The following is a 52895-nucleotide window of genomic DNA, read 5'->3' as shown; positions in this document are numbered from 1 at the left end:
GAACATCATCTTGTTCTGCAGGACCTGCATCTCGTGCTGCCGCTCCCCCCCGGCATCGATATCGGCGCGGTGCGACTGCAGGAACGCGATCACCCCGCGAACCAGCGAATAGACGACAAGTGCCATCAGGACGACGAGGACGATGACGAGGAAAGTGGTCATGCGGTCAATTTAGTCCGGGGCCCAGGCAAATACCAGCGGGGAAGCGCTGCTGCCGCAAAGCGTCGGCCAGTGCCGGTCCTTCCTCGCCGGCGGTGCGCCGCGCCGCCAGTCCCCACCCGGCCCCGCCCGATCCGCGCTCACCCGAGCCGCGCCGCTTGGCGAGCTTGCGCCCGTCCGCCTCCACCAGCAGCGGATGATGGTGCCAGCGCGGCAGCGGAAGGTCGAGCAAGGCCTGGAGCAAACGGTGAATGTGCGTCGCCGCGAACAGATCCTGTCCGCGTGTCACCAGCGTCACCCCGTCCGCCGCGTCGTCGATTGTCGCCGCGAGGTGATAGCTCGCCGGCGCGTCCTTGCGCACCAGGACGACATCGCCGGCCAGATCGGGCCGCGCGTCCTGCATGCCGGCAAGCGCGTCTTCCCAGAACAGCGGCCCGGTGCGGGCAAGCGCCTGTTCGACGTCGAGGCGCCAGGACACGTCGGTGCCGCCGGCCACTCGGCCCCGGCACGTGCCGGGGTAAACAGGGCCTTCGGGACCCCGGGCCACCGCCTTGGCGGCGATCTGCGCACGGGTGCAGCTGCAGGGATAGAGCAGCCCCATGGCGCGCAGGCGATCCGCTGCCGTTTCGTACGCCGCCAGCCGGCTCGACTGGGCGGGAACTTCCGCCCACGAAAGGCCGAGCCAGGCGAGATCGCGGCGGAAATCCGCGGCCAGTTCCGGCCTGCTGCGCGCGCCGTCGATGTCCTCGATCCGCAGCAGGAACGTGCCGCCGCGCGCCGCGGCCAGATCATGCGCCACGATCGCGGCGTAGGCGTGGCCCAGGTGCAGCGGTCCGTTCGGACTGGGGGCGAAGCGGGTCACGGGTTCGTGCATCGTCTCTCCCACTGTGGATTGCCGCCCCGTCACAGGGTTGACGCACAAATCGTCAAATGCTCCCCTGCCGTCAATCGGAGGCAGGGCCCGTGTTCAACGCCGCACTGATCGAAAAGGCCGCGCGGTTCCGCAGCGTGGAGGAAGACCCGGCAAGGGCCCTGGAAAGCTGCCCCGCCCTGGTGCTGAACGCGGATTACACGCCGCTATCCTATTACCCGCTCAGCCTGTGGCCATGGCAGACCGCGATCAAGGCGGTGTTCCTGGAACGGGTGGACATCGTTGCCAGCTACGAACGCTGCGTCCATTCGCCGAATCTCGACATGCAGATCCCCAGCGTGATCGCGCTGCGGCAATACGTTCGCCCGAGCGAGTTTCCCGCATTCACCCGTTTCAACCTGTTCCTGCGCGACCGCTTCCAATGCCAGTATTGCGGCGCGGACAAGGACCTCACCTTCGACCACGTCATCCCCCGCCGGCTGGGCGGCCGCACCACGTGGGAAAACATCGTCGCCGCCTGCGCGCCCTGCAACATGAAGAAGGGCGGCCGCACGCCGGTGCAGGCGAAGATGCACCCCCGCGTCCGACCGATCCGCCCGACGAGCTGGCAACTCCAGCAGCACGGCAAGGCGTTCCCGCCCGGGTATTTGCACGAGACGTGGCGGGACTGGCTTTACTGGGACATCGAGCTGGTGGCCTAGGGCCGCCTCTCTATCTCGTTCCTTGCCGCCTGCGCGATGAAGGCGCTCCGCGTGAGATGCCGTTCGCGCGCCGCCTTGTCGATGGCATCGAGCATGCCACGTTCGAGAGACACGTTCACGCGGGTCGCGCGCACGTCGTTGCGGATGTGCGGGACTGCGATCAGGAATGCGCCGTCGGCGAGGTCTTCGGCGACTGCGGCCTGCACCTGGTCAAGGCGCGAAGGCTTCACAGCAGCCTCGTCCTCGAACCACAGCGACAAAGCCTCAGCAGCGTTGGGCAGCACATCCTCGATCCGGGCGGCCGCCGAGAAGCAGCCCGGAAGATCGGGAAACGACACGCCGAACGCGCTGTCTTCGTCCTTGTGCACGATTGCGTAAAAGTACTGCATCCGGCCCTCCTTGGCCTTGTCTGAAAGGCTCATAGCCAGCCGGCCATCTTCGCGATGTTGCGCGCGGTGCCGAGCGGGAGATCCTTCTTCGGATGCGGGACGATCACCGTCACCGCCCCCTTGCGGAACTTCTTGTGCGAGCCCTTGGCGCCAACCAGGTTGAACCCTTCGGCAAGGAGGCGCTTGACGATTGCTCGGCTGTCACGCTCCATGTGTAATTATTTACACATCAAAGTAGAAAATGTCAAATCGCCGTGCGCACGCTCAGCAGTTCGGGGAAGAACGCCTGTTTCAGCACGCCCTCCAGGTAGGGTACGCCCGCCGTCCCGCCCGTGCCGCGCTTGAAGCCGATGATGCGTTCCACGGTCTTCAGGTGGCCGAAGCGCCAGCGCTGGAAGTGGTATTCGAGGTCGACCAGCTTTTCGGCCAGTTCGTAGAGGTCCCAATGCGCCTCGGGTTCGCGATAGATTTCGGCCCAGGCGGCCTCTACGTCCGGTGAAGGGGTCCAGCCGCCGCGGCGGTCGCGTTCGAGCACCGCATCTGGAATCGCGAACCCGCGCCGCGCCAGCAGGTGCACCGCCTCGTCGTAAAGGCTCGGCCGGTCGAGCTCGGCGCGCAATTCCGCCGCCACCTCGGGCGTCGCCTCGTGCATGGTCACCATGTCGGGGTTGCGGCCGCCAAGCAGGAATTCCATCAGGCGGTACTGTGCGCTCTGGAATCCGCTGGAACTGGAAAGATGGGGGCGGACTTCCGAATAGTCCGCCGGCGTCATGGTGGAAAGCACCTCCCACGAGGAGATGAGCTGGCCCTGGGCGCGGGCCACGCGGGCGAGCATCTTGAAGGCGGGCCGCAGTTCGTCCGCCGCGATCCGTTCGCGCGCGGCGTGAAGTTCGTGCAGGCACAGCTTCAGCCACAACTCACTCGCCTGGTGGACGATGATGAACAGCAGTTCGTCATGCGCGCCCGAGGCGGGGTGCTGGGCGGAGAGAACCTTGTCGAGGTCGAGGTAGCTCGAATACGTGACGTCGCGGGACATGGCCGGGCCGTTACGCCAACGCGGCCCATTCGTCATCCCCGGACCCGAGCCGACGCTATCCGCCGACGCTATCCGTCGATCGTGCGCGTGGCGGGATGGTGCTTGTCGAGGTGGCGCTTCACGATCCGCAGGTTGCGGGTGGTGGAGCGGAACATGAAATCCGCCGCATCGCCGATCAGGGGGACCGCGCCGACGGCGGTGTCGAGAGCGACGTTGCCGGTCATCCGCCATAGCTTCCACTTCGGCATGCCGAGGTTCTTCGCCTCCCACACCAGCCACATGCCCATCGCGGCCGTCACCACGTCACCCACGACGGGCACCAACCCGACGATCGAATCCAGGCCGATACGGTAGTTGACGCCCGGAATGGAGAAGCTGTTCTCGAGCAATTGCTCCATCGCCTCGATCCGGCGGCGGGCGGACAGGACATCGTTGCCGATCGGCAGGTCGAAACCCATCGCGCGGGGCTTGTGTGGCGATTCGTGCATCGGCGGCGATTCTCCCATGCCCGGTCATGTGGGGCCGAGCGCGAGCGGCAGCAAGGGATGGAGGCCCCAGCGATTTTCAGCGAAACCTCCGATATCGCCGCGCACCAGCGACCAGCGGACCGGGGCCCCCAGCGGAATGTAGCCCGCCTGCGCGGCGAGGCGCGCTTCCGCTTCGGCCAGCATCGTGCCGCGCGCGACGGGGTCGACCTCGCTGGCCGCCTGCTGCACCAGGGCGTCGGCCTCGGGCGAGCAGAGCGTGCGGCGCACGGCGCAGGCGAACTGGTTCAGGAACCAGGCCCGCCCGCCATAGCGCGACAGGGTGTCCACGAAGACGAGATCGGCCGGCTCGCCCTCCGGCACCTGGGTGGCGGTGACGCCGATCTCCGCCCAGTCGGCCGCCAGTTCGCGAAACAGCAGGTCCGACCCTGGGCCGGCGGGCAGTGCGACGCGCATGGTTTTCGGCCCGTCATAGGCGGCGATGCGGGCAATCGCCTGGCCTCGCCGTTCCTCGATCGCGAGGTCCGCCCAGCGTTCGGGCGCATCCCCCGCGGCCTGCGAGGGGACGATCCGCGTGCTCGGCAGCCAGCCGGCGATGTTGAACGGGGCCATCAGCGTTTCCCGCTCCAGCGCCATCGACAGCGCTTCGCGGCGGCCGGCGTCTGCCAGCAAGCCTTCCGGATTCGCGACGTGAAAGCCCATCAGCCCCTGCGCGCCGTCAAGCCGGACAGTGCCCCGCGAGAGCGGGCCCACGTCGGCCAGCGGCAAGCTCGCCAGCCGGCCGTCCAGCACCAGGTCGACCTCACCTTCGCGGAAGGCGGCGACCGCGCGTGCCGCCGGCAAGGCCCGCACGGCGAGCCTGCGCGTGCCGTCCTGCCAATCCTCGCGCGTCGGCAGCCCGCGCTGGTCGGGCGGCATCAGGGCGAGGCGCGCGATCGCGCGGTCCCGCGTCAAGGTCATCGGCCCGGCCCCCTGCCCGCGGTGGAGCACGCCCATTTCCGGTTGCGCCAACAGCTGGAGGAAATCGGGCACGGGACTGGCGAGCCGTATTTCGATGACCCGGCCGGTCATCGCGCGCACTTCGGTCACCGGCGCGAAGTCGAGCCCGAGGGAGGTGTCGCCAAGCGCGCGGATGGTCTGCCGCAGCGAATCGCGCACTTCCTCCGCCTCGATCGGGCTACCGTCCTGCCAGTCGGAATTGCGGAGGCGGAAGATATAGCTGAGCCCGTCGTCCGTGACGATCCACCGTTCCGCCAGCGCGGGCACCACCGCGCCCGTGGCATCGAGCGCGACGAGGCCCTCGGCCGTCGCCGCGCGTACCTGCTGCGCGGCGGGCGGCAGGCGCAGGCCCCGGGCAAAGGGCGCGTCGGGTTCGTCGATGAAGGCGATACCGATCGTCGAGCCATCGCCCGGGCGGTCGCACCCGGTCACCAGCGGCAAGAGGAACGCGGACAGGATTGCGAGACAGGATCGGCGCATCGGCGCCCGCTCTAGCACCCCGTTCCAGCTTCGTCAGCGGCGAACGGCCGGTTCAGATCGGGCGGACCCGGGCCGGGTCCACATCCATCCCGGGGGGCGCGATGCCGGCCGGCCGAACATGGCGGGGCGCGGACGTTGCCCCCTTGCCGACGGGGATGCGCGATGCCCTGGGATCGATCTCTTCAGCAAAGGCGACGCCGAAGCGGCCTTCGCGCACCCACGCCACCGACGCCTCGACCGGCGGCAGGCTGCGCAGTTCGACCACCAGCCGCGCGCCCGGCTGAACCGGCATGTTGCCTTCGGCCATCATTCCGCCCGCGGAAAGATTGCGGACCTTCACGCGGTATGCGGCGTCCTCGCCCGCCAGGCGCACGTCCGCGACGAGATACATGCTTTCGCGGACGATATACCGCGTATCGACGCCGGACATTCTGCGGGGGTCCCCTTCACGTGACCCGCATGGCGCCGTGAGGGGCGATCGGGCATGGCACCGAACGCTACCGGCGACTGGCTAATGAAGGTTTAAGCCCGGCTGCCGGGATCAGTCGTCCCGCGAGATTTTCTCGCGCCGTTCGTGCGCTTCCTGCGCTTCGACCGTCATTGTGGCGACCGGCCGGGCGATCAGCCGCTTGAGCCCGATGGGATCGCCGGTCACTTCGCAGAACCCGTATTCGCCGGCGTCGATCCGGCGCAGGGCGGCGTCGATCTTGGCGATCAGCTTGCGCTGCCGGTCGCGCGTGCGCAGTTCGATGCCCCAGTCGGTTTCGCTCGATGCGCGGTCGTTGAGGTCGGCTTCGCGCATGGGGCCGTCCTGGAGCGATTGCAGCGTGGCGCTGGCCGCCGACAGGATCGAGCGTTTCCATTCCAGCAGCAGCAGGCGGAAATAGTCCTGCTGGCTTTCATTCATGTAGGATTCGTCTTCGGATGGAACGTAATCTGCCGCGATAGCCCGGCGCGCCGTTTCCAATCCGTCGATCTCGTTCGCCGTGGTGGCCATGGAAGTCCTCTCAACCCGCGTCAAGGCCAGCACTTTTGTGATCCGACCCGGCTATTTTCGCCGCCCCCGGCTACGCAGCGGCGCCTATAGGGTTGGCGCCGCGCCGGCACAAGCATGCAGTCCCGCACCGGGCGCCTAGGGCCGGAAAACTTAAGCTGCGCCGAACGCGGCAGCCGCGGGAACAACTTTTTGCGGCATGATTAACGGTTTGGTTACCATGAACCGGTGACTCTCCGACCCGGCGGCACGGGGGTTCGCCGGAGGGGGTAGACGACATGGAACTCATCAGGATCACAGGCAGCAGCCTACGCACGCGCAATTCCGGCGCGGCCGACGCGCTTGTCGCCAACTGCCTGGCCGCAGCAGCGCAGGGCGAGATTTCCGCGCTGTACGACCTTGGCATCGCATTCTCGACCGGCAGTCACGGTGCCGAATGCGATCTCGTCGAAGCGCACAAGTGGTTCAACCTCGCCGCCGCACGCGGTCACGAGGAAGCCGCCTGGTGCCGGGCAGATATTTCGGACGAGATGACCGCGCGCGAAATCGCCGAAGCCCAGCGCCGGGCCCGGGCGTGGCTCGCCGATTCCGGACGGCGGGCCGCCTGATCCGTCAGGACTTGCGAAACGGGGTGCGTTGGGCAAGCCAGCCGGCATCCACCGCCACGCCTTCGCGTTCCCGTTCGAGGAATTCGGCCACCGCGCGGCGAAAGCCGGGATCGGCGATCCAGTGGGCGGAGGTCGTGCGGACCGGTTCGTATCCGCGGGCGATCTTGTGCGGGCCCTGGGCGCCGGCTTCGACCCGCGCGAGACCCAGCTCGATCGCCGCGTCGATCGCCTGGTAATAGCACAGCTCGAAATGAAGGAAGCGCCGGTCTTCGGTGCAGCCCCAGTAACGGCCGTAGAGCGCTTCGCGGCCGATGAAGTTGAGCGCGCCCGCGATCGGCCGGCCTTCGTCGAACGCCAGGACAAGCAGCACGCTTTCCCCCATCCGTTCCCCGATGAGGTCGAACGCCTCCCGCGACAGGTATGGCCGGCCCCATTTCCGGCTGCCGGTGTCCTGGTAGAAGTGCCAGAACGCATCCCAGTGCTCCGGCAGGATGGCCGGGCCGGTCAGGCGCCGGATCGCAAGCCCGTGCTGCGCCGCTTCACGCTCCTTGCGGATCGCCTTGCGCTTGCGGCTGGCGAGCTGGGTAAGGAATTCGTCGAAGTCCGCATAGCCGCGATTGGTCCAGTGGAACTGGATGTCGTGGCGGACCAGCCACCCGGCCGCTTCGAACATCGGGACCTGTTCGGGCTCCAGGAAGGTCGCATGGACCGAAGACAGGGCGTTGGCATCGCCGAACCCTTGCGCGAAATCGAGCAGGGGCGCGGCCAGGCCGGGCTGCCGGGTGAGGATGCGCGGCCCGGTCGCCGGGGTGAAGGGCGCCGCGATCTGCAGCTTGGGGTAATACCGCCCCCCTGCGCGCTCCCACGCGTCGGCCCAGGCGTGGTCGAACACGTATTCGCCCTGGCTGTGGCCCTTGAGGTAGGCCGGCAGTGCGGCGACCAGTCGGCCCGCGTCCTCGATCACCAGAGGCGCGGGGAGCCAGCCCGTGCCTTCCCCCACGCTGCCCGAATCCTCGAGCGCGGACAGGAACGCGTGACGCATGAAGGGGTTGCCGCCATCGGTCAGCGCGTCCCATTGGTCCGCCGGAAGTTCGCCCACCGAACCCGCCATCCGGGCGACGAGGGATCCGCTCATGCCTCGTGCGCGCAAGGCGATAGCCCCGCCCCTTCGGCGATCGGTGCATCGGCATGAAGCGCGGCGCGGGCTCGCAGTTCGGGCGAGCGGACGGTCCAGGTGAGCAGCGGCAGCCCCCGCGCGCGTTGGGCACCGGCGAACCGGCTCGGCAAGTCGCGGACATCGTATGCGAGGAAATCGGGCCGCGCCTGCCACAGGGCCAGGTGCCGGCCAATCGCGCCGCGCGCCCCCCGCGCGTCCTCCTCGGTCACCACCAGCCCGCGCACCGTGGCGGGCGCATGGCGCCGGAACCAGCGGGCCACGCGCGGGTCGAAACTCATGATCGCGTGGCGGCCGCGATAGCCTTCGATCGCGCGGGCGACGGCGTGGCATAGCGGGGCGGGCGGGTGCCCGCGTTTCGACTTGATCTCGACGAGCAGCGGCACGGCGCCTGCCACCTGCGCGAGCGTGCGTTCGAGCGTCGGGATGCAATCTTCCCGCCCGGCGATCGGGATCGTCTCCAGCTCGGCGGCGGTGCGCAGGCCGATGGCCCCGCTGGCGGCGGTAAGCCGGTCAAGCTCCCAGTCGTGGAACACCATCGCCCGGCCATCGCGGCTTTTCTGCACGTCGCACTCGATACCCATGCCGCGGCGGATCGCCTCGGCAAAAGCGCAAGGCGAATTTTCGGCTGCCGAGGCCCCGTGGACCCCGCGATGGGCATATTCCCACTCGCCCAGCCAGCCGACCCGGGCAGGATCGGGCGCCGGGGCAAGGGCGGCGTCAATCGGCGCGAATGGCGACAATCGCATCGACTTCCACGGCCGCGCCCAGCGGCAGGACCGGCACGCCGACCGCGCTGCGGGCATGGCGGCCGGCATCGCCGAACACGTCGGCCATCAGCTCGCTGGCACCGTTGGCGATGCGCGGCTGATCGGTGAACTCGGCCGTCGAATTGACGAAGGCGCCCAGCTTCACGATCCGCTCCACCCGGTCGAGCGAGCCCAGCGCCGCTTTCAGCTGGGCGAGGATCATCAGCCCGCAGGCCCGCGCGGCGGCGACGCCGTCATCCAGCGTCACCGTCTCGCCCAGCCGGCCCTTGACCAGCTCGCCTTCCACGAACGGCAACTGGCCCGATACGTGCGCCAGCCCGCCGGTGATCACCACCGGGGCATAGGCGGCGACGGGCGCCGCGGGGGCAGGCAGGGTGAGGCCCATTTCGGCCAGGCGATCTTCGGGGGTCATGCGTCTTGCGGTTCCTTCGTGATGGCGGCGAGGAGCCATGGCAGCGCCTCGTCCCAGGTGTCGATCCGCGCGTGGGCATCGCCCGCCTTGTGCGCGCAGGATATGTGCGGCGCCAGCAGCGGTTCGCCGCACAAGTGCAGACGGCGGACGTGCGGGACGAGCTCCGCCACGGAGCGGTGGTGCTGCGACAGGTCGTCGATGAAGACCGCGCGGCTCGGCGCGTATTCATCCACGATGGCCTTCAGCGCCGGGCCCTTCGGCCCGTGGTTGGTGAACACGCGGGCGTGGACGCCGTGCCCGGCCAACTGCTCGGCCCGCATGGCGTTGTAGCTGTCGGCCAGGTTGGTGAGGATCACCACGTCGGCGTGTTCGGCCAGGGCGTTGATCCCCTCCACCGCTCCGGCGATCGGGCCCTGCCGGTGCATCTCGGTGTCGAAGAAGCTGCCGAGGAAGTTCCACACGTCCTGCTTGCCGAGAACCTCGCCCGTCTTCTGCCAGCGCATCGCCTCGGCGAAGTTGTTGCCTTCCAGGCGGAAGTTCACGCCCTGGCTGTCCTCCAGCCATTGCTTGAAGGGCGCGACCATGTGGAGCAGCACCTCGTCGCAGTCGGAGATGACGAGCGGGCGGCTCACCGGGCGAGTTCCGCCTGGGCGCGCACGAGGTCTTCGGGCGGGACGTTGAGGGCATCGGCGGCCAGCAGCAGGTCCGGTTCGTGCCCGGCGAGGTATTCGAGCACGGCGGCGAGCACCGCGCGGTCGGTCAGCCGGTCGCGCAGGATATCGGGCGTGAGGCCGGTGAGCGACAGCAGCCGGTCCGCCCGGTCCTGGTCGGCGAGGACCCAGCCGAGGGCGGAGAGGGCCAGCGTGTCGGCATCGCCCGGCTGGTGACTGGCTGTGGAATCGGCGGTAATTGTCAGCGTCCTCGATGGGGCCTAAGCGCCCCTTGTAACGAAACCCGGATCATATTGGGGGCACGCCCGCAGTGGCAAAGAGAATTCTTGTTGTCGAGGACAACGACCTCAACCGCAAGTTGTTCTGCGACGTGTTGCGCGCGAGCGGTTTCGAGGTCGAGCCGGTGGCCGATGGCGAGCTGGTTCTCAACGCGGCGCGGGCGTTCGATCCCGATCTGGTGATCATGGACATCCAGCTTCCCGGCGTCTCGGGCGTCGATCTCATCACGGCGATGCGGCGCGACGGGGCGCTCGATACCACCCCCGTGCTGGCGGTGACGGCCTATGCCGGCAAGGGCGACGAGGACCGCATCCGCGGCGCGGGCGCCAACGGCTACCTGTCCAAGCCGGTTTCGATCGGCCCCTTCATGGCGGCGGTGCGCGGGCTGGTCGACGCTTGACATCGCGCCCGCCGGGCCCTTTGGCAGCGGCATCAACCCGCGTGACAGGACGTTGAAGCCATGGACCGTTCGCAAGTCGATGCCCGCATCCGCGACATCGCCCAGCCTTTCAACAAGAAGGGCGTCGAGATCGACGAGGACACGACCTTCGCCGGCGACCTGGAATTCGACAGCCTGACGGTGATGGACTTCGTCGCCGCGATCGAGGACGAATTCGACATCATCATCAGCATGAACCAGCAGGCCGAGATCGAAAGCTGGGGCGACCTGGTGGACGCGGTCCACGACATGCAGGCGCGCTGACCTGATGAGCGAAGGCATTTCCCAGCCCGACCAGCCGGAGACCCGCCAGGGCGAAGGGCGCGACCTGTTCTCCAAGTTCGACGACCTGATCCAGATGCGCGAAGGGCTGCTGGCGACGGGCCAGGAAGATCCCTTCAACCTGGTGATGGAAAAGGTGCTCAGCCCCACGCGGGCGATCTGCAACGGGCGGGACACGATCCTGCTGGGCACCTACAACTACATGGGCATGACCTTCGATGCCGACGTAATCGCGGCGGGCAAGCAGGCGCTGGAGGATTTCGGCAGCGGCACCACCGGTTCCCGCGTGCTCAACGGCACGTACCGCGGCCACCGCGAGTGCGAGGATGCGCTGAAGGCATTCTACGCCATGGATCACGCCATGGTGTTTTCCACCGGCTACCAGGCCAACCTCGGCATCATCAGCACGATCGCGGGCAAGGGCGATTACATCGTGCTCGACATCGACAGCCACGCCAGCATCTGGGACGGCTGCAAGCTGGGCGATGCCGAAGTGGTGCCGTTCAGGCACAACGACATCGCGGCGATGGACAAGCGGCTGGGCCGCATCCCCGAAGGCGCGGGCAAGCTGGTTATCCTGGAAGGGGTCTATTCCATGCTGGGCGACATCGCCCCGCTGGCCGAAATGGTCGCGGTGGCGAAGAAACACGGCGCCATGGTGCTGGTGGACGAAGCGCATTCCATGGGCTTCATCGGCGAACACGGGCGCGGCGTTGCCGAAGCGCAGGGCGTGCTGGACCAGGTGGATTTCGTGATCGGCACCTTTTCCAAGAGCGTCGGCACGGTGGGCGGCTTCTGCGTTTCCAACCACCCGAAGTTCGAGATCATGCGGCTGGTCTGCCGCCCGTACGTGTTCACCGCCAGCCTGCCGCCCAGCGTGGTGGCGACCGCGGCGACATCCATCGCCAAGCTGATGGCCGGTTCGGACAAGCGGGCGCACTTGTGGGAAAATTCACAGCGGCTCCACCAGGGCCTGACCGCGCTGGGGTTCGAACTCGGCACGAAGGAACCGCAAAGCGCGATCGTGGCGGTCATCATGCCCGACCTCGCACGCGGGGCAGCCATGTGGGAAGCGCTGCTGAAGGAAGGCCTCTACGTCAACCTCGCCCGCCCGCCGGCGACCCCCGCCAACATGACCCTGCTGCGCTGTTCGCTGTGCGCGGAACATTCGGCGGAGGAAGTGGAAACGATCCTCGGCATGTTCGAACGCGCGGGCAAGGCGGTGGGGATTATCTGAGCCCGGACCGGCGACGACAACGGGCGCTAGCCGGCCGGCGGTGCCTCGCCTGTCGCCGGCGAGTCCGCGATGGCCCGGCTGACGGGTTTGACGGGGATGCGGAGGTAACTCACCCCGTTGTCTTCGGCAGGGGGCATGCGCCCCGCGCGGATATTGACCTGCACCGAAGGGAGCAGGAGGCGCGGCACGCTGAGCGTGGCATCGCGCGCTTCGCGCATGGCGACGAATTCGTCTTCGCTGACCGCCTCCCCGACATGCACCGATCGGGCGCGCTGATCGGCGACGGTGGTTTCCCAAGCGTATGCGTCGCGCCCCGGCGCCTTGTAGTCGTGGCACAGGAACAGGCGGGTTTCGCCCGGCAGATCCAGTAGCCGGCGGATCGAGCGGTATAGCCGGCGCGCATCTCCGCCGGGGAAGTCAGCCCGCGCGGTGCCGTAGTCGGGCATGAACAGGGTATCGCCGACGAACACCGCGTCACCCATCCGGTAGGCGACATCGGCTGGCGTATGGCCGGGGACGTGCAGCACCTCCACCTCGATGCCGCCGAGCGCGAACCGCTCCCCATCGCGGAACAAGCGGTCGAAATCGGATCCGTCGGCCTTGAGGTCATCCGCCTTGAACATCGGCCGGAAGATCTTCTGCACATCCTTGATGTGTTCGCCGATTCCGATCGCGGCGCCGGTGCGGACCTTGATATATGGTGCGGCTGACAGGTGATCGGCATGGGCGTGGGTTTCGAGCACCCAGTCGATCGTCAGTCCGCCTTCGCTGGCGGCAGCGAGGATCGCATCGGCCGAACGCACGTCGGCCTCTCCGCTCGCGAGATCGAAATTGAGCACCGGGTCGATCACTGCGGCCCTCCCCGTCGCGGGGTCGGACACGAGGTAGCTCACCGTGTTCGTGGGTTCGTCGAAAAAGGCGGCAATTCGGGGTTCGGTCATGTCGGCCTCCAATACCCTTGACATATATGAGCATCTGCTTATTTAGCAAGTGCTAATGGAAAAGTTTGCTCATCCCCCTCTCGATCTCGTCAGCTTCGAACGCCATGCGGCCGGGGTTGCCGATCTGTTACGCGCACTGGGAAACCAGCGGCGGCTGATGATCATGTGCAAGCTCGCCGAACATGGTGAGGTGACCGTCGGCGCGCTGGCCGAAGAAGTCGGCCTGTCGCAATCGGCGCTGTCCCAGCACCTTTCCCGCCTTCGCGGGGAGGGCCTGGTCGCGTTCCGGCGAGAGGCACAGGCGGCGTGGTATCGGATCGCCGATCCGCGCTGCGAGGACCTGATGGCGACGCTTTACCGCCTGTATTGTTCAGACAAGGATTGATGCCATGACCTGCCAGACTTTGACCCCGGCCCAGGCGCGCGATGCGGTGGCACGCGGCGCCCGGCTGATCGACATCCGCAGCGCCGACGAGTTCGCCCGGTTGCGCATTCCGGGCGCCGAGAACCGCCCGCTCGACCAGCTCACGGCGATGACGCACGACGGACCGGTGGTGTTCCACTGCCGGTCGGGCATGCGTACGGACGCCAACAGCGCCCGGCTGGCGGCCGCGGCGCCGGGGGAAGCCTTCATCGTCGAAGGCGGTCTCGATGGTTGGCGCAAGGCCGGCTTGCCGGTAGAGGAAACCGCCGGCGCACCGCTGGAGATCATGCGCCAGGTCCAGATCACCGCAGGCCTGCTGGTGCTAGCCGGCGTGATCCTGGGCCTGATCGTCGCCCCGGCATGGTTTGCCCTGTCGGCATTCGTCGGCGCGGGCCTGACATTCGCGGGGCTGACGGGCTGGTGCGGCATGGCGAACCTGCTTGCCGTCATGCCGTGGAACCGGCGCTCCGCGGCACGGGCCTGACCTGATGGATCCGGCGACCATCGGGCTCGCGCTGCTCAGCGGAGCGCTGATCGGGCTGGTCCTGGCGCTGGTCGGCGGGGGCGGATCGATTGTCGCGGTGCCGTTGCTGATCCACGTGGTCGGGGTGAGCAGCCCGCATGCGGCGATCGGGACCGCCGCGGTGGCCGTCGCGCTCAACGCCGCAGCGGGACTGGCCGGTCACGCGCGCGCGGCCAACGTGAAGTGGCCCTGCGCGGTCGTGTTCGCGGGCGCGGGAATGGTCGGAGCGGCGCTGGGCGCCGAGCTTGGCAAGGCGATGGACGGCGAAGCGCTGCTCGCGGCTTTCGGCGTGCTGATGATCGTGGTCGGCGGGTTGATGCTGCGCGGTCGCAAGGGCGGCGCGGACCCTGACGTCAGGCTGTTCGCCGCAAGTGCCCGCCACCTCATGCCCCGTCTCGCAGGTTACGGGCTGGCAGTGGGGTTGCTGGCGGGTTTTTTCGGGATTGGCGGCGGGTTCCTGATAGTGCCGGGGCTGATCGCGGCAACCGCCATGCCCATCGGTATCGCGGTCGGCACCTCGCTGGTGATCGTCACCGCGCTCGGCGCGACGACCGCCACATCGTATGCCCTGTCGGGTTATGTCGACTGGATGCTGGTGGCCTGGCTGGTCGCCGGGGGAATCGCCGGCACCGTCGCGGGACGGTTCGCGGGCAAACGCCTAGCGGCCCGCAAGAACCTTCTCGAGCGCGGGTTCGCTGCAGTGGTTATCGCGGTGGGTGTCTTCATAACCGCCAGGGCCCTTTAGCGCCCGGATACCGCGGTGGCCGCAGAGCATTTGTGCGCCGCGTCCTCGCCGCCGCCGCCCAGCAGGGTCACGGCGGCGAACCCGGCGATCACCAGCACTACGAAGCCGGCCGTCACCAGCCCCAGGTACTTGTCGATGAAGCGCTTGATCGGCGCGCCGAAGAAACGGAACAATACGCCCACGATCATGAAGCTGATCGCCCGGCTGACCAGGCTGCCCACCAGGAACAGCGCCAGGTTCATCCCCATGAAGCCGGCGGTGATCGTCAGCAGCTTGAACGGGATCGGCGTCGCGCCCTTGGCCACGAACAGCCAGAACCCGTATTCGTTGAGATAGCAGACCGCCTGCGGGAAGCTCTGCGTCAGGCCCAGCGCCGCGAGGAGCTGCGTGCCGACTGTGTCATAGAGGCCCCACCCGATGGCGTAGCCGAGCAGCCCGCCCAGCACCGATGCGATCGTGGCCACCGCGGCGAAGCGGATCGCCTTTTTGGGTTCGGCCAGGCACATCAGGCCCAGCAGCGGGTGCGGCGGGATCGGGAAGAAACTCGCCTCTATGAAGGAGAACATCGCCAGCCACCACACCGCGTGGCGATGCGCGGCTTTCTCCATCGTCCATTCGTAGAGGCTGCGAAGCATTCCGGCGTCCCTTCACCGCCAGGTCCGCCCGGGCGTCGCGCGGCCTCTAGGGGACAGGCCGGGATCGGACAAGCGCGCTGCGGGGCGCTGTGTGGGGCGGCCGTGCGGGGGGTTCGGGGAAACGCGGCGGGCGCTCCAAATGAAAACGGGGCCGATGGCGGCCCCGTTCACGTTCGCGATCCGCGACGCCCCGGTTCAGGGGCTGACGGGATCGTCGTTGTCGCCGCCGATGCCCACGATCGTCAGGATGATGGCAGCCAGGCCAAGGACGACGAACAGGACGGTCCGCCCTTCGCGTGCGCTTGCATCCTCGACCCCGGCGCTGTTCGCCGTCTGCGCCTGCGCCAGCACCGGAGCGCCTGCCATGCTGAGGGCCGTGGCCGCCGCGACAATCTTGAGTAACCGCACGAGAACTCTCCCATTTTCCCTGAATCTGTCGGGGAAATCCCTATGCGACGAATCCCTTCCGCGCGCCATACCGAAATGCGGTGGGCCCACAGTTAACCTATCTGGAACATTATGATTGACATCGTCACGCTGTTTGGTTAGAGAAACGGAACATCGGGATAGTGTGATTCGAACGGGCGGGCCGATCCTCACGGGGACCGGCGCCGCCCGTTTTCGCGTCCGCTGTCGGCTGGACGGGGACATCACGAGACATGAGCGACACGAACGGAACGCCCGCGCCCGCCTGGGCCGCGCGGTTCATCGAAGCCTTGCGCGCCGGCCGCAGCGTGCGCCAGGCAACGCGCGAGGCCGGGGTGAGCAACGCCACCCCCTATCGCCGGCGCGAAACCGACGCGGATTTCCGTGAAGCGTGGGACGCGTGCGCCCCGGTCGACGATCGCGGCAGGCGCGCGAGCGGACCCCGGTCGCCGCGCGGCGCGACCAAGGTCGCGCGCTTCCTGCAGGAACTGGCGCTCACCTCCAACGTCGCCGCCGCCGCCGCCGTGGCCGACCTGCCGACCGCCAGGGTCTATGCCCTGCGGCGCAGCGATCCCGAGTTCGCCAAGGCGTGGTACGCCGCGCTCGCCGAAGGGTACGACAACCTCGAGATGGAGCTGCTGGCCCACTTGCGCTCCGCCGGGGAGGCGGGCGGTGGCAGTTCCAGCGGCGAGCCGGGGCGCAAGTTCGATACCGCCACCGCGCTCCGCTGCCTCACCGCGCACCGCGAAAGCGTGGCGCGCGAACGGGGCCGCCGCACGCTGGCCGACGAAGTGACCACGATCGCCAGCATCAACGCCAAGATCGATGCCCTGCGCGCGCGGGCGAAGGAAGGGGAGCAGGCGATCCGCGCGGCGCGCAAGGCCGCCGCGGCCGGACGGAGCCATGGCGATGACCAGGCGTAAGGCCGACCCCGCGACCGCCTCGCGCGGCACATGGCTCCGCCGCCCCGGCCCCGCCGCCGATGGGAAGCGCGAGGCGCTGGCGCGCCTGCTTCGCCCGCACGAGCTCGCCGCGCTGGGCAGCTATTACTGGGAAGGCTGGGCGCGCGACGCGCAGCTTCCCCCCGCGGAGGCCTGGCGCACCTGGCTGATCTGCGCCGGACGCGGCTTCGGCAAGACCCGCGCGGGCGCCGAATGGGTCCGCGATGTCGCCCGCAGTGACGGCGGCGCACGGATCGCCCTGGTCGGCGCGAGCCTCAACGAAGTGCGCAACGTGATGGTCGAAGGCGACAGCGGTGTCCTCGCCGCCGCGCCCGGCGCGCTGGCCCCGGTGTTCGAGCCGAGCCTGCGCAAGCTGACATGGGAAAACGGCGCGATCGCATGGCTCTATTCCGCCGGCGAGCCCGAAAGCCTGCGCGGCCCCCAGCACAGCCACGCCTCCCGGCCAGGCGCAGAAGGAGGTGTCGGTCAACGCCGCCCTCGCGCGCGCCGATATCCTGCTGCACCCGGCAATAGAGGGCGAAAGCGCCGCTCCGCCCGCCTCGCCGCGCGATGGCGAATGCTGGCCCGTCGCCGCTGACGGCACCGGCGCGTTCGCCGGGCACGCGGGCGAACTCGCCAGCTTCACGCTGGGCCAGTGGCATTTCACCCCGCCGTTCCCGGGTCTGCGCGTGCATGACCGCGCCGCCGGGCAGGCGATCGTTTTCCTGGACAGTTGGCAGCGCGTTCCCCAGCCGGCGCTTCCGGCTGGCGGCGCGGTCGTCGACGCGGAAGCCCGCGCGGCCATCGCCGAGCTTGTGCGTGCTTTATGCAACACTGCGATTTTCCCTGCCCAAGGGCCGGGAACCAACCCCTGACAGACACGTTCGGGCCGCAACAGGAGGGTGTCCAAATGAGGGCTTTTTTCCTGTTCACTGATAAACCGATGCGTAACTGCAACAGTTTGTCGGCAATGGTCGCTTGCCACTAGGGTAGGGAAAAGTTAGAAATCGGGCTGCTCGATGGCTCAAAAATTCGCAAAAAGGGGAATTACATAATGCGGAAACTCGTCATTGGCTTGGCGATGGCATCGACTGCCATTGCGTCGCCAGCACTCGCACGCGACGGCGCGTGGTATGTCGAACTCGACGGCGGTCCGATGATCGTCGAAGACATCGAATTCGACCTGCCCGGCGCTTCGAACGCCGTCTCTGTCGACCACAAGAAGGGTTTCGACTTCGGTGGTGTGGTCGGTTACGACTTCGGCTTCCTCCGCCTTGAAGCGGAAGGCAGCTACCGTGAAGCCGACATCGACCAGCTGAACGTCGGCACCGCTGGCGTCATCACCTCGGGCAACCGTATTGCCCGCGGCGTGACTGCCAACGCCGATGGCGACAGCAGCGTCCTCAGCTTCATGATCAACGCGCTCGCCGACTTCGGTCCGGACGATGGCCTGCAGGGCTTCGTCGGCGGTGGTGCCGGTGTTGCCCGCACCAAGTTCGACGGCGTCTCGATCGATCGCAGCGGTCCCGACTGGCTCGACGATTCGGACAGCGGCTTCGCATGGCAGATCCTGGCGGGCGTTCGCGCTCCGTTGACGGACAACATCGACGTCGGCCTGAAGTATCGCTTCTTCAACACCGCCGAACTCGACATGGTCGACAGCTCGGGCCGCGACGTGAACGCCAAGTGGCGCTCGCACTCGCTGCTGGGCACGATCGGCTTCAACTTCGGTGGCGCGCCGATCGCCCTGCAGACCTGCTGGGACGGCACGCAGATCCCAATGGACCAGGTGTGCCCGGCACAGCCCGCGCCGCCGCCGCCCCCGCCGCCGCCGCCGCCCGTCGTGGCTCCGGTCTGCAACAAGGGCCCGTACATCGTGTTCTTCGAATGGGATCGTTCGGACATCACGCCTGAAGCAGCGACCATCCTCAACAGCGCCGTGTCGGCTTACGCCAACTGCGGCAGCGCGGCGGTCATGCTGGCCGGCCACGCGGACCGTTCGGGTTCGAACCAGTACAACGTCGGCCTCTCCCAGCGCCGTGCGGACGCGGTTCGCGCCTACATGTCGGCTCGCGGTGTTGCGGACTCGCAGATCTCGACCGAAGCCTTCGGCGAAACCCAGCCGCGCGTTCCGACCGCGGACGGTGTGCGCGAACTTCAGAACCGCCGGGTGGAAATCACCTACGGTCCGGGTTCGGGCATGTAAGCCAGGGCGAAAGCTCGAAAATGTCAGGGGGGCCGGAGAAATCCGGCCCCTCTTTCGTTGTGTCGATGTTATTCCGGCAACCTGGAGATCATCGATGAACTACCGCCACCTGACCGCCGCCTGCACCGCCGCGCTAGCGCTGGCCGGTTGCAGCACCGTCGCCGACCTCCCGGCGGAGCGTATCGGTTCGGCTACGTTGCTGCTCGCGAACGGGCAGCCCGCCGGGACCGTGCAGATCCTGCGCGCCGGGAACGTGACCACGATGGCGGTCGCGGTGACGGGGGTATCACCGGGCGTCCACGGCATCCATCTTCACACGACGGGCGCCTGCAAGGCGCCGGATTTCACCTCGGCCGGGGGCCATCTCAACCCCACCGGTCGCACACACGGGTCGCTGTCGGCCGGCGGCAAGCACGCCGGCGACCTGCCCAACATCACCGTGGGGGCCGGCGGCAGCGGGACGCTCAACGCAGACCTCACAGGATCGCCCGAGGACGTCCGGGGATGGCTCTTCGACACGGACGGGACGGCGGTCGTCCTTCACGCCGATCCGGACGACTACCGCACCGACCCCTCTGGCAATTCCGGCGCGCGGATCGCGTGCGGCGTCCTCCGCGCAAGCTGACCCATCAATGCGACCGAAGGGGCCGGCAGCGCTGTGCGCGGCTGGCCCCGGCGGCACCCCCGCTCTTTAAGGTCGGCCCGGCGCGCGCGCGGCCTCTGCCCGCTCCGCCAGGGTCGCCTCCGCCTGGGGCACCGACCGCCAGGCATAGGCTAGCAGAGCGACGGCGATCGGCGTCACCGCGATAAGCGAGACGATGCCCGTCCGCAGGTCACCGACCGGCCTGCCGTCGACGATCGTCCCCGCCCAGTCCGATATCTGGCCGACGATGTAGGGCCCGAACGACAGGCCGATAAGCGTCGTGCCGAGGAAGAACGCCGCCGTCGCGGTGCCGCGCATCCGCGGCAGCACCAGGTCCTGCGTCGTCGCCGCCGCCGCGCCCAGCGCGGTCGCGCCGAACATCCCGGCGAGGAAATTCATCGTGTAGAACAGGAAGGCGTTTTCGGTCGTGTAGCCGATCCAGATCGGGATCACCGGCGCCAGCACCCCGAACAGGATCACCAGCACCCGCCCGGCGGGATAGCGCGCCCGCAACGCATCGGCAACGCGGCCTCCCAGGATCACCCCCAGGAACCCGCTGACCGCGCCGTTCGCCCCGAGCACGAAGGCGAGTTCAGCCTTCGGCAGGCCCAGAACAGTCTCGGCATACGGTGCCGACCAGAACGCCAACGCATAGGCAACCAGCGACACCAGGCCGTAACCCAGCGTCGTCGCGATAAAGGCAGGGGTTCCCCAGATCAGGCGATATGTCGCCGGGTCCTGCGCGCGGAGGGCGGTGGCCCAGGAGAAGACGGCGTAGTAGCCCAGCGCCACGGCCGACCACTGCGGCACGTTATCCGTAACCCCGATCATCCCGATGGCCACCGCAACCATCGCGGCCCCGACGGCCAGGTTGATCGCCAGCGCGCCCCAGCCGCGGCGAAACGCGCCGATGACGGTGAAAGGCGGAACGATGGTGGACAGATCGTACACCAGATTGCGGAACGGCCTGGGCGAGGAGGTGGCGGGCGCCGAATCCATCGCGCCGCGCACCGGTTCACGCAAGGTCGCGACCCACAATGCAACGAGCAGGCCGGGGATGCCGACCGCCAGGAATGCAGCCTGCCACCCGACGAGGTTCAGCGGTCCTCCGCCCGGGTAGGCGGCGTTCCAGCTTTCCTTGATCAGCGCGCCGATGAACAGCGATATCCCGCCGCCGATGTAGAGGCCCGAGGAATAGATCGCGATCGCGGTCGCCCGCTGGCGCTTGGGGAAGTAGTCCGAGATCAGTGAGTAGGCAGTGGGGCTGGCGGTCGCTTCGCCTACGCCCACGCCCATCCGCGCCAGCGAAAGCGAAAGCTGGTCCCGCGCAAAGCCCGACAACGCGGTCATCGTGGACCACAGCGCCAGGCCGATCGCAAGGAGCCGCACGCGGGTCCAGTTATCGGCCAGCCGGCCAAGCGGAATGCCGAACAGGGCATAGAACACCGCGAAGGCGGCGCCGCCCAGGAAGCCCATGTCGCTGTCTGTCAGGCCTAGATCGGCCTTGATATCGACGGCCAGGATGCTCACGATCTGGCGGTCGATAAAGTTCAGGATGTAGACGATCACCAGCACGGTGAGGACGTACCAGCTGTATCCTGTCGCCCGCGGTTCCGCCCCATTCTCGGCGACGGTTGCCCCGGTCACGTCGTCATCCTGCATATATTGTCCCGTCCAAGAGTCCGGCTTCGGCAAAGCCCTTCTGCCGCAACCGGCAACTGTCGCATGTTCCGCAGGCCCGTTCTCCCACGGGATCGTAGCATGACCATGACGCGGCGGGATCGAGCCCCAGCCGGTCCGCCTCGCGCGCGATGTCGGCCTTGGTCATCATCTGCAGCGGTGCATGGATGCGGAACGGGCGGCCCGAAACGCCGTCGCGCGTGCCCAGCCGGGCCGTCTCCGCAAAGCTGGCGATGAATTCCGGCCTGCAATCGGGGTAGCCCGAATAGTCGAGCGCGTTGACTCCGATGAAGATGTCGTGCGCCCCGCTCGCCTCCGCAAACGCGACCGTCAGGGCGAGGAATACGAGGTTGCGCGCCGGGACGTAAGTCACGGGAATGTCGGCCCCGACGCCGTCCTTGGGCACGTCGATATCGGCCGTCAGCGCGGAACCGCCGAACTGGCGCAAATCGAGCGGCATGATGACATGCTGCGCCGCGCTCACCATGGCGGCGACCGCCTTGGCGGACTGCAGTTCGCGACGATGGCGCTGTCCGTAATCGATCGTCAGCGCGTGAACCGCGAACCCCATCTCGCGCGCGATACCCGCGGCGACCATCGAATCGAGCCCTCCGGACAGGAGGACGATGGCAGGGTCTTCGTCGCCGGGCACGGGGCTGCGCTACCCGCAACCCGCGCCGCGCACAACTGTTCAGGAATGGGCGCAGTTCAGCGGCAGGCGCCGGTGCGCCGCGCTTCCGCCGTCAGCGCGAAAGGCTGTCCGTCGGCGATGCCCTGGCTTTCGATCTGCACAAGCGCAGGCGTCTCACGCCTAATGCTGGTGCGGCCATAGCCGTTGCCGCGGCACGTGTACTGCACAGTCACCATGCCGGGTGCGTCTTCCACCACGAAGCGGCTGCAGGCGCCGGCGCCGCCGTGCTTGAGCTGGATGAACTCGCGCCCCGTGCGCACGCACAGCCGCGTCGCCGCGCTGCCTTCACGGTAACGAATGTCCCATTGTCCCGTCTGCAACGTGCCCAGCATCGCCATCGACGGCGATTGCGCCGCCGCGGGGGCGAGCAGCAGGGTGCCGGCGACAGCCGCGGCCATGGCACGCGCCGGATTCACGAACGATATGATCTTGCGCATTCCTTCAAAAACTCCGCGTGCGCCCGCCAATCTCGTCCACGAGCTGCTTTACCATACAGCGGCTATTGCGACAAAGCGTTCCGCGGGAGAGACAGTGCGATCATATATCGATGACGAACTGCCTCGAGCAGAACTCGCAATTGACGATGATCGCGCCCTCATCATTGCGCATCGCCGCTCGCTCCTCTTCGGGAAATCGGGAAATGACCGCGCGATAATGGTCCGCAGAGCACCGGCATCCCCGGCTCACCGCGGCGCCGGCCTGCACCCGCACTTCCTCCTCTTCATGGAACAACCGCCAGATCAGCGCCTCCAGCGACAGGTCGGGATCGACCAGCTCGCCGTAGCGCGTGCTTCCTGCGAGCGCTGCGATATGCTCCCATTCCGGATGATCCAGTCGCGCGTGGAGGCGTTCGCGCCCCTCCTCGCCGTCGGGCATGTGCTGCACGAGCAGACCCCCCGCGGTCACGCTCTCGCCGCTTGCCCGCACGCCTACCCGGATGAGGGTCGGCAACTGCTCGGACTGGCTGAAGTACCGCTCGCACGCGGCCGCCAGCGTCTCCCCTTCCACGGGAACGATCCCCTGATACCGCCCGCCATCCGCCAGATCGAACGTGATCGCGAGATACCCGTTGCCGAAGAGCGCGTAGAGCGAGGGATTGGCACCCAGGGCCGCCAGTCGATCGGCATCGAAATCGACATAGCCGCGCAGCTTGCCGCCCTGCCAGTCGCACACCAGCAGGCGCACCACCCCGCCTTCGGTCTGCGCCTGCATGGTAAGCTGCCCTTCCTCGTCCTTCAGAAGGCTGCCCATGAGGGAGGCGAGCACCAGCGCCTCGGCCAAAAGATGCGTGATCGCCGGCGGATAGGCATGTGCGGCCAAGATCTCCCCCAGCGCGCCGTCGAGGCGAACCGCGCGGCCACGCGCGTGCCGCGAAGGGATAGTGAAGCCCAGGATCCGATCGGCGAATGTTTCGTCTGTGGTTTCCATCCGCGGCGATATGGGGTCGCGGGGGCCGCGCGCTAGGTCACAACAGGCCGAAGCACCACAGAAGTACGGACTTTTGCGCGTGAATGCGGTTCTCGGCCTCGTCGAAGACGACCGATTGCGCGCCTTCGAAGACATCTTCCGTCACTTCCTCGCCGACGTGAGCCGGGAGGCAGTGGAGGAACCGCGCATCCGGCCGGGCGCGCGCGATCAAGCCAGCGTCGACCTGGAACGGCGCCATGGCCGTGAGCTTGTCCTCCGCGTGGTCCTGGCCCATCGACACCCAGGTATCGGTGACCACGATATCGGCACCGTCGACGGCGGCAGCCGCATCGGCTGTCACCGTGACGCGCGAACCGGCATCGCGCGCCATCGCGATGAACGCGTCGTGCGGTTCGTAGCCCTGCGGCGTGCCCACCCGCACGTTGAAGCCCATCAGCGCAGAGGCTTCCAGGATCGAATGCAGCACGTTGTTGCCATCCCCCAGCCATGCGAGCTCCAGGCCGCGCAGCGACTTGCCCTGTTCCTCGATCGTCATCAGGTCGGCGACGATCTGGCAGGGATGGGATCGGTCGGTCAGTCCGTTGATGACGGGGACCGTGGCATGATGCGCCAGCTCCTCGACCTTGGCGTGATCGTCGGTGCGGATCATGATCCCGTCCACCATGCGGCTGAGCACCCGCGCCGTATCCGCCAGCGATTCCCCGCGTCCGAGCTGCATCGACCCGGCGTCCATCACCATGGCGCTGCCGCCGAGCTGGCGCATGGCCATGTCGAAGCTGACACGCGTGCGGGTGGAGTTCTTCTCGAAGATCGTCGCCAGCACGCACCCGGCCAGTGGCGCGTCGGCATCGGGCCGGCCCTTCGGCCAGCCTTGACGGGCACGCTTGCGCGCATGTGCGTCGGCCAGCATCGTCCGCAGGGCGTCACTCCCCGCGTCCGACAAGTCGAGGAAGTGGCGCACACCCGTCATGCGGCGGAGGGCGGCCGGTAATCAGCCGCACCTGCGGACAGCCGGTCGAAGAATTCGTCGAACTCGGCGTCGCCCGCCACCAGCGGCGGAAGCACTCGCAGGGTATTGTCGCCGGCTGCCACCGTCAGCAACTGATGATTGTCGCGCAGGTGAACGTAGAACGGGCGGCTTTCGCCATGCATGCGCAGCCCCAGCATCAGGCCCTTGCCCCGCACGCTTTCGAAGAGATCGGCATAATTGCCGATGAACTGCTCGAGCCGGCTGCGCAGCCGCTCCCCCTTCTCGCGCACTTCGGCCAGGAATTCGTCGGTCGCGACGGCGTCGAGCACCGCTTCGCCCGCAGCCATCGCCAGGGGATTGCCGCCATACGTCGATCCGTGGCTGCCGAAGACCATTCCGCGGGCGGCCTTTTCCGTCGCGAGACACGCGCCGAGCGGGAAGCCGCCGCCGATGCCCTTGGCGCTGGCGAGGATGTCGGGTTCGATGCCGTAATGTTCGTAGGCGTACAGGCGGCCGGTCCGCGCGACCCCGCACTGCACTTCGTCGAACACCAGCATCAGGTCATTTTCGTCCGCCAGTTGGCGCAAGCCCCGCAGGAAATCGTCGGAGGCGGGCCGGATGCCCCCTTCACCCTGAATTGGCTCCACCAGGAACCCGGCGGTGTTCGGGCCCATCAGGGCTTTCGCGCTCTCGAGGTCGTCGAACTCGGCATATTTGAAGCCGGCCAGCAGGGGCATGAAGCCCTTGTGCATCTTGTCCTGATTGCTGGCGCTGATGGTCGCCATCGTCCGCCCGTGGAAGGCGTTGCGGAACGTAATCAGTTCATAGCGATCGTCATTGCCGGCATGCTGGTGATAGGACCGCGCTGTCTTGATCGCGCATTCCACCGCCTCCGCGCCGGAATTGGTGAAGAATACGGTATCCGCGAATGTCAGGTCGACCAGGCGCTGGGCCAGCCGCTCACCCTGCGGGCTGCCATAAAGGTTTGAAACATGCATCAGCGTCGCTGCCTGCTGCTGGATCGCGCTGATCAGGCCGGCGTGGCTGTGACCCAGGAGGTTGACCGCGATGCCGCTGGCGAAATCGAGATAGCGCGTGCCGTCCTCGTCGATCAGGTGGCAATGTTCGCCGCGCACGGGGCGCACGCCGCTCCGGGGATAGACGGGCATGAGCGGGGTGATCGACATGGGTATTCCTTCGCGAACGGAGTGTTGCGGGTGGGGGACCGAAACGACGAATGGCGGCCCTTGGCAGGCCGCCATTCGCGCCGTTTGGATGCGTGCGGGCACCGGCCCCGAGGCCGGCCCCGCCGACGAATCAGCCCTGTACGGGCACCAGGTTGACCGCCGAGTGCTTGCCTCGTCGATCGACCTCGAGGTCGAATTCGTACTTCTCGCCCTCGTAGAGAGACGACAGGCCCGAACGCTCGACCGCGCTGATATGCACGAACGCGTCCGGCTGGCCATCGTCGCGAACGAGAAAGCCGAAACCCTTCATGGCGTTGAAGAACTTGACCGTCCCGGTCGCCTTCTCGCCCGTCAGTTCGCGCCGCGGTGCGTCGGAGAAGCCGCCACGGTCGCCGCGGTCGGAGCGTTCACCCCCACCGGTGACCGGCACGACATCGCCGATGATCTGGAGATCCTGCGCGGACACCTTGCCCCCGCGGTCGACCAGGTTGAACGCAAGTTCCTGGCCTTCGCCGAGCCCGGCAAGACCCGCGCGTTCGACAGCGCTGATGTGGACGAACACGTCCTCCCCGCCGCCTTCCTGCGCAATGAAACCGAAGCCCTTCTGCCCGTTGAAGAACTTGACCGTTCCCTTGCCGGCACCCACGACTTGCGGGGGCATGCGGTTGAAGCCGCCACCGCCGCCGCCCGCAGGACGGCCACCGCCGAACCCGCCGCCGCCACGGTTACCGCCGCCGAAGCCGCCGCCACCGTAACCACCGCCGCCGCCAAAGCCGCCCCGGTCTCCTCCACCGAAGCCGCCGCGATCGCCGCCGAAGTCACCGCCGCCACCGCCGAAGGGATCGAAACCGCCTTCTTCACCGAAACCGTCGCGCTTGTCCCGGCCCCGCCGCCGCCCTCTATCGTAACCCATGCTCTGAAACGTACCTTCGTATGCCATGCCGCCCAATTGCGTTTCCCGGGCGCGCGGGCGGTGCGCGCCGGGCCGGGAAAGCCGTGCGAAGACAAGCATCCCCAGTTGATCACCCAATGTCATAGCGCAAGAACAGCGCCCGCGCGAACACTTTAACAGTTCTTCGCGTGCACCGATAATATCGGACAAGATTTTTGGCCCTGGCCCCTGCAAACGGGCTTGCCCAAGGCGCCGCCCGCAGGCATTTCGCAGCGATGGATTATGTCGCGCTATTGTCGGACCCGGCCACCTGGCTCGCACTTCTCACCCTCGTCGCGCTGGAGGTCGTTCTCGGGATCGACAACCTGATCTTCATCGCGATCCTGTCGAACAAGCTTCCCGAACACCAGCAGACCAGAGCGCGGCGAATCGGCCTGTCGCTGGCGCTGATCATGCGCATCGGCCTGCTGATGCTGATTGGCTGGCTGGTGACCCTTACCCAGCCGATCTTCGATCTCGGCATCACCGGCGCACCTAACGAGTACGGCGTCCCGACATTCGAGACCGAGTTTTCCGGACGCGACCTGATCCTGCTGGCGGGCGGCCTGTTCCTGCTGTGGAAGGCGACGAAGGAAATCCACCATTCGATGGAGCCGGCGGACAATTCCGGTGCCTTGCTCGACAAGACGCCGGGCGTCGCTAAGGCGGCGACCGCCACGTTCGGCGCGGTGATCGCGCAAATCATCGCCATCGACCTCGTCTTCTCGGTCGATTCGATCCTGACCGCGGTGGGCATGACCGATGTCGTGCCGATCATGGTCGCCGCGGTGATCATCACCGTGGCCATCATGATGGTCGCCGCCGACCCGCTGGCCCGCTTTATCGAGCACAACCCCACCCTGGTGATGCTGGCGCTGGCATTCCTGGTGATGATCGGCCTGGTGCTGATCGCCGACGGTTTCGGCTTCCATGTCCCCAAGGGCTACATCTACGCGGCCATGGGCTTCTCGGTCGGCGTCGAAAGCCTCAATATCTATCAGCGCCGGCGCCACGCCCGCAAGGTGGAAGCACAGTGAGCAAGTTCCGCCGCCTTTCCGACACGATGTTGGCTAGCCCCCAGCTTACGCTGGCCGATCTCGATGCCGCAAAGGCGGCCGGGGTGACACTCGTGGTCAACAATCGCCCCGACGGGGAAAGCGACGATCAGACGCCCGGCACCACGATCGAGGGGCGGGCCCGCGCGCTCGGCATGGACTATGTCGCCATTCCGGTGACCCACGCAGGGTTCAGCCACCCGCAAGTGTCTGCGCTGGCCGACGCTCTGGAGAGCGCGAACGGCACGGTGCTCGCCTATTGCAAGTCGGGCACGCGATCGACCTTGCTGTGGGCGTTGGCCCTCGCCAGCAAGGGCGAGGATCCCGACACGCTGACCGATGCGGCCGCGGCCGCCGGTTACGACGTGTCGCCGGTGCGCCCGGCGATGGACGCGCTCGCCGCACAGGCGTGAACGCGGCGCGGTGACGGGCGAATTGATCCAGTTCGCCGGATCGCTGGCGGCAATCGCGGCGCTGGCCTTCATCGCCCTGAAGCTCGGCTTGGGCGGCGACCGGCGCATCCGCGACGAGGAGGACCTGCGCGAGCTTGCCGAGGAAGCGCTGTGCGGCTTCGATCCAGTGGAGGTCGCCATCGACCGCGCAGGCCTCGCCGCCATCGCCCGGGACGCAGGCGGGCGTATCATGCTCCTCCGCCGCCACGGGGCCCACTTCGCAGCACGCCTGCTGTCCCCGCCGGTTCGCAACCGACTGGACGGTGCGGCGCTGGTGGTCGAATCGGGTGAACGATTGTTCGGGCCCGTAAGGCTCGATCTCGGCGACGATGCGCGCACTTGGGCAGCGCGGCTGCAACAGCTATAAGGGCCGGGATGCCCGACTTCTCGCCCGTCGATTATGCCGTTCCCGGCTTCGTCCTGCTCGTCCTTATCGAGATGGTCTGGGCGCGCCGCCTGCGGCGCGAGGCGTACGAGCCGCGCGATACGCTCACCAGCCTTGCGTTCGGGCTGGGGAGCACGGTCGCCGGCCTGTTAACCGGCGGCGTGTTCCTGGCGCTGTTTCTGTGGACCTGGCAATTCCGGCTGTTCGACATCGGCTGGCAGTGGTGGGCCTGGGCGCTGTGCTTTGTGCTCGACGATCTTGCCTATTACTGGATCCACCGTTTCGGACACCGCGTCCGGTGGTTCTGGGCGAGCCACGTCAATCACCATTCCAGCCAGCACTACAACCTCAGCACCGCGTTGCGGCAGACGTGGACGGGGTTTCTCACCCTGGGCTTCGCGTTCAAGCTCCCGCTGGTATTGTTGGGATTCCACCCGGTGATGATCGCCGTGTGCGGCGGCTTCAACCTCATCTACCAGTTCTGGATCCATACGGAGGCGATCGGGAAGATGCCCCGCTGGTTCGAGGCGATCATGAATACGCCGAGCCACCACCGGGTCCACCACGCCACGAACCCGCGCTATCTCGACCGCAATTATGCCGGGGTCTTCATTGTGTGGGACAAGATGTTCGGTACTTTCGAACCGGAGCGCGATGACGAGCGCATCCGCTATGGCATCGTAAGGCAACTCGGCACGTTCAACCTGCTGTATTCCGTGTTTCACGAATGGATCGGTATCGTGCAGGACGTGCGCCGCGCCCCCTGGAAGTACAAGCTCGGTTACTTGTGGCGCGAACCGGGCTGGAGCCACGACGGCAGCCGCGAGACGAGCGGCGCCATCCGCGCACGGTGGGAAAGCCGCCGACAGGTTGCACCCGAAAACCCGATTGCGGAGCAGCGCGAGGCTGCCTAACCTCCTCTTCGGGAAGAGAGGGTTCACATGGACACATTCGATGTCGTCGTGGTGGGCGGCGGCAGCGCCGGCAGTGCCGTCGCGGGGCGGCTGGCCCAGGCCGGGAAGACAGTCTGCCTGCTGGAGGCGGGCGGCCGCAACAACACCGTCCGGGTAAAGACGCCCGGCTTCATGCCGTTCATCCCCCAGATTTCCAATTATCGCTTTGAAACCGTCCCGCAGAAAGGGTTGAACGGACGCACCGGATACCAGCCGCGCGGGCGCGGGCTGGGCGGATCGAGTGCAATCAACGCGATGCTGTATATCCGCGGCAACAAATGGGATTACGACAACTGGGAGGCCCTGGGCTGCACCGGCTGGTCCTATGACGACGTGCTTCCCTGGTTCCGACGCTCGGAACACAATGTGCGGGGCGCGGACGCCTACCACGGCGCCGATGGCCCGCTGTGGGTCAGCGACCAGACATCGGTGAACCCCGGCAGCCGCGCCTTCGTGGAAGCAGCCACGGAACTGCAACTGCCGCGCAATGCCGATTTCAATGGCGCGAAGCAGGAAGGCTTCGGGATTTACCAGGTCACCCAAAAGGGCGGAGAGCGGTGGTCGGCCGCCCGCGCCTATATCGAGCCGCTGCGTCGTAATCGCAACCTCGACGTGCGAATCGGCGTCACGGTCAAGCGGCTTGAAATCGCTGACGGGCGCGTGACGGGCGCGACGTACCTCGTGGCGGGGAAGGAACGCACGGTGCACGCGCGCGGCGGCGTGGTGGTATCCGCCGGCGCCTTCGGCAGCCCCCAGGTTCTCATGCTGTCGGGCATCGGCCCGGCCGATCACTTGCGCGACCATGGCATCGATGTCGTCGCGGACCGCCCGGCAGTCGGCAGCGATCTGCAGGACCACCCCGACTACGTCTCGAGCTGGGAGAGCGCTAACCGCGACTTCATCGGCGACAGTCTTGCCGGCACGATCCGCATGGCTAGGGCCATCCTGGAACACCGCCGCAAGCGCACCGGTATCATGACCACCCCCTACGCCGAGGCCGGCGGATTCTGGACCGTGACGCCCGGAGCCCCGGCGCCCGATGTGCAGTGGCATTTCGTGCCGGCGATGCTGGAAGACCACGGCCGTACCAAGGTGAAGGGCCACGGTTTCTCTCTCCACGCCTGCGTGCTGCGCCCGGAAAGCCGGGGCACCGTGCGGCTGAACAGCGCCGATCCGCGCGACGTGCCGGCGATCGATCCCAACTTCCTCGACGACGAGCGCGATATCGCCGTGCTGCGCGCGGGCGTGCGCCTGTCGCACCGGATCGTCGAAGCGCCCGCAATGGCAGCCTACGCGCCAAAAGACCGCTATCCGATCGACATCAACGACGATGCGGCGCTCGACGATCTCATCCGCCAACGGGCGGACACTGTCTATCACCCCGTCGGGTCGTGCCGGATGGGCGCCGATGACGCGAGCGTCGTCGATCCCAAGCTGAAGGCGCGCGGTATCGAAGGATTGTGGGTGGCCGATGCGTCGATCATGCCGCGCCTCGTCAGCGGCAACACCAACGCGCCGAGCATCATGATCGGCGAGCGCTGCGCCGAATTCGTCGATGCCGCGCTTCGCTGATGTCCGGCGCGAAATCGGTCGCCACGACAAGATGGGCGTAAGGGCACCGGTCCGATGCGCCGTTCGCATGGCCTGCGTCAACGCGCGCTGGCGTTGAAGCGCGAGGCGCTTACGGTCTGGATCGCCGCGCGCGATCCGCGAACGCCGTGGGCGGCGAAGGTGCTCGCCGGTGCAGTAGCGGCCTATGCGTTCAGTCCGATCGACCTCATCCCCGACTTCATCCCCGTGCTGGGTCTGCTGGACGATCTGGTGATCGTGCCCCTAGGCGTGTGCGCGTGCCTGCGGATGATCCCGGCTCCGCTCCGCCAGGCCTATCGCGCCGAAGCGAGCCATCTCGCCGCGCGGCCCGTATCCCGCGTGGCGGGGGTTGCGATCGCGGCCGTGTGGCTTGCCGCGGCGACAGTGGTGGCATGGTACCTTTTGCGCTGAAGATCGAGCCGGCTTCCGCTCAACTCTCCGGCAGTTCCAGCCTGGCCCAGACCGGCAGGTGATCGGACGCCTGCGAAGCGAGGGCGCTATGATGCACCCCCTTGTCGATGACCTTCCAGGTCTTGCAGGCGATGATCCGGTCGAGCTGGGCCACCGGGTTGTTGCTTGGAAAGCTGCGCCCCGGCACAAGCGAATGCCAGTCGGCCAGTTCGCGCATCGCGCCGGTGGAGACGCCCCACTGGTTGAAGTCGCCCATCATCACGGTGGGGAGCACGCCGTCATCGCACCCGTCGAGATGTTTCAGGATCGCACGGATCTGGTCGCGGCGGCGCAAACCCGACAAGTCGAGATGCACGCCAACCGCGCGCATCCGCTGCCCGTCCACGCGAAAGTCCCCGCGCACAGCGCCGCGCGGCTCAAGCCGGGGCAGATCGACCGCGTGGGCCCCCACCGGCTCGAAGGACCGACGAATCAGGATCGCGTTACCGTGCCACCCCAGGCTGAGCGGCCGCTTCGCCACGGGCAGGGCGACCCACGGCGTCTCGTCCAGCGCGGCGCGGTCGATCACGCTCTCCCGCGCGCCGAAGCGGCGGTCGCATTCCTGCAAGGCGATCACATCCGCGTCGAGTTCGCGAAGCACGGACAGGATGCGGTCCGGGTCCCGCCTCCGGTCCATTCCCACGGCCTTGTGGATATTGTAACTGGCGAAAGTCAGCTGCACGTGTTGACGGGAACGCGCTGCAATCCGGAACGCTCCCGGTCTGCGACCGTCTGTGCGTTGCTCCGGCCGCGGGGGCCGCCGCAACCATCCGATTTTCCCATTCCTGCCACGCCTAACGCATCAGCCCGCCGATAAGATTGCGGACGAAGCGGCCGACATAAGGTCCGGCCAGATCGGTGGCGATCGATCCCGCGGCGGAACTGGCGGCGGTCTTCATCGGCCGGGCGCGCGATTTCTTGCCCAGGATCGCACCGGCCGCGATGGAGGCGCCCGAACCCATTGCCGCGCTCGCCGCGCGTTTCATGGCCTTGCCCCAGATATCCGGGCTCTTGCGTTCGCGGCGGCCGACTTCCTCGCGGCTCGTCTCCTCGACCTCGTCGGCAGTGGCCGCCGCGTCCGCAGCCTTCTGCGCCAGGACTTCCTCCGCGCTTTCGCGATCGACGCGCTCGTCGTACTTGCCGTCGAACGGGCTGACCGACCGAATGATCGCGCGTTCCTTGGCGTCGATGGGCCCCAGCCGGCTGCGCGGCGGCTTGACCAGCGTACGCTGCACCACCGATGGCGCGCCGTCTTCCATCAGGGTGGACACGAGCGCCTCGCCCGTCCGCAGCTCGGTAATCGCCTGCGCGACATCGAGATCGGGATTGATACGAAAAGTCTCGGCAGCGGCACGGATCGCCTTCTGGTCGCGTGGGGTATAGGCACGGAGGGCGTGCTGCACCCGATTGCCGAGCTGCCCCGCCACCGTTTCGGGAATGTCGATCGGGTTCTGTGTCACGAAATATACGCCGACTCCCTTCGATCGGATCAGCCGCACGACCTGTTCGATGGTCGTGAGCAGCGCGCGCGGTGCGTCATCGAACAACAGGTGCGCCTCGTCAAAGAAGAACACCAGGCGCGGTTTTTCAGGATCCCCTACCTCGGGCAGGGTTTCGAACAGTTCGGCCAGCAGCCACAGCAGGAACGTGGCGTAGAGCTTGGGGCTCTGCATCAGGCGGTCGGCGGCCAGCACGTTGATCATGCCGCGCCCCTTGTCATCCACGCGAATGAAGTCCTCCACCTCCAGGGCTGGTTCGCCGAAGAACATCGTACCACCCTGGCTGTCGAGACTGAGGACGGCACGCTGGATCGTCCCGACCGAAGGTTTTGTAACATTGCCGTACCGCGCCGAAAGCGCGCTCGCATTCTCGCTGGTGTGCGCAAGCATCGCGCGCAGGTCTTCCAGGTCGAGCAGGAGCAAACCCTGCTCGTCGGCGTAGCGGAAGACGATGTCGAGCACGCCCTGCTGCGTATCGTTCAGCCCGAGCAGGCGGCCGAGCAGCAAGGGGCCCATTTCGGACACGGTGGTGCGGATCGGGTGGCCCTGCTCCCCGAACAGGTCCCAGAACACCACCGGGTTGTCGGAGTAGGCATAGTCCGCCATTCCGATGTCCCGCGCGCGCTGCTCCAGGGCGGCAGCGTTCTTGAAGGTGGGCGAACCCGGCATGGCGATACCGGAAAGATCGCCCTTCACGTCGGCCAGGAACACCGGCACGCCATCAGCGGAAAAGCTCTCCGCCAACCCCTGCAACGTCACCGTCTTGCCGGTGCCCGTGGCGCCGGCGACCAGTCCGTGGCGGTTCGCGCGCGACAGTTCGAGGTATTGCTGTTCGCCATTGTCAGCAAGGCCGATGAATATGCGGCTCATTCGCGCGATTCTCCCGTCGTGGTGCAGCCCCAAGCCTGCGCAGGCGCCGCGCGCCGGTCAAGCGCCCTCGACACAAACGTCGAGCGCGCTAAGGCAGGGCGATGGCCGGGCGCGCACCCTTCGTTCTGCTCGACGACGCCCGCGGCGAGGGCGCGGCAGACGCGCACCTCTTCGAAAATCCGCAGCAGGTATTCGTGGCCCGCACCCCCCAGGACGTCGCTGCCGTGCTGGCCGAGGCAGACGCCGCGCGCGCCGGAGGCGGCACGCTGGCAGGCTTCATCGCGTACGAAGCGGGCCTTGCACTCGAACCCAGGCTCGCACCCCTCGCCGAAGCACGCACCGGTGCCGGCGGCCCGCTCGTCTGGTTGGGGCTGTTCGAAGAAGCATCGATCCTTCCGGCCGCGGATGTGCCGGCCTGGCTGGGAGAGAGCGGTGGTGGCCCGGCATCGCTAGGCCCCTTGGTGCCGCAGATTTCGCCAGGCGCCTACGCCGCCGCATTCGAGGCAGTGCAGGTGGCGATCCGCGCCGGCGACATCTACCAGGCCAACCTGACATTCCCACTCGCGGGCGGATTCCGGGGCGATCCGCTTGCGCTCTACGCCGCGCTGCGCGGTCGGGCGGCCGCGGGCTACGGCGGGGTCGTGTTCGATGGCCAGCACTGGCTGCTCAGTCTTTCGCCCGAACTGTTCGTCAGCCTCCGCGGGGCGGAAGCCAAGGCCAAGCCCATGAAGGGGACGCGCCCGCGTGCGACCGACGAAGTTGCGGATCGCGCGCTCGCGGAAGAACTCGCCGCTTCGGCCAAGGATCGGGCCGAGAACCTGATGATCTTGGACCTGATGCGCAACGACCTGTCCCGCGTGGCGGAGGCCGGGTCGGTTCGGGTCGAGGCGCCGTTTGCGGTCGAAAGCTACCCGACGGTCCACCAGATGGTCAGCACCGTCCGCGCACGCCTGTCGCCAGGGCAAGGCGCGATGGACCTTGTCCGCGCGCTGTTCCCCTGCGGGTCCATCACCGGGGCGCCAAAGATCCGCGCCATGGAAATCATCGGCGGCGTGGAGCGCGATGCGCGCGGGCCGTACTGCGGCGCGATCGGCCGGATCGGCCCGCCCGACGGGGACGGCCAGGGCGAGGCCGCGTTCAACGTCGCGATCCGCACCGTGCGCCTTACGGAGATCGAGAACGGCCAGGGCACTGCGGTACTCGGCGTCGGCTCTGCAGTCGTCGCGGACAGCGAACCCCTCCCCGAATGGCGCGAGAGCCTGCTCAAGGCCGGTTTCGCGCGGCTGGCAGCGCCAGGCTTCGACCTGGTGGAAACCATGCGCTTCGATCCCCAGGACGGCGTGCCCTTGCTGGACCTGCACCTCGAACGGATCGGGGCGAGCGCCGCTGCTTTGGGCTTTGTCTTCGATCGCCATGCGGCGCGTAACCGCATCCAGGCCCTGCTTTTCGATCTGGAGGCACCTGCACGCATCCGCCTGCTGGCCTCTGCCCGGGGCGAAATCGCCCTGGAAGCCGCGCCCCTGCCCGCGGCCCTGGCCGAACCGTTCGGTTGCATCGCGCTGCCGCTGCCGGTCGATTCGAGCGATTGGCGGCTCCGGCACAAGACGACGGACCGCAATTTCTACGACGCCGCGCGCCAGGCTGCCGAAATCGAAGGGGCGGGCGAGGCGCTGTTCGTGCGCGACGATGGCCTGGTGACAGAAGGCACCTTTACCAACGTCTTCCTGGAACGAGACGGCATCCTGATAACTCCGCCCGCCGCCGCCGGCCTTCTCCCCGGCGTCCTGCGCCGATCGCTGATCGATGGCGGACACGCACGGGAAGTTGAATTGACGCTGGACGACCTTGCCGGCGGATTTCTTATCGGAAACGCGCTCCGCGGACTGATAAAGGCGCGGCTGGTATGATCCCGATCCTGTTCGAAGACGGCGAGGCGCTGGTGATCGACAAGCCCGCGGGATTGCCGATCGAGCGCCCGCGTGCCGGCGGTCCCGCCCTCGAAGACCACCTGAGCGATCTGCGCCTGGGCTTCCGGCGCGACCCCGTGCCGGTCCACCGGCTGGATACCGATACCAGCGGTTGCCTGCTGCTGGCCCGCAACCCCAAGGCGCTGGTCCGTTTCTCCCGCGCGTTCGAGGAACGATTGGTCGAGAAACGCTATCTCGGAATCCTCGGCGGGACGATCGAGACGCAGGCCGGAACGATCGAACTGGCGCTGTCCAAGATCAGCTCCGCCGAAAAGGGATGGCGCATGATCCCGGCGCGCAAGGGTAAGGCGGCGGTGACTCACTGGCGCACGCTGGCGGTGGCAGGCGGTCTGACCCTGATCGAGTTCCGCCCGGAAACCGGCCGCACGCACCAGATCAGGGTCCACGCCGCGTTTGGCCTCGGCGTGCCGCTCCTCGGCGATCCGGTCTATGGCCAGAAGGGCTCCGCACCCCGAACGATGCTGCACGCCGCCGGCCTCTCCGTCCCGCGCGACGGGAAGCCGCCGGTCGCGGCCCATGCCCCGATGGCGCAAGACTTTGCCGCGCTGGGCTTTGCCGACCCGCTTGAATCCGATGGCTGACACGGCTGACGCGATCGTTGCGCGGGCAATCGATCTGGTCCGCGAAAGCTTCATCGCCGCATCGGGGCCCGGCGGGCAGAACGTCAACAAGGTCGCGACCGCGGTGCAGTTGCGGCTGGACGTCTATGCCTTGCGCCTGCCGCCCGAGGTGTTCCAGCGGTTGAAGACCCTCGCGGGCAGCCGCATGACCGCCGGCGGTGAGATCGTCATCGCCGCGCGTCGCTTCCGCACGCAGGAGGCGAACCGGGCGGAAGCGCGCGAGCGGCTGGCGGAGCTCATCCGCGGCGCTTTCGACGCGCCGGCCCGCCGCGCAAGGAGCCGTCTCAACCGGGTCGGCAAGGAAGCGCGCATCAAGGCGAAAAAATCGCGCGGGGCGATCAAGGCCGGACGCGGCAAGCCAGACTGGTAGGGCCTCCCGCTCAAGGCCGCCGGGGCACGCGGCCGCTTGACTTCGGGCCCCGTTTGCAGCAATGGCCGCGCCCGACGGGCGGCGCGCGTGTGCCGCCCTTGGTATTTGGGCCCCGGACCGTCGCCGGATCGTGGCCATTCAGCGAATCAGGAACCTTCCATGGCGAAGCCCGCAACCGTCAAGATCCGGCTGGTTTCCACCGCCGACACCGGCTTCTTCTACGTCACGAAGAAGAACCCGCGCAACCACACCGAGAAGTTCACCTTCCGCAAGTACGATCCGGTTGCGCGCAAGCACGTGGAATTCAAGGAAGCGAAGATCAAGTAAGCTGAACGCCCGGAACCGGCAGGGTTCACGGGCAGTTCAACGCTCCGCATCCAATGAACGGAGCATGACGATCTTGAAGAAATTCCCCAAGTCGCCCGCGCGCGCCGCTATCGCCGCCGCGCTGTCCCTGTCGATTCCCGCCGCTATGCTGGCGCCGGCCGCGCCTGCCGTGGCGCAGGCCAGCCAGCTCGATCAGGCGGTCGCCGCCTTGCGCGGCATTTCGACCATGAAGGCCGATTTCACGCAGACCGACCGCAAGGGCCAGACCCTGTCGGGCGTTCTCACGCTGAAGCGGCCGGGCAAGATTCGCTTCGAGTACGGCAAGGGCGCCGATATGCTCGTCGTTTCGAACGGCAAGTCGCTCTACCTCGTCGATTACGAGGTGAAGCAGGTCCAGCGCTGGCCCATCGGCAATTCTCCGCTCGGCGCGCTGCTCGATCCCAATCGCGACATCAAGCGCTATGGCAAGCTGATACCTTCGGGCAGCGACAACGTGCTCAGCGTCGAAGTTCGCGATCCCAAGCATCCCGAATACGGCGTGATCACGTTGATCTTCACGCGCAACGGCTCCGCGCCGGGCGGGTGGCAGCTTACCAACTGGGTGGCGCTCGATTCGCAGAATGGCCGGACCACGGTGCGCTTGACCAACCAGCGTTACGGGGTCGCGGTCGCCGACAGCGCTTTTTCGTTCAAGGATCCACGCCGCACGGCTGGCCGTCGCTGACACACGGTTCGTCCGGGGGCCGTTCGCCCTTTGCGACCAGTCGCCGTCAGGTGTTCATGCGGGTGAAAGCGAACGAGGCGTAAACCGTATCTCGCAGGACGGCTTGAGGCGGGTTTCCCCCCTGTTGCCCGTTCCTCATCAGAAGTCGCCTGCACAAAGCGTGACGAACGCTCAAACGAACCCTCGCGCCAATTGCCCCCGGCGCGAGGGTTTTTCGTTGCGCGCCGCTGGCCGGTTGCCGCCGCGCCCCGCCATGCCTATCCGGCAATCATGCTGTCCATCGCCACCTGGAACATCAATTCGGTTCGGCTGCGCATCGACCAGGTCGTCCGCATGCTGGGCGATCATGCGCCCGACATCCTGTGCCTTCAGGAAATCAAGTGCCAGGAACACCAGTTTCCCGCGCAGGCCCTGGCCGACCTCGGCTATGTGCACCAGGCGGTGCATGGACAGAAAGGCTATCACGGCGTCGCCACGATCGGCCGCGTGCCGTTCCGCGAATTCGGCCGGCACGACTGGCAGGATAATGGTGAGGCGCGCCATGTCGGGGTCGAACTCACCGGTCCCGGCGCGCAGCACGGCCTGATCGTGGAAAACGTCTATATCCCCGCCGGCGGCGACACGCCGGACCGCGCGATCAATCCGAAGTTCGGCCAGAAGCTCGATTTCCTTGAGCGGATGGCGCGCTGGGCCGATGCGCTCGACCGGCCGACGCTGATCGTGGGTGACTTCAACGTCGCCCCGCTGGAGTGCGATGTCTATGACCACAAGGCACTGCTGAAGGTCGTCAGTCACACGCCGGTGGAGGTGGAGTCGCTGGACCGGCTGCGCGATGCGCACGGCTTCGTCGACCTTGGCCGGCGGTTCATTCCCGCGCCCGACCGCAATTATTCCTGGTGGTCCTATCGCAGCTATTGGCGGCAGAAAGACCAGGGGCGCCGCCTCGACCACATGTGGGCCAGCCCCGAGCTCGCGTCCCAGGCGACCGCGCATCGACTGGTGGAGGACACGCGCCGCTGGGATGCGCCCAGCGATCATATCCCGCTGGTGACGGAGTTCGATCTCTGAACGGTGCCAGCCCGTCGCGCCGCGCCGCGCAGGCAGTCGATGCATTGCGGCACGGCTGGCCGATCGCGCTCGTCGGCGGGCCCGTGCTCCTGCCGGCTGAAACTGCGATCGCTGCAAGCGCCGCGAGCGACCGGATGCTGATCGGGGCCGCCCGCGCCGAGACGCTGAAGCTCGCCAACCAGCGCGAAGCTGCCGTTCCCCACGCGCCGGTTCTTGTACGGGGGGCAGAGCCGTTCGACCTTGCCGCAGCGCGGGCGATGGCCGATCCCGCGCTCGACCTCGCGACGCCCTTGAAGGGGCCGTTCCGCGCCGAACCGATCGATTGGCGCGAAGGGGCCGCTGCCGCGCTCGAACTGGCGCGAATTGCCGGGATATTGCCTGCGTTCATGGTCGATCCCATCGAAGCGGGCGAAGCGCAGCCGTTCGCGCCCGCGGACCTCGCCGCGCTTGCCGATCAGGGGAGCCTCGTCATCGCGACACGCGCGCATTTGCCCGTGGCAGCGGGCGAGGATGCCGAGATCCTCGCATTTCGCAGCGCCGACGACATGCGCGAACACGTCGCGCTGGTTTTCGGCAAACCGGTTTCCGACCGGGCGCCGCTCGTGCGGCTGCATTCCGAATGCCTGACGGGCGACGTGCTCGGCAGCCTCAAGTGCGATTGTGGTCCGCAGCTCGACGCCGCGCTTGAGGCCGCATCCGCCGAAGGACGAAAGGGCGGCTGGGGCGTGGTGCTCTATCTGCGGCAGGAAGGACGCGGCATCGGCCTGGTCAACAAACTCCGCGCCTATCGCCTGCAGGATCAGGGGCACGACACGATCGACGCGAACCGCCGCCTGGGCCTGCCTGACGAAGCGCGCGATTTCCCGGTAGCGGCGCGGATGCTGGACTTGCTGGGCGCCCGCGCGGTGCGACTGATGACCAACAATCCTGCGAAAGTCACCGCACTGGAGGCGGCGGGGGTCCGCGTGGCCGAGCGCGTCCCGCATCGGTTGCCCGACAATCCCCACAACACGCGCTACCTTGCCACCAAGCGCGACCGCGCCGGGCACCTGCTTCCTTGACCGTCATCCGGCCCGAGCGTCCGGGCGACGGAGCGGCGATCCGCGCGGTGACGGCGGAAGCCTTCCTGGGAGTGCCGCACAGCGACGGAAGCGAGCCGGACCTGATCGATCGCCTCCGCGCCGAGGGCGATCTGACACTGTCGCTGGTGTGCGAACAGGGGTGCGAGATCGTCGGCCACGTCGCTTTCTCGCGCGTGACGATCGCCGACGGATCGACCGAGTGGTACGGCCTCGGCCCCGTCAGCGTTCTGCCGGCGCATCAAGGCTGCCGGATCGGCGCACGGCTGATCGAGCAGGGTCTGGCTGAGCTCACCAAGCGGGGCGCCCGCGGCGTCGTGCTTCTCGGCGACCCGGAATACTACAGCCGTTTCGGTTTCGCGCACGATTCTGCACTGATGTATCCCGGCCCGCCGCCGCAGTACTTCCAGCGGCTGGTTATCGCCGGCGCCGCGCCTGCCGGTATCGTCCGGTACGCGCCGGCGTTCGGCTAGAGCAGGCGGGCGATCGCCTGGCCCATGCGCACCGCGCTGCCGGGCTGGAGCTCGGGCAGCCACTCGATCCGGTCGGGCTCGAACAGCAGCACCACCGTCGAACCGAGGTAGAACCGGCCCATCTCTTCGCCCGGCGCGAACACGGGCCCGTCGGCAAAGCGCGCGGACTGGACGGCCTTGCCGTGCGGCGCCACGCGTCCGCTCCACACCGTCTCGATACCGGCCACGATCATGGCCCCGACCATGACGCTGGCGACCGTACCCAGCGGCGTTTCGAACAGGCAGGCGAGGCGCTCGTTGCGGGCGAACAGCCGCTCCACGCCTTCCGCCGTCACGCCGTTGACCGAAAACAGGTCGCCGGGGACGTACCGTGTCTCACGCAGTCGCCCGCCGACCGGCATGTGCACGCGGTGGTAGTCCCTGGGGCTGAGGTAGATCGTCACGAACCGGCCGCCATCGAAGCGCGGCGCGTCGGCCGCATCGCCCGCAAGCAATTCGGCCACCGAATAGTCGCGGCCCTTGGCTTGCAGGATGCGGCCGTCGGCGATCCGGCCCACCTGGCTCACCGCGCCGTCTGCCGGGCTGAGCACATATCGCGCCGAATCAGCCAGCGGACGCGCGCCCGGTTTGAGGGCTCGGGTAAAAAATGCATTGAAGCTGGGATAAGCGGCGGCGGGTTCTGCCGCCTCGTCCATGTCGACATCGTAGGTATCGATGAAGCGCGCGATCAGCGTGTCCTTGATCCATGGCCGAGTGCTGTCCGCAATGCGTCCGGCGAACTTCGACAGGCCGTGCTGGGGGGCAAGGTGCTGCGCGCGAATGAAAAGCGACGAGATGGGAAACCTCCGTTCGTGTGCACCGATCCTGTGCGAAAAAAGCGGCGGTTATGCCGGCGCCACGGTCATCGCAACTGGCTGTCCTTGCTGCCCCGCCGGTTGATCAGCGAATGGCGGACCTCGCTGTCGCGTTCAGCCTGGCAGACGATGCATGTCCGGACGCCCGGCAGAGCCTGTCGACGGCGTTCCGGGATGGCCTCGCCGCAATCGTCGCAGAATTCGGCGCTGTGCCCCTGGGGCGTGCGCGCACGGGCCGCCGCGACCGCGTCGGCCACCGTGTCGTCGATCTGATCCTGCACCGCGCCGTCGCGCGTCCAGCCGCCTGCCATGGGTCTGCTCCTTGACCCTACAACCGGCGGACGGGATCGCGGGTTCCGGACCGCTCAGCGTTCCTGGAAGGCGGTAATCCCGACCCCGAGGGCATTCTCGCGCACCACGGGCCGATCGCCCGACCAGTCCGCCACGAAGACGCTGGTACGCACGAAGCCTGGCGCGAAACGCGCGTCGTTGCCGGCGATAGTCAGCCCGGCCGAGGAATGCAGGTGATCTTCCGCTCCCACCGCGATGAAGGCGGAGTAATTCTCCTTGTCCTTTCCCTGGACGAACCAGTTGTCGGTGATGCGGCCCGCGGCGCCGGCAGGCAGGTCGATCATGTAGTTGGTCGCGGTGCCCGCCGAATCGTCGAAGCTGTTGGCCACGATCTCCACCTGTCCGCTGCGTGCCTTCAGATAGTGGCCGCCGCGCCCCCGTTCGAAGCGGGAGCGCGTTACCCGCAGGCTGCCGTAGTTGCCGGTGTAGATCGAATGGGCGCAGCCCGCCGCCCCCTGGCAAGTGCCGAGACCGGCGAACGTGCTCTGGTCGATCACGATCGCGCCGCCCGGATTGTCCGCCGTGAGGATGCCCTGCTCGCTGTCGAGGAACCACGATTGCGCCACCATGAGGTCGCCGGCCTCCAGCCGGATGCCCGCGCCGTTGAAATCAGGCACCTTGATATTGCGGAATGTCAGGCCCGAAATCCGCGCCCCGCGCCCGCGCAGGACAAGCGCTGCCTTCCCTTCGCACGCCGTGCCGTCGAACACTGCGGCGCCGGGCTGCCGGGTCGCGTAGGTCACCGTGCCGCGTTCCTGCACGGCACATTGGCGCCACGTTCCCGGCGCAATGGCGATCGTGCCCTGGCCGTCGCCGATCGCGTTGACGGCCTCTTGCAGCGAGGCGAAGCTCCGGCCGGTCTCCGCCACTGTGAACGGCGCCGCGGCGGGTTGTGCGATGACCGCAGCCACCGGGATTGCCGCGACCGCCATCACGGCGATCACGCCGAGCAGGATTCGCGACGGACGTGCCGGAAACCGGCGGTCGGATAGTGGGCGTTCGCAGTCCATCACGCCGCGTTAGCCGTTCGCGGTTAACGGCCCGCTAAAGGCTGGCGGCGGACAAACTCCGCGATAGCAGCGACCAGCCCCGGCGATACCGGCTGCGCGGCCCCGGCGTATGCCGCCATGTTTGCAGCGGCGTCGCCCGGCGGGACCTGTTTCAGGACGTGGTTCATGCCGGGCACCAGCCGATACCGTGCACCGGCGTTCGCCTTCCGCAGCGGCGCCGCGCTGCCGGCCGGGACTTGCAGGTCTTCCCCGCCCTCCACGATCAGCATCGGTATGCGCACGTCCGCCGCAAGTTCTGCAGGGTCGTGGCGGAACAGGTCGATCAGGAACGCCTGCACGGCCGGTGCGAATAATTGCTGGAGGGCGGGGTGCATCGCCGAGACGTCGGCGCGTTCGCCCTTCTCCAGGCGGTCGATCGCGCCAAAAGCATCGGCGAGGATCGGCGCATTGGCCGGGTTCCGCCGAAGCTGCGCGCGCATCACCTGCCCCAGCGCCTCCCCGGAGGCGCTGACGAGGATGATGCCGCACAAGGTCGGGGTCCTCTGCGCCGCCGCGAGCGCCACCAGTCCGCCCTCGCTGTGCCCCAGAAGCCAGATACAGGAACGCCCGGATGCGGCGCGCGCGGCCTCTGTCCAGGCCTCGACATCGGCCACGTAGTCCGCAATCGTCACGGCGTTGGGATCGGGTACGGCGGCCTTGCTGCCGAACATGCCGCGCTTGTCGATCCGCAGCGATCCGATGCCCTCGGCCCCCAGCGCCTCGGCAAGCAGGCGGTATGGTGCGGCCGTGACACCCAGCGGATTGTTGCCATCGCGATCGGTCGGCCCCGAACCGGGGATGATCAGGATCACGGGCCCTTCCCCCGCCGGCGCCATGTACGTGCCCGCCAGCGCGCCGTGCGGGCCCGGGGCCGTGATATCGCGGCCGGCGGTCGCTGGCGCGGGCGACGCGGCGGAGCCCTGCACCGCGGCGCAGACCATCGTTGCCGCCAAGGCGGCACGGATCACTGTGTTCATGTATCTTCCCCCCTTGGCGGACGGCCGCGACGGATCGGCTGCCCCTTGGCGACGTCCACGCCGCGCGCCTTCAGTGCCTCGCGCAGCAGCATTTCGATCTGGGCGTTGGCGCTGCGCAGCTCGGCCGCCGCCAGCCGCTCGACCGCGGCGTGGACCGCCGGGTCGAGACGAAGGGCGAAGGCCTTCTTGGGCGGAGCCGCCACGTCAGCCTCTTACTGGTACAGCGTCCCGGCGTTGACCACCGGCTGCGCCTCGCGTTCGCCGCACAGGACGACCATCAGGTTCGACACCATGGTCGCGCGCCGCTCGTCATCAAGCTCCACGATACCGTCGGTCGACAGCTTGGTCAGCGCCATTTCCACCATGCTGACCGCGCCCATCACCAGCTTGGCGCGCGCGGCGATCACCGCTTCGGCCTGCTGGCGGCGCAGCATCGCGCCGGCGATCTCGGCTGCGTAGGCAAGGTGGGTGAGGCCCGCTTCGTCAACCACGATGCCGGCGACCTTCAGCCGGTCGTTCAGTTCGGCCTGGAGCTCCGTGTTCACCACATCGGGGCTGCCGCGCAGCGTCACCTCCTCTTCCTCCAGATCGTCATAGGGGTGGCGTGCGCCCACGGTGCGCAGGCCCGCCTCGATCTGGATGTTCACGAACTCCTTGAAATCCTCCACGTCGAAGGCGGCCTGCGCGGTATCGGCCACGCGCCAGACCACGTTGCAGGCGATATCGATCGGATTGCCCTTGAGATCGTTGATCTTGACCCGTTCGGAATGGACGTTGTGCGCGCGGGCGGAAATCTTCTTGCGCATCAGCCAGGGCCATACCCAGCGCAAGCCTTCGGACCGGTCGGTACCCCTGTAGGCGCCGAACAGCGTGATCACCGCAGCCTGGTTCGGCTGGATCATGTAGAATCCCGCCATCGCGATCCCGGCCAGGAACAGCAGCCCGAACGACAGTGCCGCCTCCGGCCCGGCATTGAGGTTGGCATCGACCAGCCGGACGAACAGCACGAAGCGCCATACCGCCAGCGCGAGCAGCACCAGCGTGACGGCCAGCATCGCGTAGCCGTTGAACGTGGCCGCGCCGCGCTCCCGGCTGGTGTTCATCCCCTTCAGTTCGATCGACATGATCAGGTGCCCTCCATATGAATCTGATATCATATTTATAGCAGAAGCAACACTTGGCAAGCGTTATGTCATGCTGTGCCAAGGGAAAGGCGATCAGGCGGTCAGCAGCTCCAGGAAACGGCGGCCGTAGGTGTCCAGCTTCTTGGCGCCCACGCCCGGCAGTGCCCCCAGTTCCGCAAGCGTCCCGGGCCGTGCCGCTGCCATTTCACGCAAGGTGGCGTCGTGGAATATCACGTACGGCGGCACGCCAGTCTCTCGCGCGATGGTCCGGCGCAAGTCGCGGAGCGATTCGAACAGCGGATCGCCGACCGGATTCGGGGTATCTGCGGCGCGCCGCCCGCCGCGCCGGCCGCTCGCCGGCGGGATGACGATCTCCACCGGCTGCTCGCCCTTCAGGATCGCCTTTGCCGGCCCGCCGAGTTGCAGGCCGCCATGTTCGGTCGCCACCAGCACGCCCCGGGCCTGCAGCGCGCGGGCGACGGGCTGGATCAGGCGCGCATCGCCGCTGTCGACGATGCCGAACACGCTCAGGCGGTCGTGACCCCGCTGGACCACCCGGTCGTCCGGAACGCCGGTCAGCACTTTCTGCAAGTGGCCCAGGCCGAAGCTCTGCCCGGTGCGATAGGCGGCGCTGAGCAGCTTGCGCGCCAGTTCCGTAACATCGCTGACGCCGGGCGCGTCGAGGCAATTGTCGCAATTCCCGCACCGATCGGGCGGGTCTTCGCCGAAATGGCGCAGCAGCACCGCGCGCCGACAGCCGGCCGTCTCGATCAGCCCCGCAAGCGCATCCAGGCGCGCGCGTTCGGACCCGCGCCGATCGTCGGGCACTTCGGACAGGCGCTGACGGGCCTGCGCGAAGTCGCCCGCGCCCCACAGCATCACCGCCTGCGCGGGATCGCCGTCGCGCCCGGCGCGCCCGGTTTCCTGGTAATAGGCCTCGATCGATTTGGGGATGCCTGCATGGGCGACGAAGCGGACATCGGGTTTGTCGATGCCCATGCCGAACGCGATCGTGGCCACCATCACCATGTCCTCGGACTCGACGAAGGCGGCCTGGTTTGCCGCCCGCACGCCTGGCTCCAGCCCCGCATGGTAGGGCAGGACCGGCCGGCCGCTTGCCGCGCCAAGCTGCTGCGCCAGCTTCTCCACCTTGGCGCGGGTCGGAGCATAGACGATGCCAGGCCCCGGCTCCGCCCGCATCAGCTCCGCGATCTGCCGCACCAGGTTGTCGCGGTGACGGATCGCATAGCGGATGTTCGGCCGATCGAACCCAGCGACGATCAAACCGTCGCCCGGAATGCCGAGCTGGGCGAGAATGTCGGCCCGGGTGTGCGCGTCGGCCGTCGCCGTCAGGGCCAGGCGGGGGACATGCGGGAACGCGTCCATCAGCGGGCGGAGCTGACGGTAGTCGGGGCGGAAATCGTGCCCCCATTCCGACACGCAGTGCGCTTCGTCGATGGCGAACAGGGCGATGGGGGCGGACGCCAGCATCTCGCGGAATGCCGGCTGGCTCGCCCGTTCCGGGGCCACGTAGAGCAGGTCGAGCGCGCCGGCGCGGAAGGCTTCGATCGTCTCGCGCCAGTCGGCATCGGCGCTGGTCAGCGTGGCGGCGGCGATGCCGTTGGCCCGCGCGGCACGAAGCTGATCGTGCATCAGCGCAATCAGCGGGCTGACGACAACGCAGGTGCCTTCCATCATCGCGGCGGGGAGTTGATATGTCAGCGACTTGCCGGCCCCCGTGGGCATGACGGCCAGCGTCGATCGGCCCGCCAGCACGCGCGCAACGACCTGCGGCTGTACGCCGCGAAAATCATCGAAGCCGAACAGCGCGCGCAACCGCTCGCGCGCCTCATCGATGCCAGGCCCTGCCGCGATCGTCGCCATGCGGGGGCATTGGCATAGTCGGGCGGCGTAAGGAAATGCACCGCCTGTGGACAGCGGCGATTGCGGCGCGAATGTGGCGGGGGTAGATGGGGCCATCCCGTTTCGCACGATCCGGTGCACCCAAGGAGCATGTCCATGAAGAAATTCGCCCTCGCCCTCGCCCCGCTCACCTTCGCGCTCGCGGCTTGCGGCGACACCGACGACGCATCGACCGCGGCCGAAGCCGACACGGTCGAAATGCCTGCTGACGAGGCGATGGCCGACGTGACGGAAGCACCGGCGGCCGACCCCACCGCCAACGCCGCGGTCGACGCCGCCGCGACTCCGCAAGCCGAAGTTTCGGCCACCCCGACCACGGCGCAGGAAGCCGGCGCCAACGCTGCTGACGTCGCAGCCCGCGCGCAGGCCGCTGCCGCGGCCGCCGAACAAGCGACCGAACAGCCGCAGTAACCGTTTCCGGCACTGCCGGCGGAATACGGCGGGCGGATCGTTTCGGCGATTCGCCCGCTTTTTCTTTTTCGTGGGCGCGGTATGCCTTGGCCCATGCCGATCGATTACCGCCCCGCCCTCGCCCTGCCGATCGCGTTGCTCCTCGCCGCATGCAGTGGGGCCGATAGAGAACCCGCCCCCGGCGCGATGACCACCGGCGAGGCCAAGGCGCTGGCCGAGGCTGCCGAGATGCTGGAGCAGCAGCGCCACGGCGACTCCGCCGCGCGCGAGACCTTGCCGGATGCCGCGCCATCGGCAACACCCGGCCCGCGCGCCACATGATGCAGGCAGGAGAGATGCAAATGAGCGGTATGGACCCCGAACTGTTCGAACAGTTCATCGAACAGCTCGAACGCTACGTCCGCGAACGCCTCATCCCGGCCGAACGCGAGGTGATCGAAGCGGACAGGATCCCCGACGCTATCGTGCAGGAAATGCGCGACATGGGCCTGTTCGGGTTGACGGTGCCCGAGGAATTCGGCGGCGCGGGGCTCAACACATCGCAATACGCGTGCGTGGTGAAGGCGATGGCCTATGCCGCGCCGGCCTTCCGTTCGATCTTCTCGATCAACGTCGGCATGTTCAATTCGGCGATCAAGAACGGCGGGACGGACGCGCAGAAGGCCGAATGGTGGCCGCGCACCGCCGCGGGCGAGATCGCATGCTTTGGCCTGACCGAGCCCGGGTCGGGTTCAGACAGCGCTGCGATGGCCACCACGGCGCGGCCCGACCCCAGCGGCAACGGCTGGATCCTCAACGGCACCAAACGCTACATCACCAACGCGCCGCACGCCTCCGTTGGCCTCATAATGGCCCGCACCGAGAAGGAAGCGCTGCCCAGGAACGCCCACGTATCGGCCTTCATCGTGCCGATGGACGCGCCCGGGGTCACGGTCGGGAGCCCGGACGCCAAGATGGGTCAGTCCGGCAGCCATATCGCCGATGTGATCCTGGAGGACGTCCACGTGCCGGGCGAGGCGCTGCTGGGCGGCGAGACGGGCAAGGGGTTCGTGTTCGCGATGAAGAGCCTCGACAACGGGCGTATCTCGGTGGGCGCGGCGGCGACCGGATATGCCCGCCGCGCGCTCGATTCCGCGCTGCGCTACGCCACGGAGCGCAAGGCGTTCGGCGAACCGATCGCCAATTTCCAGCTTATCCAGCAGATGCTGGCCGAGAGCGAGACCGAGATCTACGCCGCCGAATGCATGATGGCCGACGTCACCGCGCGCGCCGATGCCGGCGAGAACATCCTGCGCAAGGCCGCCGCGTTCAAGGTCTTCGCATCCGAGATGTGCGGCCGCGTGGTCGACCGCGTGGTGCAGATCTACGGCGGCGCGGGCTACCTTGCCGAATACGATGCGGAGCGGTTCTTCCGCGATGCGCGCATCTACCGCATCTATGAAGGCACGACGCAGATCCTGCAGTTGCAGATCGCCAAGCATATGCTGCGCGATTTCGCCGCCCAGGCCTGAATGTACCGGCTCCTTTCCGACCTCTCGATCGTCGAGGTATCAAGCTTCGTCGCCTCGCCAACCGCAGGGCTCTACTGCGCGCAGATGGGGGCGGAGGTGATCCGCATCGACCAGATCGGCGGGGGGCTCGACTACGACCGCTACATGCAGACGGCCGAAGGCCGCAGCCTGCCGTGGGAGAACCTCAACCGCGCCAAGAAGTCGGTCGCGCTGGACTTGCGCGCGCCCGAGGGGCGGGAGCTGTGCGTCGCGCTCGCGCGCAAGACCGGCCAGCTCATCACCAACCTGCCCGAAAAGAGCTTCCTCAGCCACGCCGCCGTCAGCGAAGGGCGGCCCGATCTCGTCTCGGTTCGCATCATGGGCTGGCACGACGGGCGCCAGGCGATGGATTTCACCGTCAACGCCGCCAGCGGTTACCCGCTGATGATGGGCCCTGCCGAATGGGACCACGAGACCGCGCCGCCGGTCAACCAGGCGCTGCCCGCGTGGGATTTCATCACCGGCGCATATTGCGCATTCGCCCTGATGGCCGCGCTGCATCACCGCGCCGCGACGGGCGAAGGCAGCGAAGTGCGCGTGCCCCTGGGCGATGTCGCCATGGGCACGGTGGCGAACTCGGGCGCGATGGCCGAGATGCTCTATCGCGGCGCCGACCGGGAACGGCTCGGCAATGCGATCTGGGGCGCGCTGGGTCGCGATTTCGTCAGCCGCGACGGCCGGCGGTTCATGGTCGCGGTGCTGACCCCCAACCAGTGGCAAGCGATGGTGGCGGCGCTGGACATCGCGGCGCCCATCGCGGCGCTGGAGGAGGAGGCCGGGGTCGAGTTCGCCCGGTCGGACCACCACCGTTTCGTCCACCGCGAGGCGCTGTTCGCAATCGTCCAGCAGGCCGCGGGCAGCCTCGACTATGGCGAGATTGCCGAGCGCCTGACCCGCACGGGCGCCACGTTCGAACGCTATCGCACGATGCACGAGGCCGCGACCGACCCGGTGCTGGTTGCGGACAACCCGCTGTTCGGCCCCTCGCCCGCCAACCCCAGCGGCTTTGCCTATCCGGCTGCCCGCAGCTTCGCCAACATCGGCGGCCGGCCGCGCGGCGATCCCGCCCCGGCGCCATACCTGGGCCAGCACAGCGAGGCGGTCCTGGCCGAACGGCTGGGCCTTTCCAGCGGCACGATCGCCGGACTCATCGATCGCGGCGTGGTCGCGCGCAGCGACAGGCAGCGATGATCGTCGGCCATGCGATTGCCCACGGTCCTGCGCGCGCCGCAAACGGCGACGGGCGGAAGCCTGCGCCTCTGCATCGGGACAATATGACACGTGGTCCCCGCCCCCGCCGGCCCAGCCTCATCGAAGGAAAGACACATGCCTGATAACCCGGCCCGCAGCCGCAAGCGCCGCGCCGCCATCGTCAGCCCCCTGCGCACTCCGGTGGGCAAGTTCCTGGGCACGCTTGCCCCGCTGGAGGCGGGGCAGCTCGGCGCGGTGATCCTGAAGGCGCTGGTCGAGCGCAGCGGGATCGATCCCGCCCGGGTGGACGACGTCGTGTTCAGCCAGGGCTATGGCAGCGGCGAGGCCCCCGCCATCGGGCACTGGAGCTGGCTTGCTGCCGGCCTGCCGCTAGAGGTGCCGGGATACCAGCTCGACCGGCGTTGCGGTTCCGGCCTGCAGGCGGTGGTCAACGCCGCCATGATGATCGAGGCGGGCCATGCCGACGTGGTGGTGGCGGGCGGCTGCGAAAGCATGTCGAACGTGGAACACTACACCACGCGGCTGCGCGGCGGGGTCAAGGCCGGCAACCTCGCCCTGTGGGACCGCCTGACCCGCGGCCGGCTGATGAGCCAGCCGGTCGAACGCTTCGGCGTGATCAGCGGGATGATCGAGACCGCCGAGAACCTGGCGAAGGACTATGGGATCAGCCGCGAGGCTGCCGATGCCTACGCCGTGCGCAGCCACCGGAACGCGGCCGCCGCGTGGGACGCGGGCAAGTTCGATGCGCAGCTGGTCGCCGTCGATGTGCCCCAGAAGCGAGGCGATCCGATCACCTTCGCCCGCGACGAAGGCTTCCGCGCCGACGCCAGCATGGAAACCCTTGGCAAACTGCGCGCGCTTGAAAACGGGGTCGTGACTGCGGGCAACGCCAGCCAGCAGAACGATGCTGCGGCCGCGTGCCTGGTGGTTGCCGAAGACAAGCTGGAGGAACTCGGCCTTGAACCCATGCTCTGGTTCACCGGCTATGCCGCGGCCGGGTGCGACCCCAGCCGCATGGGCATCGGCCCCGTTCCGGCGGTCGAGCGGCTGTTCGCCCGGACCGGCATCGGCTGGGACCGGATCGATCTCGTCGAGCTGAACGAAGCGTTCGCGCCGCAAGTGCTTGCGGTGCTCAAGGGCTGGGGCTGGTCGGACGACGACAGCCGCCGCGACATTCTCAACGTCAACGGATCGGGTATCAGCCTCGGCCACCCGATTGGTGCGACCGGCGGGCGCATCCTCGCCGACATGGCGCACGAGATGCGCCGGCGGCAGGCGCGCTTCGGCCTCGAGACGATGTGCATTGGCGGCGGCCAGGGCATCGCGGCGATCTTCGAACGCGCGACGTGATGAACGACTTTTCCTCATGGACCGGGCGGGAGGAGCAGCGCGGCGACCGGCTGGATCCGGCGCTCGCGGCGCGCTGGCTGGCGACCTTCGACCTCGCGGCGCAGGTCACCGGCGCGATGCCGCAGGGCATTCACTTCTGTCTCTGCACCCCCGATGCGCCGACCGCCGCGCTGGGCGCCGACGGACACCCAGCGCGCGATGAAACGCGCTGCAGTTTCCTGCCTCCGGTGCCCCTGCCCCGCCGGATGTGGGCCGCCAGCGACATCGCGTTCCTGTCCCCGATCGTGGTCGGCGCGGCGGTGGAGCGCACGTCCCGCATCACTTCGATCGCGCCCAAGTCCGGCAAGAGCGGCGAGATGGTCTTCGTGGAGGTGGCGCACGAAACGCGCGCGGACGGCGTCGCTGCCGTGCGCGAGGTCCAGACGCTGGTGTACCGGCAGGCGGCGGACCCCGACGCGCCGCTCCAGCCGCCGCCCATGGGTGGCGGCCGGTTCAGCGGTGGCGAATGGGATGCGGTGCGCGAGATCGTGCCGGGCGAGACTCTGCTGTTCCGCTTCTCCGCGCTCACCTTCAACACGCATCGCATTCATTACGATGCCCCCTATGCGCGCGATGAAGAGCGTTACCGCGGCCTCGTCGTTCACGGCCCGCTGATGGCCAGCCTCCTGCTACAGATGGCTGGCGACGTGCTGGGCGAACAGGCCCTGCGCCGGTTCGCCTTCCGCGCCATGAGCCCGGCCATCGCGGGCGAGCCGCTCCATCTCGCGTTGCGCCGGGCCGATGAAACGGTCGAGCTTGGCGCATTCGCCGGCGACGGGCGCCAGATCGTCGCGGCCACCGGCGCCGTCTGACTTTTCTTCGCGCGGCGCAGCGCTTACATCTGCAACCATGGCGACACAGGCTCTCGAACCGCAGGACTTTGCCGCGCTGCCGGACATGCCGGACGATGTCTTCACCGCGCCGCTCAGGAAGCCGGACCACGTGGGTGACGACTGGCTGGAGCCGCGACAGGCCGATTACTCCAGCGACGACGACGCGATCTGGAACGACCTGTTCGCCCGCCAGATGGACGTGCTGCCCGGCCGCGCCGCCAGCGCCTTCATGGCGGGTCTGCAGAAGCTCAACCTGAACCGGGGCGGCGTGCCCGAATTCGGCAGGTTGTCGGAAGACCTGGGCGCGCTGACCGGCTGGTCGGTGGTGCCGGTCCCGATGCTGATCCCCGATCACGTGTTTTTCTGGCACCTTGCCAACCGGCGGTTCCCCGCGGGAAACTTCATCCGCACGCGCGAGACATTCGACTACATCCAGGAACCGGACGTGTTCCACGACGTGTTCGGGCACGTGCCGATGCTGACCGATCCGGTCTATGCCGACTACATGCAGGAATACGGCCGCGCCGGTTGGAAGGCGATGCGCTATAACCGGCTAAAGGCGCTGGGCGCGCTTTACTGGTACACGGTGGAATTCGGGCTGATCCACGAAGCCGGCGGAATCAAGGCCTATGGCGCGGGCATCCTGTCCGGGCCGGCCGAAGTGGTCTTCGCCACCGAGGCGCGCAGCCCGAACCGCATCATGCTCAACGTCGACCGGGTGATGCGCACCGATTACGTGATCGACGATCTCCAGCCCACGTACTTCGTGATCGAGAGCTTCGAGGACCTGTTCCGCCAGACGGTCGAGCGGGACTTCGATCGCCTTTACCGCAACCTGGGGCCGGGGTTCACCTATGCCAACAGCGCGGTGATCGATCTCGACAACGTGGTGCACCGGGGCACGCAGGAATACCTGCTGCGCGGTGGCAGGGGCAGCGGCGCGCAGCAGGTCTGAACGCGCG

67 protein-coding genes (1 of these 67 cut by a window edge) are annotated in these 52895 nt (G+C 67.7%); 34 read left to right on the top strand and 33 right to left on the bottom strand.

Annotation, left to right across the window (positions count from 1 at the left end):
- Both GRI40_RS10420 and gluQRS read right to left on the bottom strand, forming a co-directional pair.
- A protein-coding gene (locus GRI40_RS10420; RefSeq protein WP_160611256.1) for an HIG1 domain-containing protein crosses the window boundary here: on the bottom strand, positions 1 to 162 show its 5' portion. The gene continues 66 nt to the left of window position 1, outside the view; 162 of the gene's 228 nt are visible here — the first part of the coding sequence; the start codon lies at positions 160 to 162; its stop codon lies beyond the left edge, outside the window.
- 4 nt (positions 163 to 166) lie between these two features.
- Positions 167 to 1033 (bottom strand): tRNA glutamyl-Q(34) synthetase GluQRS, encoded by an 867-nt coding sequence (gluQRS, locus tag GRI40_RS10415; protein WP_160611255.1) that lies wholly within the window; start codon positions 1031 to 1033, stop codon positions 167 to 169.
- A gap of 134 nt (positions 1034 to 1167) precedes the next feature.
- Here gluQRS and GRI40_RS10410 point away from each other — a divergent pair, with 134 nt between their 5' ends.
- Positions 1168 to 1731: an HNH endonuclease gene (locus tag GRI40_RS10410; protein WP_337190551.1), complete on the top strand. Its 564-nt coding sequence runs from the start codon at positions 1168 to 1170 to the stop codon at positions 1729 to 1731.
- Here GRI40_RS10410 and GRI40_RS10405 read toward each other — a convergent pair.
- The 7 genes from GRI40_RS10405 to dksA all read right to left on the bottom strand — a co-directional run bounded on the left by GRI40_RS10405 (position 1728) and on the right by dksA (position 6117).
- Positions 1728 to 2120: a type II toxin-antitoxin system HicB family antitoxin gene (locus GRI40_RS10405; RefSeq protein WP_160611253.1), complete on the bottom strand. Its 393-nt coding sequence runs from the start codon at positions 2118 to 2120 to the stop codon at positions 1728 to 1730. The two genes, GRI40_RS10410 and GRI40_RS10405, sit on opposite strands and share 4 nt — an antisense overlap.
- Positions 2121 to 2149: 29 nt before the next feature.
- The gene (locus GRI40_RS10400; protein ID WP_160611252.1) at positions 2150 to 2332 is read right to left on the bottom strand and encodes a type II toxin-antitoxin system HicA family toxin; all 183 of its coding nucleotides are present in this window, start codon (positions 2330 to 2332) and stop codon (positions 2150 to 2152) included.
- Positions 2333 to 2364: 32 nt separating this feature from the next.
- Positions 2365 to 3156 (bottom strand): tryptophan 2,3-dioxygenase, encoded by a 792-nt coding sequence (locus tag GRI40_RS10395; protein WP_160611251.1) that lies wholly within the window; start codon positions 3154 to 3156, stop codon positions 2365 to 2367.
- Between the two features lie 68 nt (positions 3157 to 3224).
- Positions 3225 to 3644, bottom strand: coding sequence for a DUF4112 domain-containing protein (locus GRI40_RS10390; protein WP_160611250.1), 420 nt, complete (start codon positions 3642 to 3644; stop codon positions 3225 to 3227).
- 24 nt (positions 3645 to 3668) lie between these two features.
- On the bottom strand, positions 3669 to 5120 hold the full coding sequence (locus tag GRI40_RS10385) for an ABC transporter substrate-binding protein (RefSeq protein WP_160611249.1): 1452 nt from the start codon (positions 5118 to 5120) through the stop codon (positions 3669 to 3671).
- 52 nt (positions 5121 to 5172) lie between these two features.
- Complete coding sequence (locus GRI40_RS10380) at positions 5173 to 5550, bottom strand: PilZ domain-containing protein (RefSeq protein ID WP_160611248.1); 378 nt, start codon at positions 5548 to 5550, stop codon at positions 5173 to 5175.
- A gap of 111 nt (positions 5551 to 5661) precedes the next feature.
- The gene (gene dksA / locus GRI40_RS10375) at positions 5662 to 6117 is read right to left on the bottom strand and encodes an RNA polymerase-binding protein DksA (RefSeq protein WP_160611247.1); all 456 of its coding nucleotides are present in this window, start codon (positions 6115 to 6117) and stop codon (positions 5662 to 5664) included.
- 275 nt (positions 6118 to 6392) lie between these two features.
- Between dksA and GRI40_RS10370 the strand changes: the two genes are divergently transcribed.
- A complete protein-coding gene (locus GRI40_RS10370) occupies positions 6393 to 6722 on the top strand; it encodes an SEL1-like repeat protein (RefSeq protein WP_160611246.1) in 330 nt (109 codons plus the stop codon).
- Between the two features lie 4 nt (positions 6723 to 6726).
- On the opposite strand, the gene GRI40_RS10365 is transcribed toward GRI40_RS10370, so the two are convergent.
- From GRI40_RS10365 to GRI40_RS10345, 5 genes are read right to left on the bottom strand one after another with little or no spacing between them, the layout of a single operon-like run.
- Positions 6727 to 7857 carry a GNAT family N-acetyltransferase gene (locus GRI40_RS10365; RefSeq protein WP_160611245.1) on the bottom strand — a complete coding sequence of 377 codons (1131 nt, stop codon included), beginning with the start codon at positions 7855 to 7857 and terminating at the stop codon, positions 6727 to 6729.
- Positions 7854 to 8645: a glycerophosphodiester phosphodiesterase family protein gene (locus GRI40_RS10360; RefSeq protein WP_160611244.1), complete on the bottom strand. Its 792-nt coding sequence runs from the start codon at positions 8643 to 8645 to the stop codon at positions 7854 to 7856. Before GRI40_RS10360 ends, GRI40_RS10365 begins: the two co-directional genes overlap by 4 nt.
- Positions 8617 to 9078 carry a RidA family protein gene (locus GRI40_RS10355; RefSeq protein ID WP_160611243.1) on the bottom strand — a complete coding sequence of 154 codons (462 nt, stop codon included), beginning with the start codon at positions 9076 to 9078 and terminating at the stop codon, positions 8617 to 8619. Before GRI40_RS10355 ends, GRI40_RS10360 begins: the two co-directional genes overlap by 29 nt.
- Positions 9075 to 9710: an HAD family hydrolase gene (locus GRI40_RS10350; RefSeq protein ID WP_160611242.1), complete on the bottom strand. Its 636-nt coding sequence runs from the start codon at positions 9708 to 9710 to the stop codon at positions 9075 to 9077. Before GRI40_RS10350 ends, GRI40_RS10355 begins: the two co-directional genes overlap by 4 nt.
- Positions 9707 to 9940 carry a DUF3572 family protein gene (locus tag GRI40_RS10345; RefSeq protein WP_160611548.1) on the bottom strand — a complete coding sequence of 78 codons (234 nt, stop codon included), beginning with the start codon at positions 9938 to 9940 and terminating at the stop codon, positions 9707 to 9709. Before GRI40_RS10345 ends, GRI40_RS10350 begins: the two co-directional genes overlap by 4 nt.
- Positions 9941 to 10059: 119 nt before the next feature.
- Here GRI40_RS10345 and GRI40_RS10340 point away from each other — a divergent pair, with 119 nt between their 5' ends.
- Genes GRI40_RS10340 through spt form a run of 3 tightly spaced genes read left to right on the top strand, consistent with a single transcriptional unit; the run spans position 10060 to position 11986 of the window.
- Positions 10060 to 10428, top strand: a complete 369-nt coding sequence (locus tag GRI40_RS10340; protein ID WP_160611241.1) for a response regulator — start codon at positions 10060 to 10062, stop codon at positions 10426 to 10428.
- Between the two features lie 60 nt (positions 10429 to 10488).
- Positions 10489 to 10731 (top strand): acyl carrier protein, encoded by a 243-nt coding sequence (locus GRI40_RS10335; RefSeq protein WP_160611240.1) that lies wholly within the window; start codon positions 10489 to 10491, stop codon positions 10729 to 10731.
- Between the two features lie 4 nt (positions 10732 to 10735).
- Positions 10736 to 11986, top strand: coding sequence for a serine palmitoyltransferase (gene spt / locus GRI40_RS10330; RefSeq protein ID WP_160611239.1), 1251 nt, complete (start codon positions 10736 to 10738; stop codon positions 11984 to 11986).
- Positions 11987 to 12012: 26 nt separating this feature from the next.
- Here the strand turns inward: spt and GRI40_RS10325 are convergent, their stop codons facing one another.
- Positions 12013 to 12927: an MBL fold metallo-hydrolase gene (locus GRI40_RS10325; RefSeq protein ID WP_160611238.1), complete on the bottom strand. Its 915-nt coding sequence runs from the start codon at positions 12925 to 12927 to the stop codon at positions 12013 to 12015.
- A gap of 55 nt (positions 12928 to 12982) precedes the next feature.
- Here GRI40_RS10325 and GRI40_RS10320 point away from each other — a divergent pair, with 55 nt between their 5' ends.
- From GRI40_RS10320 to GRI40_RS10310, 3 genes are read left to right on the top strand one after another with little or no spacing between them, the layout of a single operon-like run.
- Positions 12983 to 13312 carry an ArsR/SmtB family transcription factor gene (locus tag GRI40_RS10320; protein ID WP_160611237.1) on the top strand — a complete coding sequence of 110 codons (330 nt, stop codon included), beginning with the start codon at positions 12983 to 12985 and terminating at the stop codon, positions 13310 to 13312.
- Between the two features lie 4 nt (positions 13313 to 13316).
- Entirely contained in the window at positions 13317 to 13835 is a 519-nt protein-coding gene (locus tag GRI40_RS10315; protein ID WP_160611236.1) for a rhodanese family protein, read from the top strand.
- 4 nt (positions 13836 to 13839) lie between these two features.
- Complete coding sequence (locus GRI40_RS10310) at positions 13840 to 14619, top strand: sulfite exporter TauE/SafE family protein (protein ID WP_160611235.1); 780 nt, start codon at positions 13840 to 13842, stop codon at positions 14617 to 14619.
- Here GRI40_RS10310 and GRI40_RS10305 read toward each other — a convergent pair.
- Both GRI40_RS10305 and GRI40_RS10300 read right to left on the bottom strand, forming a co-directional pair.
- Positions 14616 to 15254 carry a YqaA family protein gene (locus GRI40_RS10305; protein WP_160611234.1) on the bottom strand — a complete coding sequence of 213 codons (639 nt, stop codon included), beginning with the start codon at positions 15252 to 15254 and terminating at the stop codon, positions 14616 to 14618. The two genes, GRI40_RS10310 and GRI40_RS10305, sit on opposite strands and share 4 nt — an antisense overlap.
- Positions 15255 to 15449: 195 nt before the next feature.
- Complete coding sequence (locus GRI40_RS10300; RefSeq protein ID WP_160611233.1) at positions 15450 to 15662, bottom strand: hypothetical protein; 213 nt, start codon at positions 15660 to 15662, stop codon at positions 15450 to 15452.
- A gap of 251 nt (positions 15663 to 15913) precedes the next feature.
- On the opposite strand from GRI40_RS10300, the gene GRI40_RS10295 reads away from it, so the two are divergent.
- From GRI40_RS10295 to GRI40_RS10275, 5 genes are all read left to right on the top strand, one after another.
- Entirely contained in the window at positions 15914 to 16603 is a 690-nt protein-coding gene (locus GRI40_RS10295) for a hypothetical protein (protein WP_160611232.1), read from the top strand.
- Positions 16590 to 17219 (top strand): terminase large subunit domain-containing protein, encoded by a 630-nt coding sequence (locus GRI40_RS14140; protein WP_420006869.1) that lies wholly within the window; start codon positions 16590 to 16592, stop codon positions 17217 to 17219. Before GRI40_RS10295 ends, GRI40_RS14140 begins: the two co-directional genes overlap by 14 nt.
- Positions 17101 to 17496, top strand: a complete 396-nt coding sequence (locus GRI40_RS10285; RefSeq protein ID WP_337190538.1) for a DUF2793 domain-containing protein — start codon at positions 17101 to 17103, stop codon at positions 17494 to 17496. The genes GRI40_RS14140 and GRI40_RS10285 overlap by 119 nt, the downstream gene beginning before the upstream one ends.
- A gap of 179 nt (positions 17497 to 17675) precedes the next feature.
- Positions 17676 to 18827 (top strand): OmpA family protein, encoded by a 1152-nt coding sequence (locus GRI40_RS10280; RefSeq protein ID WP_160611231.1) that lies wholly within the window; start codon positions 17676 to 17678, stop codon positions 18825 to 18827.
- Between the two features lie 94 nt (positions 18828 to 18921).
- Complete coding sequence (locus GRI40_RS10275; protein WP_160611230.1) at positions 18922 to 19452, top strand: superoxide dismutase family protein; 531 nt, start codon at positions 18922 to 18924, stop codon at positions 19450 to 19452.
- A gap of 66 nt (positions 19453 to 19518) precedes the next feature.
- On the opposite strand, the gene GRI40_RS10270 is transcribed toward GRI40_RS10275, so the two are convergent.
- The 7 genes from GRI40_RS10270 to GRI40_RS14040 form a co-directional block, all read right to left on the bottom strand.
- Positions 19519 to 21132, bottom strand: coding sequence for a spinster family MFS transporter (locus GRI40_RS10270; protein WP_202390182.1), 1614 nt, complete (start codon positions 21130 to 21132; stop codon positions 19519 to 19521).
- Positions 21122 to 21802, bottom strand: a complete 681-nt coding sequence (gene queC / locus GRI40_RS10265; RefSeq protein ID WP_337190537.1) for a 7-cyano-7-deazaguanine synthase QueC — start codon at positions 21800 to 21802, stop codon at positions 21122 to 21124. The genes GRI40_RS10270 and queC overlap by 11 nt, the downstream gene beginning before the upstream one ends.
- 56 nt (positions 21803 to 21858) lie before the next feature.
- A complete protein-coding gene (locus tag GRI40_RS10260; RefSeq protein WP_237489038.1) occupies positions 21859 to 22278 on the bottom strand; it encodes a hypothetical protein in 420 nt (139 codons plus the stop codon).
- Between the two features lie 100 nt (positions 22279 to 22378).
- Entirely contained in the window at positions 22379 to 23269 is an 891-nt protein-coding gene (hslO, locus tag GRI40_RS10255) for an Hsp33 family molecular chaperone HslO (RefSeq protein WP_160611228.1), read from the bottom strand.
- Between the two features lie 37 nt (positions 23270 to 23306).
- Positions 23307 to 24239, bottom strand: a complete 933-nt coding sequence (gene argF, locus GRI40_RS10250; RefSeq protein ID WP_160611227.1) for an ornithine carbamoyltransferase — start codon at positions 24237 to 24239, stop codon at positions 23307 to 23309.
- A complete protein-coding gene (locus tag GRI40_RS10245) occupies positions 24236 to 25426 on the bottom strand; it encodes an aspartate aminotransferase family protein (RefSeq protein WP_160611226.1) in 1191 nt (396 codons plus the stop codon). The genes argF and GRI40_RS10245 overlap by 4 nt, the downstream gene beginning before the upstream one ends.
- 130 nt (positions 25427 to 25556) lie before the next feature.
- Positions 25557 to 26339, bottom strand: a complete 783-nt coding sequence (locus GRI40_RS14040; protein WP_160611544.1) for a cold-shock protein — start codon at positions 26337 to 26339, stop codon at positions 25557 to 25559.
- A gap of 254 nt (positions 26340 to 26593) precedes the next feature.
- On the opposite strand from GRI40_RS14040, the gene GRI40_RS10235 reads away from it, so the two are divergent.
- The 6 genes from GRI40_RS10235 to GRI40_RS10210 are packed head-to-tail and all read left to right on the top strand — an operon-like array spanning position 26594 to position 31203.
- The gene (locus tag GRI40_RS10235; RefSeq protein ID WP_160611225.1) at positions 26594 to 27394 is read left to right on the top strand and encodes a TerC family protein; all 801 of its coding nucleotides are present in this window, start codon (positions 26594 to 26596) and stop codon (positions 27392 to 27394) included.
- Positions 27391 to 27825, top strand: coding sequence for a TIGR01244 family sulfur transferase (locus GRI40_RS10230; RefSeq protein ID WP_160611224.1), 435 nt, complete (start codon positions 27391 to 27393; stop codon positions 27823 to 27825). Before GRI40_RS10235 ends, GRI40_RS10230 begins: the two co-directional genes overlap by 4 nt.
- 10 nt (positions 27826 to 27835) lie before the next feature.
- Positions 27836 to 28231, top strand: coding sequence for a hypothetical protein (locus GRI40_RS10225; RefSeq protein WP_160611223.1), 396 nt, complete (start codon positions 27836 to 27838; stop codon positions 28229 to 28231).
- A gap of 8 nt (positions 28232 to 28239) precedes the next feature.
- Complete coding sequence (locus GRI40_RS10220; RefSeq protein WP_160611222.1) at positions 28240 to 29163, top strand: sterol desaturase family protein; 924 nt, start codon at positions 28240 to 28242, stop codon at positions 29161 to 29163.
- A gap of 27 nt (positions 29164 to 29190) precedes the next feature.
- Positions 29191 to 30774: a GMC family oxidoreductase gene (locus tag GRI40_RS10215; protein WP_160611221.1), complete on the top strand. Its 1584-nt coding sequence runs from the start codon at positions 29191 to 29193 to the stop codon at positions 30772 to 30774.
- Between the two features lie 54 nt (positions 30775 to 30828).
- A complete protein-coding gene (locus GRI40_RS10210) occupies positions 30829 to 31203 on the top strand; it encodes a YkvA family protein (RefSeq protein ID WP_160611220.1) in 375 nt (124 codons plus the stop codon).
- Positions 31204 to 31222: 19 nt separating this feature from the next.
- Here the strand turns inward: GRI40_RS10210 and GRI40_RS10205 are convergent, their stop codons facing one another.
- Both GRI40_RS10205 and GRI40_RS10200 read right to left on the bottom strand, forming a co-directional pair.
- Positions 31223 to 31924, bottom strand: coding sequence for an endonuclease/exonuclease/phosphatase family protein (locus GRI40_RS10205; RefSeq protein WP_160611219.1), 702 nt, complete (start codon positions 31922 to 31924; stop codon positions 31223 to 31225).
- A 112-nt stretch (positions 31925 to 32036) separates the two neighbouring features.
- The gene (locus tag GRI40_RS10200; protein WP_160611218.1) at positions 32037 to 33611 is read right to left on the bottom strand and encodes a helicase HerA-like domain-containing protein; all 1575 of its coding nucleotides are present in this window, start codon (positions 33609 to 33611) and stop codon (positions 32037 to 32039) included.
- Positions 33612 to 33712: 101 nt separating this feature from the next.
- Here GRI40_RS10200 and pabB point away from each other — a divergent pair, with 101 nt between their 5' ends.
- The 8 genes from pabB to GRI40_RS10160 all read left to right on the top strand — a co-directional run bounded on the left by pabB (position 33713) and on the right by GRI40_RS10160 (position 40260).
- Positions 33713 to 35518, top strand: coding sequence for an aminodeoxychorismate synthase component I (pabB, locus tag GRI40_RS10195; RefSeq protein WP_160611217.1), 1806 nt, complete (start codon positions 33713 to 33715; stop codon positions 35516 to 35518).
- A complete protein-coding gene (locus GRI40_RS10190; protein ID WP_160611216.1) occupies positions 35515 to 36180 on the top strand; it encodes an RluA family pseudouridine synthase in 666 nt (221 codons plus the stop codon). The genes pabB and GRI40_RS10190 overlap by 4 nt, the downstream gene beginning before the upstream one ends.
- A complete protein-coding gene (gene arfB / locus GRI40_RS10185) occupies positions 36173 to 36589 on the top strand; it encodes an alternative ribosome rescue aminoacyl-tRNA hydrolase ArfB (RefSeq protein WP_160611215.1) in 417 nt (138 codons plus the stop codon). The genes GRI40_RS10190 and arfB overlap by 8 nt, the downstream gene beginning before the upstream one ends.
- Positions 36590 to 36748: 159 nt before the next feature.
- The gene (gene rpmG, locus GRI40_RS10180; protein WP_160611214.1) at positions 36749 to 36916 is read left to right on the top strand and encodes a 50S ribosomal protein L33; all 168 of its coding nucleotides are present in this window, start codon (positions 36749 to 36751) and stop codon (positions 36914 to 36916) included.
- A 64-nt stretch (positions 36917 to 36980) separates the two neighbouring features.
- A complete protein-coding gene (locus GRI40_RS10175) occupies positions 36981 to 37640 on the top strand; it encodes a LolA family protein (protein WP_160611213.1) in 660 nt (219 codons plus the stop codon).
- 270 nt (positions 37641 to 37910) lie between these two features.
- A complete protein-coding gene (locus GRI40_RS10170; protein ID WP_160611212.1) occupies positions 37911 to 38708 on the top strand; it encodes an exodeoxyribonuclease III in 798 nt (265 codons plus the stop codon).
- Between the two features lie 44 nt (positions 38709 to 38752).
- A complete protein-coding gene (ribA, locus tag GRI40_RS10165; RefSeq protein ID WP_237489037.1) occupies positions 38753 to 39769 on the top strand; it encodes a GTP cyclohydrolase II in 1017 nt (338 codons plus the stop codon).
- The gene (locus GRI40_RS10160) at positions 39766 to 40260 is read left to right on the top strand and encodes a GNAT family N-acetyltransferase (RefSeq protein WP_160611211.1); all 495 of its coding nucleotides are present in this window, start codon (positions 39766 to 39768) and stop codon (positions 40258 to 40260) included. Before ribA ends, GRI40_RS10160 begins: the two co-directional genes overlap by 4 nt.
- Here GRI40_RS10160 and asd read toward each other — a convergent pair.
- The 7 genes from asd to recQ all read right to left on the bottom strand — a co-directional run bounded on the left by asd (position 40257) and on the right by recQ (position 46499).
- Positions 40257 to 40955, bottom strand: a complete 699-nt coding sequence (asd, locus tag GRI40_RS10155; protein WP_237489036.1) for an archaetidylserine decarboxylase — start codon at positions 40953 to 40955, stop codon at positions 40257 to 40259. The genes GRI40_RS10160 and asd overlap by 4 nt on opposite strands.
- A gap of 206 nt (positions 40956 to 41161) precedes the next feature.
- Positions 41162 to 41425, bottom strand: a complete 264-nt coding sequence (locus tag GRI40_RS10150; RefSeq protein WP_160611210.1) for a DksA/TraR family C4-type zinc finger protein — start codon at positions 41423 to 41425, stop codon at positions 41162 to 41164.
- A 54-nt stretch (positions 41426 to 41479) separates the two neighbouring features.
- Positions 41480 to 42475 carry a right-handed parallel beta-helix repeat-containing protein gene (locus GRI40_RS10145; RefSeq protein ID WP_160611209.1) on the bottom strand — a complete coding sequence of 332 codons (996 nt, stop codon included), beginning with the start codon at positions 42473 to 42475 and terminating at the stop codon, positions 41480 to 41482.
- A gap of 23 nt (positions 42476 to 42498) precedes the next feature.
- A complete protein-coding gene (locus GRI40_RS10140) occupies positions 42499 to 43491 on the bottom strand; it encodes an alpha/beta hydrolase (protein ID WP_160611208.1) in 993 nt (330 codons plus the stop codon).
- On the bottom strand, positions 43488 to 43694 hold the full coding sequence (locus GRI40_RS10135; RefSeq protein ID WP_160611207.1) for a toxin-antitoxin system HicB family antitoxin: 207 nt from the start codon (positions 43692 to 43694) through the stop codon (positions 43488 to 43490). The genes GRI40_RS10140 and GRI40_RS10135 overlap by 4 nt, the downstream gene beginning before the upstream one ends.
- A gap of 9 nt (positions 43695 to 43703) precedes the next feature.
- Positions 43704 to 44615, bottom strand: coding sequence for an SPFH domain-containing protein (locus GRI40_RS10130; protein ID WP_160611206.1), 912 nt, complete (start codon positions 44613 to 44615; stop codon positions 43704 to 43706).
- A gap of 93 nt (positions 44616 to 44708) precedes the next feature.
- Positions 44709 to 46499: a DNA helicase RecQ gene (gene recQ / locus GRI40_RS10125; protein WP_160611205.1), complete on the bottom strand. Its 1791-nt coding sequence runs from the start codon at positions 46497 to 46499 to the stop codon at positions 44709 to 44711.
- Between the two features lie 135 nt (positions 46500 to 46634).
- Between recQ and GRI40_RS10120 the strand changes: the two genes are divergently transcribed.
- From GRI40_RS10120 to phhA, 7 genes are all read left to right on the top strand, one after another.
- On the top strand, positions 46635 to 46949 hold the full coding sequence (locus GRI40_RS10120) for a hypothetical protein (RefSeq protein WP_160611204.1): 315 nt from the start codon (positions 46635 to 46637) through the stop codon (positions 46947 to 46949).
- Between the two features lie 93 nt (positions 46950 to 47042).
- Entirely contained in the window at positions 47043 to 47270 is a 228-nt protein-coding gene (locus tag GRI40_RS13720) for a hypothetical protein (RefSeq protein WP_202390181.1), read from the top strand.
- Positions 47271 to 47284: 14 nt separating this feature from the next.
- Positions 47285 to 48460: an acyl-CoA dehydrogenase family protein gene (locus tag GRI40_RS10115; RefSeq protein WP_160611541.1), complete on the top strand. Its 1176-nt coding sequence runs from the start codon at positions 47285 to 47287 to the stop codon at positions 48458 to 48460.
- Complete coding sequence (locus GRI40_RS10110; RefSeq protein ID WP_160611203.1) at positions 48461 to 49690, top strand: CoA transferase; 1230 nt, start codon at positions 48461 to 48463, stop codon at positions 49688 to 49690.
- A 135-nt stretch (positions 49691 to 49825) separates the two neighbouring features.
- A complete protein-coding gene (locus tag GRI40_RS10105) occupies positions 49826 to 51061 on the top strand; it encodes an acetyl-CoA C-acetyltransferase (RefSeq protein WP_160611202.1) in 1236 nt (411 codons plus the stop codon).
- Complete coding sequence (locus GRI40_RS10100; RefSeq protein ID WP_160611201.1) at positions 51061 to 51912, top strand: HTD2 family dehydratase; 852 nt, start codon at positions 51061 to 51063, stop codon at positions 51910 to 51912. Before GRI40_RS10105 ends, GRI40_RS10100 begins: the two co-directional genes overlap by 1 nt.
- Positions 51913 to 51949: 37 nt before the next feature.
- Positions 51950 to 52888, top strand: coding sequence for a phenylalanine 4-monooxygenase (gene phhA / locus GRI40_RS10095; RefSeq protein WP_420006868.1), 939 nt, complete (start codon positions 51950 to 51952; stop codon positions 52886 to 52888).
- Positions 52889 to 52895 lie beyond the last annotated feature (7 nt).

The sequence above is a fragment of the Tsuneonella aeria genome (assembly GCF_009827495.1).
Taxonomy (GTDB): Bacteria; Pseudomonadota; Alphaproteobacteria; order Sphingomonadales; family Sphingomonadaceae; genus Tsuneonella; species Tsuneonella aeria.
The sequence above is the reverse complement of the archived record's forward strand: the minus strand, read 5'-3'. Positions and strand labels throughout refer to the sequence as shown.

Coding starts and splice junctions, on each gene's coding strand:
- gluQRS (WP_160611255.1), bottom strand. CDS start 1,033: ATGCACGAACCCGTGACCCGCTTCGCCCCCAGTCCGAACGGACCGCTG.
- GRI40_RS13720 (WP_202390181.1), top strand. CDS start 47,043: ATGCCGATCGATTACCGCCCCGCCCTCGCCCTGCCGATCGCGTTGCTC.
- GRI40_RS10395 (WP_160611251.1), bottom strand. CDS start 3,156: ATGTCCCGCGACGTCACGTATTCGAGCTACCTCGACCTCGACAAGGTT.
- asd (WP_237489036.1), bottom strand. CDS start 40,955: ATGGACGAGGCGGCAGAACCCGCCGCCGCTTATCCCAGCTTCAATGCA.
- GRI40_RS10325 (WP_160611238.1), bottom strand. CDS start 12,927: ATGACCGAACCCCGAATTGCCGCCTTTTTCGACGAACCCACGAACACG.
- arfB (WP_160611215.1), top strand. CDS start 36,173: ATGGCTGACACGGCTGACGCGATCGTTGCGCGGGCAATCGATCTGGTC.
- GRI40_RS10365 (WP_160611245.1), bottom strand. CDS start 7,857: ATGAGCGGATCCCTCGTCGCCCGGATGGCGGGTTCGGTGGGCGAACTT.
- GRI40_RS10315 (WP_160611236.1), top strand. CDS start 13,317: ATGACCTGCCAGACTTTGACCCCGGCCCAGGCGCGCGATGCGGTGGCA.
- recQ (WP_160611205.1), bottom strand. CDS start 46,499: ATGGCGACGATCGCGGCAGGGCCTGGCATCGATGAGGCGCGCGAGCGG.
- GRI40_RS10115 (WP_160611541.1), top strand. CDS start 47,285: ATGCAAATGAGCGGTATGGACCCCGAACTGTTCGAACAGTTCATCGAA.
- GRI40_RS10335 (WP_160611240.1), top strand. CDS start 10,489: ATGGACCGTTCGCAAGTCGATGCCCGCATCCGCGACATCGCCCAGCCT.
- GRI40_RS10380 (WP_160611248.1), bottom strand. CDS start 5,550: ATGTCCGGCGTCGATACGCGGTATATCGTCCGCGAAAGCATGTATCTC.
- GRI40_RS10260 (WP_237489038.1), bottom strand. CDS start 22,278: ATGCGCAAGATCATATCGTTCGTGAATCCGGCGCGTGCCATGGCCGCG.
- GRI40_RS10215 (WP_160611221.1), top strand. CDS start 29,191: ATGGACACATTCGATGTCGTCGTGGTGGGCGGCGGCAGCGCCGGCAGT.
- GRI40_RS10210 (WP_160611220.1), top strand. CDS start 30,829: ATGCGCCGTTCGCATGGCCTGCGTCAACGCGCGCTGGCGTTGAAGCGC.
- GRI40_RS10140 (WP_160611208.1), bottom strand. CDS start 43,491: ATGAACACAGTGATCCGTGCCGCCTTGGCGGCAACGATGGTCTGCGCC.
- GRI40_RS10275 (WP_160611230.1), top strand. CDS start 18,922: ATGAACTACCGCCACCTGACCGCCGCCTGCACCGCCGCGCTAGCGCTG.
- GRI40_RS10405 (WP_160611253.1), bottom strand. CDS start 2,120: ATGCAGTACTTTTACGCAATCGTGCACAAGGACGAAGACAGCGCGTTC.
- GRI40_RS10105 (WP_160611202.1), top strand. CDS start 49,826: ATGCCTGATAACCCGGCCCGCAGCCGCAAGCGCCGCGCCGCCATCGTC.
- GRI40_RS10385 (WP_160611249.1), bottom strand. CDS start 5,120: ATGCGCCGATCCTGTCTCGCAATCCTGTCCGCGTTCCTCTTGCCGCTG.
- spt (WP_160611239.1), top strand. CDS start 10,736: ATGAGCGAAGGCATTTCCCAGCCCGACCAGCCGGAGACCCGCCAGGGC.
- GRI40_RS10295 (WP_160611232.1), top strand. CDS start 15,914: ATGAGCGACACGAACGGAACGCCCGCGCCCGCCTGGGCCGCGCGGTTC.
- GRI40_RS10400 (WP_160611252.1), bottom strand. CDS start 2,332: ATGGAGCGTGACAGCCGAGCAATCGTCAAGCGCCTCCTTGCCGAAGGG.
- rpmG (WP_160611214.1), top strand. CDS start 36,749: ATGGCGAAGCCCGCAACCGTCAAGATCCGGCTGGTTTCCACCGCCGAC.
- GRI40_RS10150 (WP_160611210.1), bottom strand. CDS start 41,425: ATGGCAGGCGGCTGGACGCGCGACGGCGCGGTGCAGGATCAGATCGAC.
- GRI40_RS10130 (WP_160611206.1), bottom strand. CDS start 44,615: ATGTCGATCGAACTGAAGGGGATGAACACCAGCCGGGAGCGCGGCGCG.
- GRI40_RS10360 (WP_160611244.1), bottom strand. CDS start 8,645: ATGCGATTGTCGCCATTCGCGCCGATTGACGCCGCCCTTGCCCCGGCG.
- pabB (WP_160611217.1), top strand. CDS start 33,713: ATGGCCGGGCGCGCACCCTTCGTTCTGCTCGACGACGCCCGCGGCGAG.
- GRI40_RS10235 (WP_160611225.1), top strand. CDS start 26,594: ATGGATTATGTCGCGCTATTGTCGGACCCGGCCACCTGGCTCGCACTT.
- GRI40_RS10370 (WP_160611246.1), top strand. CDS start 6,393: ATGGAACTCATCAGGATCACAGGCAGCAGCCTACGCACGCGCAATTCC.
- GRI40_RS10100 (WP_160611201.1), top strand. CDS start 51,061: ATGAACGACTTTTCCTCATGGACCGGGCGGGAGGAGCAGCGCGGCGAC.
- hslO (WP_160611228.1), bottom strand. CDS start 23,269: ATGGAAACCACAGACGAAACATTCGCCGATCGGATCCTGGGCTTCACT.
- GRI40_RS14040 (WP_160611544.1), bottom strand. CDS start 26,339: ATGGGTTACGATAGAGGGCGGCGGCGGGGCCGGGACAAGCGCGACGGT.
- GRI40_RS10320 (WP_160611237.1), top strand. CDS start 12,983: ATGGAAAAGTTTGCTCATCCCCCTCTCGATCTCGTCAGCTTCGAACGC.
- dksA (WP_160611247.1), bottom strand. CDS start 6,117: ATGGCCACCACGGCGAACGAGATCGACGGATTGGAAACGGCGCGCCGG.
- GRI40_RS10170 (WP_160611212.1), top strand. CDS start 37,911: ATGCTGTCCATCGCCACCTGGAACATCAATTCGGTTCGGCTGCGCATC.
- GRI40_RS10310 (WP_160611235.1), top strand. CDS start 13,840: ATGGATCCGGCGACCATCGGGCTCGCGCTGCTCAGCGGAGCGCTGATC.
- GRI40_RS10220 (WP_160611222.1), top strand. CDS start 28,240: ATGCCCGACTTCTCGCCCGTCGATTATGCCGTTCCCGGCTTCGTCCTG.
- GRI40_RS10305 (WP_160611234.1), bottom strand. CDS start 15,254: ATGCTTCGCAGCCTCTACGAATGGACGATGGAGAAAGCCGCGCATCGC.
- phhA (WP_420006868.1), top strand. CDS start 51,950: ATGGCGACACAGGCTCTCGAACCGCAGGACTTTGCCGCGCTGCCGGAC.
- GRI40_RS10280 (WP_160611231.1), top strand. CDS start 17,676: ATGCGGAAACTCGTCATTGGCTTGGCGATGGCATCGACTGCCATTGCG.
- argF (WP_160611227.1), bottom strand. CDS start 24,239: ATGACGGGTGTGCGCCACTTCCTCGACTTGTCGGACGCGGGGAGTGAC.
- GRI40_RS10175 (WP_160611213.1), top strand. CDS start 36,981: ATGACGATCTTGAAGAAATTCCCCAAGTCGCCCGCGCGCGCCGCTATC.
- GRI40_RS10110 (WP_160611203.1), top strand. CDS start 48,461: ATGTACCGGCTCCTTTCCGACCTCTCGATCGTCGAGGTATCAAGCTTC.
- GRI40_RS14140 (WP_420006869.1), top strand. CDS start 16,590: ATGACCAGGCGTAAGGCCGACCCCGCGACCGCCTCGCGCGGCACATGG.
- GRI40_RS10245 (WP_160611226.1), bottom strand. CDS start 25,426: ATGTCGATCACCCCGCTCATGCCCGTCTATCCCCGGAGCGGCGTGCGC.
- GRI40_RS10190 (WP_160611216.1), top strand. CDS start 35,515: ATGATCCCGATCCTGTTCGAAGACGGCGAGGCGCTGGTGATCGACAAG.
- GRI40_RS10145 (WP_160611209.1), bottom strand. CDS start 42,475: ATGGACTGCGAACGCCCACTATCCGACCGCCGGTTTCCGGCACGTCCG.
- GRI40_RS10120 (WP_160611204.1), top strand. CDS start 46,635: ATGAAGAAATTCGCCCTCGCCCTCGCCCCGCTCACCTTCGCGCTCGCG.
- GRI40_RS10355 (WP_160611243.1), bottom strand. CDS start 9,078: ATGACCCCCGAAGATCGCCTGGCCGAAATGGGCCTCACCCTGCCTGCC.
- GRI40_RS10270 (WP_202390182.1), bottom strand. CDS start 21,132: ATGCAGGATGACGACGTGACCGGGGCAACCGTCGCCGAGAATGGGGCG.
- GRI40_RS10200 (WP_160611218.1), bottom strand. CDS start 33,611: ATGAGCCGCATATTCATCGGCCTTGCTGACAATGGCGAACAGCAATAC.
- GRI40_RS10390 (WP_160611250.1), bottom strand. CDS start 3,644: ATGCACGAATCGCCACACAAGCCCCGCGCGATGGGTTTCGACCTGCCG.